At 56.3% G+C, this 57353-nt stretch carries 52 protein-coding genes (1 of these 52 running past the window's edge); 15 read left to right on the plus strand and 37 right to left on the minus strand.

Translation table 11 applies throughout. The features are described from left to right. The first annotated feature begins 78 nt into the window (after nt 1-78). Nucleotides 79-645 carry a recombinase family protein gene (locus ETHHA_RS00565; protein WP_013484082.1) on the plus strand — a complete coding sequence of 189 codons (567 nt, stop codon included), beginning with the start codon at nt 79-81 and terminating at the stop codon, nt 643-645. Between the two features lie 365 nt (nt 646-1010). On the opposite strand, the gene ETHHA_RS15365 is transcribed toward ETHHA_RS00565, so the two are convergent. The 3 genes from ETHHA_RS15365 to ETHHA_RS00580 all read right to left on the minus strand — a co-directional run bounded on the left by ETHHA_RS15365 (nt 1011) and on the right by ETHHA_RS00580 (nt 2954). Further along, entirely contained in the window at nt 1011-1160 is a 150-nt protein-coding gene (locus tag ETHHA_RS15365) for a hypothetical protein (RefSeq protein WP_156793963.1), read from the minus strand. A gap of 426 nt (nt 1161-1586) precedes the next feature. After that, nucleotides 1587-2015, minus strand: coding sequence for a hypothetical protein (locus ETHHA_RS00575; protein ID WP_013484083.1), 429 nt, complete (start codon nt 2013-2015; stop codon nt 1587-1589). Between the two features lie 129 nt (nt 2016-2144). Then, the gene (locus ETHHA_RS00580) at nt 2145-2954 is read right to left on the minus strand and encodes a hypothetical protein (protein ID WP_013484084.1); all 810 of its coding nucleotides are present in this window, start codon (nt 2952-2954) and stop codon (nt 2145-2147) included. A gap of 110 nt (nt 2955-3064) precedes the next feature. On the opposite strand from ETHHA_RS00580, the gene ETHHA_RS15370 reads away from it, so the two are divergent. From ETHHA_RS15370 to ETHHA_RS00600, 6 genes are all read left to right on the plus strand, one after another. Further along, complete coding sequence (locus ETHHA_RS15370) at nt 3065-3280, plus strand: hypothetical protein (RefSeq protein WP_137143817.1); 216 nt, start codon at nt 3065-3067, stop codon at nt 3278-3280. Between the two features lie 22 nt (nt 3281-3302). Further along, nucleotides 3303-3710 (plus strand): hypothetical protein, encoded by a 408-nt coding sequence (locus ETHHA_RS00585; RefSeq protein ID WP_156793964.1) that lies wholly within the window; start codon nt 3303-3305, stop codon nt 3708-3710. 76 nt (nt 3711-3786) lie between these two features. Beyond that, nucleotides 3787-4137 carry a DsrE family protein gene (locus ETHHA_RS00590; protein WP_013484085.1) on the plus strand — a complete coding sequence of 117 codons (351 nt, stop codon included), beginning with the start codon at nt 3787-3789 and terminating at the stop codon, nt 4135-4137. 268 nt (nt 4138-4405) lie between these two features. After that, entirely contained in the window at nt 4406-5590 is a 1185-nt protein-coding gene (locus ETHHA_RS14205) for a diguanylate cyclase (protein ID WP_013484086.1), read from the plus strand. Between the two features lie 266 nt (nt 5591-5856). Beyond that, nucleotides 5857-6042, plus strand: a complete 186-nt coding sequence (locus tag ETHHA_RS16265) for a DUF4288 domain-containing protein (RefSeq protein ID WP_479723652.1) — start codon at nt 5857-5859, stop codon at nt 6040-6042. Between the two features lie 302 nt (nt 6043-6344). Then, a complete protein-coding gene (locus ETHHA_RS00600) occupies nt 6345-8168 on the plus strand; it encodes an ABC transporter ATP-binding protein (protein ID WP_013484087.1) in 1824 nt (607 codons plus the stop codon). A gap of 317 nt (nt 8169-8485) precedes the next feature. On the opposite strand, the gene ETHHA_RS00605 is transcribed toward ETHHA_RS00600, so the two are convergent. Both ETHHA_RS00605 and ETHHA_RS00610 read right to left on the minus strand, forming a co-directional pair. Beyond that, nucleotides 8486-9685 (minus strand): YibE/F family protein, encoded by a 1200-nt coding sequence (locus ETHHA_RS00605; RefSeq protein WP_013484088.1) that lies wholly within the window; start codon nt 9683-9685, stop codon nt 8486-8488. A 94-nt stretch (nt 9686-9779) separates the two neighbouring features. Next, nucleotides 9780-11657 (minus strand): metallophosphoesterase, encoded by a 1878-nt coding sequence (locus ETHHA_RS00610; protein WP_013484089.1) that lies wholly within the window; start codon nt 11655-11657, stop codon nt 9780-9782. Between the two features lie 404 nt (nt 11658-12061). Here ETHHA_RS00610 and ETHHA_RS00615 point away from each other — a divergent pair, with 404 nt between their 5' ends. Then, the gene (locus ETHHA_RS00615; protein WP_198009334.1) at nt 12062-13462 is read left to right on the plus strand and encodes a glycosyltransferase; all 1401 of its coding nucleotides are present in this window, start codon (nt 12062-12064) and stop codon (nt 13460-13462) included. Nucleotides 13463-13618: 156 nt separating this feature from the next. Here the strand turns inward: ETHHA_RS00615 and ETHHA_RS00620 are convergent, their stop codons facing one another. From ETHHA_RS00620 to ETHHA_RS00635, 4 genes are all read right to left on the minus strand, one after another. After that, nucleotides 13619-13996, minus strand: coding sequence for a DUF6385 domain-containing protein (locus ETHHA_RS00620; RefSeq protein ID WP_013484091.1), 378 nt, complete (start codon nt 13994-13996; stop codon nt 13619-13621). Between the two features lie 47 nt (nt 13997-14043). After that, nucleotides 14044-15861 carry a glycosyltransferase gene (locus ETHHA_RS00625; protein WP_013484092.1) on the minus strand — a complete coding sequence of 606 codons (1818 nt, stop codon included), beginning with the start codon at nt 15859-15861 and terminating at the stop codon, nt 14044-14046. Nucleotides 15862-15967: 106 nt separating this feature from the next. Further along, nucleotides 15968-16531: a DUF6385 domain-containing protein gene (locus ETHHA_RS15740; RefSeq protein ID WP_041686557.1), complete on the minus strand. Its 564-nt coding sequence runs from the start codon at nt 16529-16531 to the stop codon at nt 15968-15970. A 2-nt stretch (nt 16532-16533) separates the two neighbouring features. Next, nucleotides 16534-16860 carry a hypothetical protein gene (locus ETHHA_RS00635; protein ID WP_041686558.1) on the minus strand — a complete coding sequence of 109 codons (327 nt, stop codon included), beginning with the start codon at nt 16858-16860 and terminating at the stop codon, nt 16534-16536. Nucleotides 16861-17323: 463 nt separating this feature from the next. Between ETHHA_RS00635 and ETHHA_RS00640 the strand changes: the two genes are divergently transcribed. Then, nucleotides 17324-18001, plus strand: a complete 678-nt coding sequence (locus ETHHA_RS00640; protein ID WP_013484093.1) for a Crp/Fnr family transcriptional regulator — start codon at nt 17324-17326, stop codon at nt 17999-18001. Nucleotides 18002-18126: 125 nt separating this feature from the next. On the opposite strand, the gene trxA is transcribed toward ETHHA_RS00640, so the two are convergent. After that, entirely contained in the window at nt 18127-18450 is a 324-nt protein-coding gene (gene trxA, locus ETHHA_RS00645) for a thioredoxin (protein ID WP_013484094.1), read from the minus strand. Nucleotides 18451-18519: 69 nt separating this feature from the next. On the opposite strand from trxA, the gene ETHHA_RS00650 reads away from it, so the two are divergent. Together ETHHA_RS00650 and ETHHA_RS00655 are read left to right on the plus strand one after the other, a co-directional pair. Further along, nucleotides 18520-19149, plus strand: a complete 630-nt coding sequence (locus ETHHA_RS00650; protein ID WP_278244198.1) for a class I SAM-dependent methyltransferase — start codon at nt 18520-18522, stop codon at nt 19147-19149. A 239-nt stretch (nt 19150-19388) separates the two neighbouring features. Continuing rightward, nucleotides 19389-21845 (plus strand): DsrE/DsrF/DrsH-like family protein, encoded by a 2457-nt coding sequence (locus tag ETHHA_RS00655; RefSeq protein WP_013484096.1) that lies wholly within the window; start codon nt 19389-19391, stop codon nt 21843-21845. Nucleotides 21846-22063: 218 nt separating this feature from the next. Here the strand turns inward: ETHHA_RS00655 and ETHHA_RS00660 are convergent, their stop codons facing one another. The 5 genes from ETHHA_RS00660 to pdxR form a co-directional block, all read right to left on the minus strand. After that, the gene (locus ETHHA_RS00660; RefSeq protein WP_013484097.1) at nt 22064-23455 is read right to left on the minus strand and encodes a leucine-rich repeat domain-containing protein; all 1392 of its coding nucleotides are present in this window, start codon (nt 23453-23455) and stop codon (nt 22064-22066) included. A gap of 36 nt (nt 23456-23491) precedes the next feature. Then, on the minus strand, nt 23492-25030 hold the full coding sequence (locus ETHHA_RS00665) for an ATP-binding protein (protein ID WP_013484098.1): 1539 nt from the start codon (nt 25028-25030) through the stop codon (nt 23492-23494). Beyond that, the gene (locus ETHHA_RS00670; protein ID WP_013484099.1) at nt 25027-26781 is read right to left on the minus strand and encodes a DUF2201 family putative metallopeptidase; all 1755 of its coding nucleotides are present in this window, start codon (nt 26779-26781) and stop codon (nt 25027-25029) included. Before ETHHA_RS00670 ends, ETHHA_RS00665 begins: the two co-directional genes overlap by 4 nt. 144 nt (nt 26782-26925) lie before the next feature. Then, the gene (locus ETHHA_RS00675; RefSeq protein ID WP_013484100.1) at nt 26926-27111 is read right to left on the minus strand and encodes a hypothetical protein; all 186 of its coding nucleotides are present in this window, start codon (nt 27109-27111) and stop codon (nt 26926-26928) included. Between the two features lie 81 nt (nt 27112-27192). Then, the gene (gene pdxR, locus ETHHA_RS00680) at nt 27193-28656 is read right to left on the minus strand and encodes a MocR-like pyridoxine biosynthesis transcription factor PdxR (protein WP_013484101.1); all 1464 of its coding nucleotides are present in this window, start codon (nt 28654-28656) and stop codon (nt 27193-27195) included. Nucleotides 28657-28747: 91 nt separating this feature from the next. On the opposite strand from pdxR, the gene pdxS reads away from it, so the two are divergent. Continuing rightward, nucleotides 28748-29626 (plus strand): pyridoxal 5'-phosphate synthase lyase subunit PdxS, encoded by an 879-nt coding sequence (gene pdxS / locus ETHHA_RS00685; RefSeq protein WP_013484102.1) that lies wholly within the window; start codon nt 28748-28750, stop codon nt 29624-29626. Nucleotide 29627: 1 nt separating this feature from the next. Further along, a complete protein-coding gene (gene pdxT, locus ETHHA_RS00690; RefSeq protein WP_013484103.1) occupies nt 29628-30203 on the plus strand; it encodes a pyridoxal 5'-phosphate synthase glutaminase subunit PdxT in 576 nt (191 codons plus the stop codon). Between the two features lie 95 nt (nt 30204-30298). Here the strand turns inward: pdxT and ETHHA_RS00695 are convergent, their stop codons facing one another. The 4 genes from ETHHA_RS00695 to proB form a co-directional block, all read right to left on the minus strand. Then, on the minus strand, nt 30299-30724 hold the full coding sequence (locus ETHHA_RS00695; RefSeq protein ID WP_013484104.1) for an Hsp20/alpha crystallin family protein: 426 nt from the start codon (nt 30722-30724) through the stop codon (nt 30299-30301). Between the two features lie 358 nt (nt 30725-31082). Continuing rightward, the gene (locus ETHHA_RS00700; protein ID WP_013484105.1) at nt 31083-31772 is read right to left on the minus strand and encodes a hypothetical protein; all 690 of its coding nucleotides are present in this window, start codon (nt 31770-31772) and stop codon (nt 31083-31085) included. A 10-nt stretch (nt 31773-31782) separates the two neighbouring features. Then, nucleotides 31783-33027 carry a glutamate-5-semialdehyde dehydrogenase gene (locus ETHHA_RS00705; protein WP_013484106.1) on the minus strand — a complete coding sequence of 415 codons (1245 nt, stop codon included), beginning with the start codon at nt 33025-33027 and terminating at the stop codon, nt 31783-31785. Next, complete coding sequence (gene proB / locus ETHHA_RS00710) at nt 33024-33839, minus strand: glutamate 5-kinase (protein WP_013484107.1); 816 nt, start codon at nt 33837-33839, stop codon at nt 33024-33026. Before proB ends, ETHHA_RS00705 begins: the two co-directional genes overlap by 4 nt. Before the next feature lie 287 nt (nt 33840-34126). Here proB and ETHHA_RS00715 point away from each other — a divergent pair, with 287 nt between their 5' ends. After that, nucleotides 34127-36385: an ArnT family glycosyltransferase gene (locus tag ETHHA_RS00715; protein WP_013484108.1), complete on the plus strand. Its 2259-nt coding sequence runs from the start codon at nt 34127-34129 to the stop codon at nt 36383-36385. Between the two features lie 71 nt (nt 36386-36456). Here ETHHA_RS00715 and hydG read toward each other — a convergent pair whose 3' ends face one another. The 11 genes from hydG to ETHHA_RS00775 form a co-directional block, all read right to left on the minus strand. Beyond that, nucleotides 36457-37905 (minus strand): [FeFe] hydrogenase H-cluster radical SAM maturase HydG, encoded by a 1449-nt coding sequence (hydG, locus tag ETHHA_RS00720; protein ID WP_013484109.1) that lies wholly within the window; start codon nt 37903-37905, stop codon nt 36457-36459. A 4-nt stretch (nt 37906-37909) separates the two neighbouring features. Continuing rightward, entirely contained in the window at nt 37910-38188 is a 279-nt protein-coding gene (locus tag ETHHA_RS00725) for a TM1266 family iron-only hydrogenase system putative regulator (RefSeq protein ID WP_013484110.1), read from the minus strand. A 341-nt stretch (nt 38189-38529) separates the two neighbouring features. Further along, on the minus strand, nt 38530-39432 hold the full coding sequence (argF, locus tag ETHHA_RS00735; protein WP_013484111.1) for an ornithine carbamoyltransferase: 903 nt from the start codon (nt 39430-39432) through the stop codon (nt 38530-38532). Nucleotides 39433-39462: 30 nt separating this feature from the next. Then, nucleotides 39463-40653 (minus strand): aspartate aminotransferase family protein, encoded by a 1191-nt coding sequence (locus ETHHA_RS00740; RefSeq protein WP_013484112.1) that lies wholly within the window; start codon nt 40651-40653, stop codon nt 39463-39465. Nucleotides 40654-40699: 46 nt separating this feature from the next. Beyond that, nucleotides 40700-41221 (minus strand): nitroreductase family protein, encoded by a 522-nt coding sequence (locus ETHHA_RS00745; RefSeq protein WP_013484113.1) that lies wholly within the window; start codon nt 41219-41221, stop codon nt 40700-40702. Nucleotides 41222-41251: 30 nt separating this feature from the next. After that, nucleotides 41252-42112: an acetylglutamate kinase gene (gene argB / locus ETHHA_RS00750; protein WP_013484114.1), complete on the minus strand. Its 861-nt coding sequence runs from the start codon at nt 42110-42112 to the stop codon at nt 41252-41254. 23 nt (nt 42113-42135) lie between these two features. After that, complete coding sequence (argJ, locus tag ETHHA_RS00755; protein WP_013484115.1) at nt 42136-43356, minus strand: bifunctional glutamate N-acetyltransferase/amino-acid acetyltransferase ArgJ; 1221 nt, start codon at nt 43354-43356, stop codon at nt 42136-42138. A 183-nt stretch (nt 43357-43539) separates the two neighbouring features. After that, complete coding sequence (gene argC, locus ETHHA_RS00760; protein ID WP_013484116.1) at nt 43540-44505, minus strand: N-acetyl-gamma-glutamyl-phosphate reductase; 966 nt, start codon at nt 44503-44505, stop codon at nt 43540-43542. Next, nucleotides 44502-45884: an argininosuccinate lyase gene (gene argH / locus ETHHA_RS00765; protein ID WP_013484117.1), complete on the minus strand. Its 1383-nt coding sequence runs from the start codon at nt 45882-45884 to the stop codon at nt 44502-44504. The genes argC and argH overlap by 4 nt, the downstream gene beginning before the upstream one ends. Nucleotides 45885-45911: 27 nt before the next feature. Further along, on the minus strand, nt 45912-47126 hold the full coding sequence (locus tag ETHHA_RS00770; RefSeq protein ID WP_013484118.1) for an argininosuccinate synthase: 1215 nt from the start codon (nt 47124-47126) through the stop codon (nt 45912-45914). A gap of 199 nt (nt 47127-47325) precedes the next feature. Continuing rightward, nucleotides 47326-48018: a hydrolase gene (locus tag ETHHA_RS00775; RefSeq protein WP_013484119.1), complete on the minus strand. Its 693-nt coding sequence runs from the start codon at nt 48016-48018 to the stop codon at nt 47326-47328. 250 nt (nt 48019-48268) lie between these two features. Between ETHHA_RS00775 and ETHHA_RS00780 the strand changes: the two genes are divergently transcribed. Then, nucleotides 48269-48775 carry a flavin reductase gene (locus tag ETHHA_RS00780; protein ID WP_013484120.1) on the plus strand — a complete coding sequence of 169 codons (507 nt, stop codon included), beginning with the start codon at nt 48269-48271 and terminating at the stop codon, nt 48773-48775. 734 nt (nt 48776-49509) lie between these two features. Here the strand turns inward: ETHHA_RS00780 and ilvD are convergent. The 7 genes from ilvD to ETHHA_RS00825 all read right to left on the minus strand — a co-directional run. Then, entirely contained in the window at nt 49510-51171 is a 1662-nt protein-coding gene (gene ilvD, locus ETHHA_RS00790; protein WP_013484121.1) for a dihydroxy-acid dehydratase, read from the minus strand. A 70-nt stretch (nt 51172-51241) separates the two neighbouring features. Continuing rightward, complete coding sequence (lysS, locus tag ETHHA_RS00795; protein ID WP_013484122.1) at nt 51242-52759, minus strand: lysine--tRNA ligase; 1518 nt, start codon at nt 52757-52759, stop codon at nt 51242-51244. Between the two features lie 57 nt (nt 52760-52816). Continuing rightward, nucleotides 52817-53290: a transcription elongation factor GreA gene (gene greA / locus ETHHA_RS00800; RefSeq protein WP_013484123.1), complete on the minus strand. Its 474-nt coding sequence runs from the start codon at nt 53288-53290 to the stop codon at nt 52817-52819. A gap of 369 nt (nt 53291-53659) precedes the next feature. Beyond that, nucleotides 53660-54544, minus strand: a complete 885-nt coding sequence (gene ftsX / locus ETHHA_RS00810; protein WP_013484124.1) for a permease-like cell division protein FtsX — start codon at nt 54542-54544, stop codon at nt 53660-53662. Then, complete coding sequence (gene ftsE / locus ETHHA_RS00815; RefSeq protein ID WP_013484125.1) at nt 54541-55221, minus strand: cell division ATP-binding protein FtsE; 681 nt, start codon at nt 55219-55221, stop codon at nt 54541-54543. The genes ftsX and ftsE overlap by 4 nt, the downstream gene beginning before the upstream one ends. Nucleotides 55222-55305: 84 nt before the next feature. Further along, nucleotides 55306-56388: a helix-turn-helix domain-containing protein gene (locus ETHHA_RS00820; protein WP_013484126.1), complete on the minus strand. Its 1083-nt coding sequence runs from the start codon at nt 56386-56388 to the stop codon at nt 55306-55308. A 386-nt stretch (nt 56389-56774) separates the two neighbouring features. Next, nucleotides 56775-57353: the 3' portion of a pseudouridine synthase gene (locus tag ETHHA_RS00825; protein ID WP_013484127.1), read on the minus strand. Its footprint extends 135 nt past the window's final position; only the last 579 of its 714 coding nucleotides appear in the window; its start codon lies off the right edge, out of view; its stop codon occupies nt 56775-56777.

Genomic DNA, 57353 nt, shown 5'->3' on the forward strand with positions numbered 1-57353 from the left:
TTCCCCAAAACGATTCCCACACATTGCAGATTTAACCCTTTTATGGTACGATTGAAGTATCAGAAGGGGGATGGGTATATGTTGTTGGGATATGCTCGGGTGAGTACGGGCGAACAGCTGCTGGATCGGCAAATTGACGCGTTAGAATTGGCCGGTGTTGAAAAAATTTATCATGAGAAAGTCACTGGTGCAAAGGTCGACCGGCCAAAATTAAATGAACTCTTGAATCATTTACGGTCAGGAGATGTAATCGTAGTTTCTGATCTTACACGATTGAGCCGGAGTACCAAAGATCTGTTTTCTATCGTGGATCGTATCCAATTGGCGGGCGCCGATATCAAAAGTTTAAAGGAATCATGGATCGATACAACCACGCCGCAGGGAAAACTGCTTTTTACTATTTTTGCGGGAATTTCGCAATTTGAGCGTGATCTTATTTCTCAACGGACGAGAGAAGGAATTGCGGCTGCTGCATCTCGTGGCCGGCATGGTGGCCGACCCTCAAAAAGAAATCCAAAAGCGGATACTGCGCTCAAAATGTACGATAGCCAGGAATACACAATCCCCGAAATTTGCAGTGCCACAGGGCTTTCCAAGAGCACTTTATACCGCTATGTGGCATCGCGGAACCAGTTGCGCGACTGAAAAAGCCTTTAAAACAGCCCTAGAAGCGCCTTTGCGGGAATTTCTAGGGCTTGATTTTTTTGGGTTTTTGCATTTTGTGCGAAAATATTTCGAATTTAGCGCGAAAAGTTTTCGGATTTAGCGCGAAAAGCTACATCCTCCCGGTGGAAATTTTGCCATTTTTCTTTCAAACCAGGAGGGAGCCAATACACCTGCCAGCGTACGGGTCGCTTATGGCTGGTGGGAGGAACGCGTATGCAGCGGTTCTTATGGTACGGCACCAAATGTCGGGTGACCAATCGCACGAACGAGCCGCTCCCAGAACAGGGGGAGCGGCTCGTTTTGCGTTGTTTTGCGGCGGCTTTTTGTCCGCGTGCCATTTTCCGTTATTTTCGGAGCACGGGCTGGGGGATCACGCTTTTGCTCCATATGAGCTTTCGGACGAGTTCCGGCACATCTCCCTCATATGGAAAGTTTTTGCGGACGAGCAGGATGGTGATGCCGTGAACCGATCCCCAACTGAAAAGTGTCAGCATATCCGAATCATCGTATTCGGATGGCTCTTTTTTTCTGATCCCGGATGATTCGTGTGATCAGGTCGGTGAACACCATATAGGGGATCGGTCAAGCGACACCGGTTTGTCTTTCAGTGTTTCATCCGAGATCTTCCGGTAGGAAAATCGCATAAAAAGAAAAGCCGCAGATATTCCGGATTGTCCAGAAAAAACTTAACATATGGTTTGTTATGGCCAGGAAAAACGGCCTCCGACGAGCGGAGATCTATTGCAGGCTGTTCCAGGATGTGTAAGAACAACCGCCCATGCTCGGAAAACGGGGTGCGCTTCCCGGAATAAATGCAAAGCGAAGCCCCCCTGAATTTCGTTCAGGAGGGCTTTGACGAGTGTGAGAAAAGGCTGAAGGAGGTAGCACAAACATTCCGTATTGTTTTGAAAATCAGCTCTTTATTTGGATCGATATAGTTTTAAGGCTATCAGGATTCCCACGATGCCCAGTTCGACAACCGACAGCGAATAGATAACGATCGAAACGACAACTGCTGCCCAAACCAGCCCCGCAGGCGCGATGGCCCCCGATGCCAGCCCGCTGACAACGGCGATGCCTTGGCCGCCAAACAGGCATAGAATCGCAAGAGTAAAGCCAATGACCACGTATTTTCGATAAAAACGTGTCCGCAGCGCCGTAAATACGAGCAGAATGGCGCCGCCCAAAGCAAACGGAAACAGCTCTGCCGGCATCAGAAAGTCAAATCGCAGCCTCCCGCTGGTCAGCGTGCCGATCACGGATGTGATGACCGTAAACAAAACCGGAATCCAAACGAGGATCGTCCCGGATATGGCGGCAATCTTTGTGAAGAAATGCGAGGTTTTCATGGGGAGCCCCTTTCTTCCCTTTTACCATGCAACGCAGTGCAGAATGCATAGGGCGTACTTTCTGTGAAATGTGGTCTGAAAACCGTATAATGATTTTGGCTGGCAAGCATGGTCGCAGGGGGAAAATAGCTATGCCGTATGAGCCCGCCTTTCACAGATGTAGGCGCCGATGGTCACAGACAGGCTATCCACTCCCACACGAATCAGAATATCCGCAATGGATGTTTCAAACATCATGGGGATAAAAAAATGATACATCAGCCAGTTCAATCCGAAGATGACCGTGCCAAAGAACAGCGCTTTCGTGATCGGTGCAACTCTCTTGATCCCAGGCCGCAAAAGAACATACAGAACCCCAATCCAGGCACCCTGGCAGAGCGTCCAGACAAAGGTCCCCAAGGGCATGGCGACATATGCCGAGTGGATATGCAGCACGCCATAGGAGAAATATCTTCCCCCAACATAAAGCATGGAAATGATTGGGACTTGATACAAGCGCCGGCGGTATCGGCCCTGCACACCGGGTGTTCCGGTAAAAATACCGGCGAGAACGCCCATGAATACAATAGGCAAGCCGTCGCATAAACCAACCCAGGTGGCGTTTATCACCGTATCGTTTAAAATCAGTATACCCTCATACATGCCGATCAAATACAACCCACCGATGCACAGCCCGTATGTAAGGCCTTCTAGCCATCTGTTGCCAGGCAATCCCTGCTCAATCCACACAAATATGATCGCCATAATCAAATAATCCGCCCAATAGTACGCGATTAAGAGCGGGTAGATCAGGCCGATCCGAACGAACATGCTCGGCTCAATCGTATTCAGATTATTGACATGCAAAGAAGCTGTGGCTCCCTGAAGCACAAAGTCCAATGTCCCGCACGCAATGGAAATAATCAGGATTCTCAGCCCGTTCTTTTTTATATGTTCCATGCTCTCCGCCGTCCTTTCTCTCATTTTCAATCACCTATTCTATCATACGGGAGATCACATAGCCTTTCAACTAAAACCACGTAAAAAACAGACGAATGCGGAGAAGGACTGTGGGTAAAAGCAAAGCGTCTGCAATACAAAGCGGCGGGCGTGATTTTCGGTTGTTTTCAAAGACAAGGCATGTTTTATACGAAGCGCATGAAATGGCAGCGAATTTATCTGTTGATGCAATACGCCGCGTTTTGTTGAAACTTTGGAAAATGATGTGTTTGGCCACAGGTTGTGGTATAATAAACCCAAAGGCCAATTTCGTATGGGTTATATGATAAAACTTGGTTGGGGATCATAATGAACATCAGCATGGAAGAAACATTTGTAAAGACATTTTGTGAAAAGCGAATTGTTGATCGGTTGATATATGAATTGAATAATCCCAAGAAACGAATGAATGCTTTATGGAGATTTAGCAATCACGATCAATTTATTAAGAAGTCATGTATTGTTGATTCGAGCAATAAATTCACTCCGGATAATCTTATGGATAAAATTAAAAAACTTTCTAAGTCTAACAAATGCTATCTTCTTTCTCCATCATTTGATGGCGTTGAGTATTCGCTGTACGATGGTATTCATCAAGGTTTTTATGAAGGGCTTGCAGTTGTTTTTATTATAGACAGTAATACAGCCGTTATAAAAGATGAGCAAGTCTATGGTGCCCCCCAAAAATATATATTACATAGTCCTTCCAACAATTAGCAGACGACGAAAAGCTAAACTTTGTTGCAGAATGAATTCAATTTTTTGTACAGACGAAATGGAAAGGATAATCATTATGGACCCTCGGGTTGTTTTTCATATAGATGAAACTCAAAAATGGAATCTGATTATCAACAGTGTTCATAATCTGTTGTTGTCGTATGAGGGTATATTCCCTAATGCAATAGTAGAGGTGTTGGCTAATTCAGAAGCTGTTAAGGGTTATTTACTCGATGGCGGCATCGCCGATTCGCACACAATGGAGGCCTTGTCACAAAAGGGGGTTCGGTTTGTGGCTTGTAATCATGCATTGCAAGGGATGAAGATTACCAAAGAGCAGATATGCCAATTCGTAAAGATTGTTCCTGCTGGGGTCAGGGAATTAGTTGACAGGCAGATGGAGGGATATGCATACATCAAACCATAACTGAAAACGTCATGAGCGTCCCTGTTATATTGTTCGGCTATTGGGCAAGGTTTATTTGACTGCATATCATCTAATTCTTTGATAGGGGTGTTGACACAGATACAAGGTATTACGCACAAATAAGTGCAGGCCAAACGGAATAATCAGGAGTTATATAGAAGTGCAGAGTAAATTTTAATCGATAAAGGAGTCGAAACGATTTATCAGAAATATGAAAACACCATATTTTTTTAAGAATGATATTCAAACAAGTACGAGAAAAGAATGTTTGGCAAGCAAAGAGTTTAAAAATGACCTGATCCTCCAAAATATTCAAAGAGGAAAGTTGCTGGCAATCGTTATCATAGTCTTCGAGACTGTTTATCTGCTAATTGATGTCATTTGTTCTTTTCAGAAAATCAGCAATACATTTTCCTTTTATTCGTATTCCATCATGTATTTTATGATGATTTCCATCAACTTGGTGTATTTGTTTTTGACCCACTGTTTTACTCTGAAATGTATTCATACAAGCGCGACCAATGCTCTATTTACATTTTATTTGACCCTGATTATGGCCTGGGGAAGCGTTATCTCTCTGATGGATCAGCGATTATATGGCCAGCTAATGTCTTTTATGGTCAACATGATCGTATGCTCTATCATTTATTTGATGGACGCAAAAATGATGAGAATCCCTTATTTGATTTCTATAATCATTCTCACGGTTGGTCTGCCGTTTTTTCAGAGATCAAGCAATGTGCTGATCGGTCATTACGTAAATCTGCTTGTTTTTGTTGTCATATCTTGGATGGCATCGAGAATTGTATACCGCAATTACTGCGATAACTATGTCATCGAAAAACTCATGAATCAGTCGAAAATACTACTCGAAAAGGGAATGGAAGAAAACAGGATCATTAATAGAGAGCTTGCTATCGCGAACATGCAGTTGAAAAAACTTACGCTTATGGACGAGTTGACGGAGCTTCCAAATCGCAGAAGTTTTCGTGAGTTTGTTGATAAGACGTTTCAAATGCATTCTACTGTATCTGTCATCATGATAGATATTGACTACTTCAAGCAGTATAACGATTCCTACGGGCATGACGCGGGAGATGCAGCATTGACTACGGTGGCAAAACAGATCGGTTCCATAGTCGAAAACACATACCAAATCGCCGTTCGCTGGGGCGGTGAGGAATTTATCTATGCGGCTTTCAATATAACCAAAGAAAACATTATCGAGATTGCCAATGCGCTCCGATTGAGAATTTTAAATCTCAAAATTCCAAACCGGAATTCCCTTGCTTGTCCTTATATCACCATTAGCTTGGGTATCTGCACTGGGACTGTAGCAAACATAAAAAATTTTGACAGTATAATTAAAATTGCTGACCAAGCTCTATATCAAGCAAAAAATAACGGTCGGAATCGCGTCACTATCTTGGACTATGAGGAGGAAACTTTATGATTTCGTGACATCCATGTTTATCCCCTGCTCTTACAAATGCTCGGAATGCTTAGTAGTGTTTGAAACAATCAGATGAGGTGATCTCAGAATTATAGGGAAGAGTATGGATGATTTTAAGGAAAGTAAATATCTCATGTATCGTATTTGTGTTAAAAATTGAAATCAAAAAGCATCCCATTTTTATGGTTACGATGAACTGTGAGGGCAATATGGGAAATCAATATGAACTCCGAAAAGATTAGCTCGGTGTAAATCTAGCACATAAAATTGCAACAACAGGTCAACCTAATCCGGATAAGATGGATGCGCATCATAGTGATACAAATACGTTTTTTGCAGAAAGCTTATTGTTGGTAAAAGCATCCGATTTTGATGAGGCATATGAAGTCGCGGAAGTATCTGCAAAAATGGATAAGGCCAAATGGCAAAACATGAATTTTATAAGTCCATAGATTGTTATCATTTTTTTAAAAAATTAAAAAGAGAATGATCAAGCTGTTTTGGACAAAAAATATAATGATTGTACTGCCGGAGATATGGATGTGTTTCGTCACGAATGATCGGAACAACAGGCTGTGAGCTTCGTTGAATGCCGTTTGTTAGAAATTTGGACGTCTTATTTTGGGCGTAAAACGTTGATGAGATTTTATACGCATATTGCATATTGAAAATCGCCAATCATATTGCAAGTCAGATGAGCGAACCTTAAAATGAGCAAATGGATCGCGCTTTTTCCAGCCAAACGAGGGATAATATGGTTAGACATGGTTCAAGAGGTTCTCGCTTTTACCATCAAACGGACGAAAAACCACATATTACAAAAGCACTGGTTTTTCGCATTGTCGCATACTTTAAGCCATACTGGAAAATAATGGCGGTTATTCTTTTGCTGATTGTTCTTACATCGGCCATGGAAATCGTGCCTCCGTTGCTGACAAAAAACATTATTGACATTGCCTTGCCCCAAAAAAATATCCGATTGCTGCTGCTTTATATTGTGCTCTCTTTTGCCCTATTGCTGTTGGTAAATCTCATTTCGGTTGGACAGAGTTATCTGAATACGTTGGTCTCCAAAAATATCATCCGGAATCTGCGCGAAGATATGTACCAGCATTTGCTGCATATGTCCATCCGCTTTTTTTCCAATGTGCAGGCCGGGGAAATTTCCTCTCGCATCAATAACGATATTGGCGGAATCGAAAGCGTTTTTTCCAACACGTTTATTCAGATTTTGCAAGGCATTCTTGTTTTTGTCACAACGACGGTGATATTGCTTTATATCAATTGGAAATTGGCAATTATCAGCCTGCTGACTCTCCCGTTGTTTTTGCTTCCCACCAGAAGAGTAGGACGGGCGCGCTGGAAAATAGCAGCGGACATGCAATCAAAATTGGCAGAGCTCACGACCCTGATTACAGAAACCCTAAATGTCAGCGGTATGATGCTGATCAAACTTTTTACAAAAGAAAAGGAGGAGGAGAAGGAATTTCAAAACATAAATGATACGGTCACAAAGCTTGGCATACGGGAAACGGTCGTCGGACGTTGGTTTATCATGACCATTCAAACCTTTGTGGCCATAGGCCCCATGTTGATCTACCTGTTCGGCGGTTTGATTTTGATCCAGTATCACGATATCACCATAGGCGGCATCGTCATGTTCGTTACATTGGTAACACGACTGTATGGTCCGGTCAATACATTTGCAAACATCCATGTCGACATCGTGCGTTCAATGGCATTGTTTGAGCGCATTTTTCAATATCTTGACTTGAAAAATGAAATTAAAGAAAAACCGGATGCCTGCAACATCGGCAGGGCGGACGGAGAAATTCGTTTCAAGCATGTCTTTTTTTCTTACAAGGAGACCAATGCCCCAACGCTGACCGACATCAATATGGAGATCAAGTCTGGTCAAATGGCGGCTTTCGTTGGCCCCAGCGGAGCTGGAAAAACAACGATCACATATCTTGTGCCGCGGCTCTACGAAGTGCAATCCGGCGCCGTATTGCTGGATGGAATCGACATCAGAGAAATCGCACTGCATTCCCTGCGCAATCAAATCGGCATGGTAACGCAGGATACATACCTCTTCAATACAACTATCCGGGAAAATCTGTTGTTTGCCCGCCCCAACGCAAAGGAAGCTGAACTGGTTCAAGCCTGTACAACGGCCAATATCCATGATTTTATCAAGTCGCTTCCGCAGGGCTATGACACCGTGGTGGGCGATCGCGGGATCAAACTTTCCGGAGGTGAAAAGCAACGCATTTCCATTGCGCGAGCGCTCTTAAAAGATCCTCGGATCGTTATTTTTGATGAGGCTACCTCCGCATTGGACTCCAATTCGGAGACGCTCATCCAACAGGCGATTGATCCTCTTTTGAAAACCCGTACCAGCCTTGTTATTGCCCACAGGCTTTCTACGGTTTTGTCCGCAGACATCATTTTTGTTGTAGAGAACGGACATATCGTTGAAAGCGGGCGTCATCTCGATCTCATCAAGCTAAATGGGCTTTATAAAGACTTATATGACAAACAGTTTCATTCGGCTGATGAGAGCCATTCGATGCAATAAAAGACGATTAATACAGCGTATGTATTTGTCACGGCTAACCAAGCTACGATATCGTCCGTCAATATGGCTGGCCTGCTACCATGTCGCGCCGTGCACCTTTGCCGGATAACGGGGTTAAACAAGCTGAAATTTAAAAACAGCGAGTGAATCGTGTCGGAAACTGGCCGATTATGATTCCGACGAAGAATCCGTGTATGATTTTAAGCCAAAATAGTCTTGCGGGGTTTACCGCAGTACGGAATAACGTTTTAGCCCTTGCGATAGCAGGGGGCATTTGTAATTACACAAGAAAAATCAGCTGCCTTACATAATCGGATTCAGTGAACCAGATCCGTCGGGGTGCCCGATGTTTTCTGTAACATCTGCTTTTTTAAACGTCTGGTCCGTAAGATGGGGATCAGTCTGGAAGACACCAGGGCAACCATCGGCACCGCCAGAATGACGCCGAAACTGCCGGACAAACTTTCCATTATATCGATACCGACATCGTAGGAGTTGATGGTCTGCAAAAACGGTTGGTTATAGGCATACAGCGTGACAAGAGTACTCAGCATGCCCCCTGCAAATGCGAGGATCAATGTGTTGCACATGGTGCCGGTCATATCGCGGCCTACGTGGATGCCCGACATAAAAAGCTGCTTGGGGGAGATGGTGGCGTTTTGCTCACTGATTTCGTCAATAGCGGAAGCAATGGAATACCCCACATCCATTACGGCACCCAGCGAAGAGAACAGGATTCCCGCAAACAGCAGGTCGCCAATCTGGATATGTGTGTTCTGGCCAATGAGAACAAGTGTATCGATATTGGAAACATTATATCCCGATATGCCGGCCACCTGTCCAAACAGAGCGGCAGCCACGCCGGCGATTACAATGCCAAAAATGGTTCCCAAAATACCCGAAAGCACTTTCACGGTGTAGCCGCCGATGATATATAGGCTGACAATCGTTGTAAACACTGAGATGAGGACAGCTCCCCAAAACGGCGAAAATCCCCGGTAAATCATGGGCAGGTAAAGGAAAATGATCGATGAAAATGTAAAGAGCAGTGCAATCGCGGAGCGAATGCCCTTTTTGCCGCCCACCATCCAGAGCACCAACAAAAATGCACCGACGAATCCATACAATGCTACCTGGCGGTTGGGGCTGTAAACCGTTACGACCGAGGTGTCACCGGATACGCTGATCATGGCGACGACCTCCATGCCCACCTTGCACACAGCACCGACCAGGAAACCGTCCGAGCTTGTGGCGGTCATGACCCGGCCCTTGTATTTTCCCTCCAGCACCTGCAGGTTGACGATCTGATTGCCATAGCGCTGGCCGTTTGATGCCAGATTGTCCTTCACGATCTCGACCACGCTGGCCCGGGCAAACGTCCTGCCGCTATAGTCCACAATCGTCGTTTTCGGGATCTGGTTGAAAAAGACCAGAAACACCACATACAGCACCAGAAGCGCTGCAAGTACCACTCGGCGGATCGCAGTAAACGTATCGGGAAACCATTTTGAGAGCATAAGATCCTCCTGCACAAAACCAAAAACATTACGAAACAGCGTAACTGTCTCGTAATGTTTTGGAGAAAACGATTGCGACAATGAAAACCGAGCCTTATTTGAATCTCTTTTTGAGTTTGCTGGTAATCAACACCACGCCCGCGCCGATGAGGCCCAGGAACGCCAGCTCACTGTACATATTGCCGACTTCACCGGTGTTCGGGTTGCTGACGGTGCTGTTGGAGGTGGTAGAGGTGGTGGAGGAAGTCGTGCCGCCGGTGGTCAGGCCGGTCTGGGTGGCAGACGGCGAGGACGTCAGCACGAGGTTGCTGTAGGCCTGCTGGAGCTGGCCATAGGCGTTGGAGATATCCGCGGAGGTAGCGGCCGGGTTGTTGACAACTGCCTGCGCATTGGCGATGGCGGTCTGCAGCACGGTGTAAGAGGTATCCGTGTATTTGCTCTTATCCACTGCCTGCGCCGTCTGGATCAGAGCCTGCAGGCTGGTTTTATCAGCCGATTTGACAATGGTGAACGTATCGTCGATCTTGGAGCCGGTGTCGGTCTCATAGGTATTGATGGTGAATCCGGTCTCGGTTACGTTGACGATGGAGTAGGTGGGAATGAAGCTCTGCCATCTTTTGGCGACATAGTTCTGCTGCGGCGTAATCAGGTTGTAATATTTGCTGCCGGTAGCGGAGTCGGACGTGAAGTAGTAGGTGCCCTGGGGATCAATGGAGGTCGTCTGATCGATGTAGCTGCCATCCGCGTTCTTGGGGTTGAGGATGGTGTAGCAGTTGTTGGCCGACAGGTAATCATCGTGAGAAACCGCCGTGCCGTCGCTTGTTTTGTCGGTGCTGGAGAAAGTGGTGTGTGTCTGGCCGTTGTCGACCAGATCGTACGAACGGGAATAGCTGTGGTCATGTCCGTTGAGCACCACGTCGATGCCATAGGTTTTCATAAGCGGGGTGATCTGGGTGCGCAGGATAATGCCGTCGGAATCGGAATGATCGTTGCCGGAACCGTAAACGTCCTGATGGAACGAAACGATGCGCCATTTGTCGTTCGGATAAGCCTGGGTGGCCGCCTTGAGGGTGTTTTCGTGGTCGGCCATGTTCATGTTGTTGGTATCGAGCACGATGAACAGCGCGTTGCCGTAGCTGTAGTAGTAGTCGTTGCCCGCGGCGCTTGGCGCAGAGGCGGTGACGGCGTTGGGATTGTTGTAGTGGTACTGCAGGTCCGGATGCTTGCTGTCGTGGTTACCGATGGTGGTGGCAACCGGAAGCGAACGGAGCAGGCTAGGGGACGCAAAACCGGCGTATTCCTGTTCCGGCAGGGCATTGGTGCCGCTGCTGCTGTACTGGCATTGGTCACCGGCGGAAAGGATGAAGTTGAAACCGGGATGTGCCTGCAGCGCGGTCGTCAGCGTAGCCGCCCAGTTGAACGAATCGTTGATGTCCGCGTCCGACTCGGACAGCGTCGCGCCGCTGTCGGTCACATCGCCCTGAGAGGAACCGATCTGCGGATCGCCTGCCCAGAGGAAGCTGAAGTTGGAGGGGTTTCCGGTCGTGAAAGCCGTCGGGGTGCTGCCGTCATTATACGTATAATAGTAGGTCGCGCTTGCAGTAAGGCCGGTCACGGTCACTTTGTTGGAAAAATAGGTGGTGCCGTTGCTTGAGGTAAAAGACGTGCTCGTGCCACTGAAGATCTGGGAGCTGCTCATGTCCGACTTGGCGGATACATGGATCACCGGGGCCTCCTGCGCGTTCGAGTACCAAGCAAAATTCATCTGCGAGCTGTCGGTGCCCGGTGTCAGAGTAATCAGGCCGGTGTTGTCCCGGATCGAAGCCCAGTTGCTGTTGAAGACAGCCCACTCGTTGCCGCCTTTTGCAGAGGCATCCTGGAAGTTGGCCGTTTTGGCCATGGCCGTCATGCCTGCGCTGAGCGCCAGAAGCACGGCTACGGTGCCAATGCACGCTTTTTTACGAATATTCATTGTTTTCCTCCATCTTGCGCCATTCTACTTTATATCTCAACCGTATTTTATTATACGGGGGGGCCATCGTCCGCAACAAGGCTATTTACCGTATTTTTACACAACATTACACACTTTTTACGAATATTCCTTTTTAATGCCAAATGCGACGGACCGACTGCCAAAAATTGAAAAACGGGATCTCCCCTGCAAAGCGATCTATGTCTAAACGGTATAAAACCCCAAAAGTGCTTCTATACGCACGCCGCCGGAAGCGTTACATCTCTTTATGTGGATGTTTATAGCCTTTGCACCGTTTTCCTTTGGAATGCGGGAGAGCAGACACAAAACCGGCCAAACCCCTCTATACTGTATTGATGGCAACATGTGCTATGCATAAAAACACAATGCAGGGTGGTTTGACGGTGAAGAAAACAAGCATCATTCTTTTGACATACAACAATTTAGACGATACGGCGCTTTGTGTGGAAAGCATACGAAGCAACACGCCCGCTGACTCTTATGAACTCATCGTAGTGGACAATCACTCTACGGACGGTACGCCGGACTGGATTCAAGAGCAGACGGATATCCGGTTTATCCGAAATGAAAGCAATAGAGGGTTTCCTGCCGGATGCAACCAGGGTATCCAAACAGCACAAGAGGGAAACGACATCCTGCTGCTAAACAACGACACCATGGTTATGCCGAATTGGCTGCAAAATCTCCAGCGATGTCTGTACAGCCGGGAAGATGTCGGCGCCGTCGGCCCCGTGACAAATTGCTGTTCCAACGATCAGCAGATTCAAATCGACCGTTCAAAAGAAAGCAGCCTGCTTTCTTTTGCCCGCAAATTCAATCGTGCAAAACCGAATTACGAGCGTAAAATCAAGCTGGTCGGTTTTTGTCTGCTGATCAGACGCACGGTCGTCCAAAAAATCGGGCTGCTGGATGAACGGTTCTATCCCGGCAACTATGAGGATGACGACTATTCGTTTCGTATTCAACGTGCCGGATACCAATTGTTGCTTAGCAAAAATACATTTATCTATCATAAAGGAAGCGCTTCGTTCGGAAAAGACCCCAAGGCTTATCAAACAGCCTTGGAGGTCAATGCCAAAAAATTTGAAGGAAAATGGGGATTCAACGCTACCTATTCCACGTTTGTGCGGTATGATATTCTTTCGTTCATGCAGCCGAAACAAAACAGTCCGCTTCGTGTTTTGGAAGTCGGCTGTGCGTGTGGTGCGACCCTTCTGAAAATCAAAGAGCAGTTTCCCAATGCGGAAATTTACGGCATCGAGTGCAATGCGGCCTCCGCAGCCATTGCATCCAGGTTTGCCGACATCCAGAGCGTTGATATCGAGCAAGTGCAGCTTGATTACGATACGCAGACTTTCGACTATATTCTGTTTGCGGACGTATTGGAACATTTGCGGGATCCGGAGCGGGCGCTGCGAAATGTTAGGCAATATCTGAAGACAGGCGGAGCTGTTTTAGCCAGCATCCCCAACATCATGCATTATTCCGTCTTGTCCGGTTTGTTAAACGGAAATTTCACATATCAGGATGCCGGTATTCTGGACCGCACACACCTCCGGTTCTTTACCCTTGCGGAAATAATCCGGCTGTTTGCCGTATGCGGGTATACGCTTCCGGTCATACAAAGCAAACAGCTTCCGCGAAGCAGCCAAAGCAACGAATGGGTAGACCGTCTGGTTGCGGTATCCGGCGAAGAGAAACGCCAGCAGTTTGAAACATATCAATATCTGTTAAAGGCGCAGATGGGTCCGCAAACATCCGAAAAAGGAGCTGCATTCGGTTGACCACCGGCCTGCGTCCATAAACGCATTCAGCAAAGGCCCGGGTTCGCCGCGGCAGGCACTCCATCCTGCGGCAAAGCGAACCTGAACCTTTTTTTCGTTTGGGCAAAGCACGGCGGCCATTCGTTTCCTGTCCCCGATTGCGAAAACAGATATCCATCACATCTGCATTTGCGCCCATATCTGCGCGGTGCCTGGACCGCCGATTCCGGCAATACGTAACCCTTTGGAAAAAATGCAGGGAACCAATGAGCCGATTTCGTCCGGGTCCAAGGATAAAATCTGCGTGTCGTTCACGAAATGCCGGCCGTCCGGCGTATTTTGAATATGAACTTTGATGGGCGCTTCTCCAGTATTGTAAACAAAGACCGTGAGTATCCGGGCATCCCATATACCGATGACGGGCGTATACGTATAAGCGTACGGGTTGGTTTTTAAAAAAACCATTCGTTCAAAAAAGCGGCCTTTCGGCGGCATATCCATTTTGCTGCCATCGCACTTGAAGGAGTCTGCATAATTTGGAAACGATATATCCATTTTGCCACCTCTTGATGATACGGACTTTGTACCCCTCAGCGATCTGCTCAGGCATGGATGGAATGGTAGAGAAGCGCCGCTCCGAATGCGTCCAGCGTATCCATTTCTTTAACGGACCGTAACACATTTTTGACGGCCATGGAGGAAAAACCGCGTTTTTGATAAAGCCCGGCCAGATAAAGCAGCACCTTCGGTGTATTGGCATAATTGATAATCGGGAGAAGCCTTTCAAACAAATCATATGCCCCGGCCATAAGCAGCTTGTCAAAAATCAGCATACAGCCGGCCGCGACGGCGTCCCCATTGTCTGCATCGTGCAAATAGACATCCGGCGCCTGCCGGGAGATGGCATCCATTTGCAGGCAAATGCGGTAAAACAGGTCCCCGGCGCTGGATCGAATCAAGCGGAGCTGCCCGCTATGCTCTGCTGTTTCCATAAGCTGCAGCAGGGCATACAGGTAGCACGCGCTCTCTCTTTCCATACCGGCCAGAATTTGCTTTGGGGACCGTGTTTGCGACAGAATGCGGCCAAACCAGTCGCTTGCATCCTCAAAACGGCGGTCCAGAAAAGCCGCGCGCGCGTGCAGATAAAGGCGTTCCCGCTCGAATTCTCCGGTGGATTTCCAATTGGTCAGCTCCATCCGCGCGGGCGCCATGCAATGTTCATTGAGAAGGATATCAATCAAAACAATTTTGTTCGGCAGGTACTCCGGATCGGCAAAATAGGCGCGGAGCTTTCCATGTACTTCATCGGCACTGTTATACAGTTTATGCAAAGCCGTGCCGATGCGATACAAAAGGTTTGTCAGACGCGGGTTGTAGGCCAATGTTCGATTGTAATACAGGACAGCCATCTCATAATCTTCCAGTTCAAAGTACAGCTCGGCCAACTGGCATGCCGCGCGGTAGGTCCCGCATCCTTCCACAAACTGTAAGGCGGAGGGCGGTTCTCCCATCTCCAGGCAGGTTTCATAACCGCGCACGGCCATCGTATCCTTTCCGCATTTGTGCCGGCCGAAGGCTTGCAGGAACAAAAAGTCTGTTCCGTTCGGATAAATGGATAGCGCTTCTTGCAAATATCGGTCGGCCTCGTCCATCCGGTTTGCATTTTGCAGGCAATTGGCTATACGGAAGAACAGATGGGGCACATAAGCCTGTTCGGGGTTCATGTGCACATAGGCCTTCTGGTAATAGGACAAGGCTTTTCCATAATCACCCAGTGCCAGATATTCATTGCCCATATTGAATAACGTAAAGGCATTTTGGGGATCACGCCGCAATTGCTTTTCCAGGAGCGGGATGTTGCGCTTGCGCTTGCCCTTTTTGCGGATTTCCTCCTCCAGATACCCATAATGGTCGATATGGATGGGCTCGATGGAAAAACGGTTTCCGATGGGTTTTCCGTCTTTTCGGACGATTTGCTCATGGATTTCCCCTGCAAAGCAATACTCACCCGTATTGCGCAGAAGACGAAATCCATTGTGAACCGTAAAATCGCCCGCGGCATCGCCACCCAAATAGTTGCGAATGGTAAAATGCGCGCCATCCAATGTGGTTGTAGAAATCCACTGCTGCAGTTTGTCCCGATCATTAGGGTCCAGCGCCTCATCGGCGTCCAATATCAGAATCCAGTCACCTGTAGCCTTATCCAGGCAAGCGTTGCGCGCCTTGCTGAAATCGTTTTGCCATTTTTCCTGATAAACGTGCGCACCGTATTGTTTTGCAATGGTGATCGTATGATCGGTAGAACCGGTATCCACCAAAATGATTTCATTCACAAGGTGTTTCACACTGTCCAAACATCTTGAGAGATTGTTTTCCTCGTTTTTGGTAATGATGCACAGACTGAGTGTTTGTTCCTGCATAGAAACCTCTCTTTCGCCTGAAAGAATGTATATTTGTACAGAAGGAATAAGAAACGTCCGTTGCGCGTTTGCGGACAACGGACGTTTCCCGGAAAGCACGGGCAGTTTAAGACCCTTGCACGTTATAAAAGACCTGAAACGTATTCTGCCCGAGCAGAGAGTACCGTACCCTTGCGTAATTGCCCAGCTTGGTGATGGCAAGCAAAACATTCGCATTCGCTCCAACCAGTTGGCTGGCGTAGCTTGGGTCAACTGCATAATATGCGTCGTCGGCAATCGGACTGATCTCCAGAGAGACCGTGAACGGCGTGCTTCCAACATTATGGACGAAGAAGCTGCCCTCACGGATGCTGGAAATATCCAGGTTGTCGAAAGCGATGCTGGACGTGCTGGTTGTGATGGCAACACTGCCCGACGTAAATGCATATCCACTGATCAAGGCTGTAAGCGTGTCGTTGGCGATTGTGACCGCGTTGCCGACCGTCACGCTGCCGGCCACCGTCAGGCTGTCGTTGGCGATTGTGACCGCATTGCCGACCGTTACGCTGCCGGCCACCGTCAGGCTGTCGTTGGCGATTGTGACCGCGTTGCCGACCGTTACGCTGCCGGCCACCGTCAGGCTGTTGTTGGCAATCGTGACCGCGTTGCCGACCGTTACGCTGCCGGCCACCGTCAGGCTGTTGTTGGCGATGTGACCGCGTTGCCGACCGTTACGCTGCCGGCCACCGTCAGGCTGTTGTTGGCGATTGTAACCGCGTTGCCGACCGTTACGCTACCGGCCACCGTCAGGCTGTCGTTGGCGATCGTGACCGCGTTGCCGACCGTCACGCTGCCGGCCACTGTCAGGCTGTTGTTGGCGATCGTGACCGCGTTGCCGACAGCTACGCCAATATTACCGTCCGCATCGCTTTGAATGGCTTGAAAACTGGAATCCGGCGCTTGTGCGTATATACTGGTTTTTAATTGTTCGGCTTCTGTATTAAATACCAGATTGTTCATATGCTGAACTCGCTTTATCATAGATTTGAGTGCTCTGTATGGCGCTCTCTACAGCATATGCGGACACGGGGCGGTTGTCCCGTTTGTTTAGTTTGGCAGAAGAGCGTCCTCGTTCCGCCGCTCCCTATGTTCAAGGAAGCCGGACACACAGAACGCAAGGTTGCTTGAAACGTTCTCGGAAATTTGCAAATGCAAAATGAACCTGTTCGCAAACAGCAACGGCCACATACAAAAAGCCCGCTCAGGCGAACCTGAACGGGTAAAACAGGAAAACGGCGATAAACAAAATTAAACTTTCCTTGACACGGCGAGGATGCTATACTGTGAGGTATATGAACCTTTGCAGATCTCTCCGCCGGGCGGAATACGTCGCGGCCTCCCGGCAGGGCAGGCCCGCGGAGAGAATCAACGGGTCTTTTTACAACTGTACATCATGGAAACGAATCATAAAAGGAGGAGCGCCATGCTATACCCCCATGACATGGAATTTTTAGCGCAGCATCTGCCTTTTCTGGCGCGTCTGAGCGAAAACGACCGCCGTTTGATTGCTGCGGCGGGTTTGAAGTCTTCCTTTGAGAAGGGGGAGACCATCCTCAGCCGTGAAAAAGAGTGCAACGGGCTGATTGTAGTTGAAAGCGGCCAGTTACGCGCCTTTTTTGAGCTGGAAGACGGTAAGGAACTGACGCTTTACCGGCTGCTTGCAGGCGACATCTGCATTCTGAGCGCTTCCTGTGTCCTGAAAAACATCACCTTCGAGGTGACACTGGAAGTGGAAAAAGCCGGCAGCGTATATTTCATCCCGGCCGCCCTGTTGGGCAGCCTCTCCGAGCGGGAGAGCGCGGTCAAGCAGTTTACGATGGAACTGGTTTCCGAGCGCTTTTCCGAAGTGATGTGGGTGATGGAGCAGATGGTCACCAAAAACATGGGCCAGCGCGTGGCCGCCTTCCTGCTGGAGCAAACCAATCTGGAAGGCTCGCAGATCCTGACCATCACCCATGACACCATTGCAAAAAACCTGGGAACGGCCCGCGAGGTCGTTAGCCGGGTACTCAAATATATGGAAAATGACGGCGTGATTGAACTTTCTCGCGGGAAGATCACCATCACGCAGGCAAAAAAACTGCAGGAGATAAGCCACTGACGCGGAAAACAAAAAATGCCGGATCCTGCGCAATGGCAAGGCACCGGCATCCGTTCCTATGTTTTTAGAGCCTGTTCATACAACAAACAACAAAACTGCAAATCCCCTTATTTGTGGATAGGATTTTAAACGCTGACCGTGCGGAGAATGGAGAGCAGCTCGGCTCCGGATGTCACCCCGGTTCTGCGCCCCACGATCCTTCCGTCCTTGACAAACACGAGCGTGGGGATGCTCATGACCGAAAACTGCGCGGCAAGCTCGGGGTTTTCATCCACGTTCAGTTTCGCAACAACTGCGGCACCTTCGAGTTTCTCCGCGAGTTCTTCAATGACGGGAGACTGCATCCGGCAGGGCCCGCACCAGGATGCCCAGAAATCAATCAGCACCGGTTTGTCGGTGTTCAGGACCACATCTTCAAAATTGCTGCGGTTCAATGAGATGGCAGACATTGCAATCACCAATCCTTTCCTGATTCTGTTGTCAATATACCCTGTGCGCCCGCGTATTTCCGTAACATCATCACGCAGGGGCACGTTGGCAGGCGTTTTTTAAAAACAAGGAGGTCACAGTATATGGCGCACAAATTCGATCCTTCCCATCTGAAAAAACTGGATTCGGAAGAACGGCGGAACCTTTTATCCCCGGCGCAAACGCTGGTTGCGCTCGGCTTTTCGCCTGACCAGACCTTGGCCGACATCGGCTGCGGCACCGGTTTGTTCACGCTGCCGGCAGCCGAAATCAACCGCGGAAAAGGTACCGTTTACGCGGTTGACATCGCGCGGGAAATGCTCGACGAGATCGGGAAGCGCGCGGCGGCGGCCGGCCTTTCCAACATTACCACCGTGCAGGCGGATGAATACGGAACTAACCTCCCGGACGCCGCGGCCGATTTTCTCTTGGTCTGTACCGTCCTGCATGAAGTCGACGACAAAGTCCGCTGGCTGCAGGAAGCCGCGCGCATCTGCCGGAAAGGCGGCAGCATCGCTGTTATCGAATTCGATCCGTCTTTCACCGGTTTCGGTCCGCCGGCGGCTCACAGGCTGCCCAAAGACCGGACGATGGAGGCCCTGCGGGCTGCCGGGTTCACGCCCGTACAGGAAATAAACCTCCACGGCGCGTTCTATGTGATAAAAGCCGCCCGGAAATAACCGCCGGAAAGCCGCGTTACCTCCCGTTCCATGCGGAAGCCGTCTGCCTTACGCCCCATGAAAAAACGGCCTTCCGCCATGTTCGGCACCCTACGGCCGCTGTCGTACGTGACAATGTTACGGAATGAACCGTTCGATTTCCATATACTCAAATCAACGGGAAGCGCGGCGGGACATTCCCACGTGCATCCGCAAGACGGCACATTGGTTTAGACCGAACAGATCCGGAGGGGGTACTCATGTTGAAAGTTTTGATTGTCGGGGGTGTTGCGGGCGGCGCGTCGGCGGCTGCCCGCCTGCGCAGGAACGATGAACACGCGCAGATCGTCCTGTTCGAACGGGGCGACTATATTTCATTCGCCAACTGCGGCCTGCCCTATTATATAGGCGATGTCATCCAGGAAAAATCCAAGCTTACGCTGCAGACGCCCGAAAGTTTCCGGGAACGTTTCCGTGTAGATGTGCGGGTGGGCAGCGAAGTCACGGCCATCGACCCGAAAAACAAGCAGGTGACTGTCCGGCGGACATCCGACGGTTCCACCTATCAGGAAGGTTACGACAAATTGCTCCTCTCGCCGGGCGCGGAACCGCTGCGCCCGCGTCTGCCCGGGTTCGACAGCAAAAAGGTCTTCACGCTGCGCAACATCCCGGACACCTACGCCATTAAAGACTTTTGCGACACCGCCAAGCCCAAACGAGCCGTCATCATCGGAGGCGGCTACATCGGGATCGAAGTGGCGGAAAATCTGCACCATCTGGGCATCCATGTCACCATCATCCAGATGACCGACCACATCCTTCCGCCGGCGGACGCGGATATGGCGGCGCAGCTGCACAACCATCTGCGTGAGAAAGGCGTCGCGCTCCGGCTAAACACCAGCGTACAGGAGATCAAGGAGACAAAAGACGGCCTTACGTTCAGCCTGTCGGACAACACGACGCTGTGCGCGGATTTTGCCATCCTGTCGGCGGGCGTGAAACCGGAATCCAAGCTGGCCAAAGACGCGGGGCTGAAAACCGGGCTGCGCGACGCTATCCTGGTGGACGACACGCTCAAGACCAGCAACAATGATATCTACGCGGTGGGCGACGCCATCCAGGTGACCGACTGGGCCAGCGGCACGCCCGCGTATATCCCGCTGGCCTCGCCCGCCAACAAACAGGGGCGCATCGCCGCGGACAATATCTGCGGCGGCAACCTCAAATACGAAGGCTCGCAGGGTTCCTCGGTGCTGAAAGTGTTCGACCTGTCCTTCGCGTCCACCGGGTTGTCCGAGGAGCGGCTGAAAGCAACCGCCACGCCGTATCTCAAATCGTATACCTACTCCTCGTCCAACGCCTCGTATTATCCAGGAGGGCTGCCGATCAGCATCAAGCTGCTGTTCGCACCAGATACCGGCCGCATTCTGGGTGCGCAGGCCATTGGATATACCGGTGTGGACAAACGCATCGACGTCATCGCCACCGTTCTTCGCCTCGGCGGCACGGTAAACGACCTGACAAGACTGGAACTGTGCTACGCGCCGCCGTTCTCCTCCGCAAAAGACCCGGTGAACATGGCCGGATACACTGCGGAAAACATCCTGCAAAAACGCGTCCGGCCCTTCTATGCCGAGAATGTCGCGGACATCGACCTGAAGAAGGCCACGCTGTTGGACGTGCGCACCAAAGAGGAGTTTGAGGGCGGCAGCATTCCCGGCGCCGTCAACATCCCGCTCGACAGTCTGCGCGAAGAACTGGGCCAGCTGCGCAAGGATCAGCCTGTCTATCTGTTTTGCCAGATCGGGCTGCGCGGCTATCTGGCGTCCCGCATCCTCATGCAGAGCGGCTTTGGGCATGTCGAAAACCTCAGCGGCGGCTACCGCCTGTGGAATGAGATTCAGAAAGACCACACAGCCCCCGCCGAATCTCAGGACTGCGGCTGTCCGGATGAAGCCGCCGCCACCTGCGCCCCCTGCAAGCCATCCGGGAAAACCATTGTGGTGGATGCCTGTGGCCTGAGCTGCCCCGGTCCCATCCTGGAAGTGAACAAGGCGTTGAAAGAAGCCTGCGACGGAGAAGTGCTGGCTGTGAAAGCGACCGACCCGGCGTTTTTCAGCGACATCCAAGGCTTCTGCAAACGCACCGGCAACCTGCTGATCGACTCGCATTTCGACGGCAGACAGTTTTGTGCCACCCTCCAGAAACACAGCGCCGCCCCGGCCTGCGAGGCACCGGCGGATTCCGGGAACGATAAGAGCATCATCGTTTTTTCCGGAGACCTTGATAAAGCAATCGCCGCTTTCATCATTGCCAACGGGGCGGCCGCCATGGGACGCAAAGTGCATATGTTCTTCACGTTCTGGGGGCTGAATATCCTGCGCAAGCCGGAAAAAACGTCCGTCAGAAAAGACTTCATCTCTAGTATGTTCGGTCGGATGATGCCGCGCGGTTCCCGGAGACTGGGGCTGTCCAAACTCAACATGGGCGGCATGGGTCCAAAACTCATCCGCTCCGTGATGCAGAACAAAAACATCAGTTCGCTCGAAGACCTGATGAAGGAAGCCATCAAAAACGGCGTGGAGATCACGGCGTGCACCATGTCCATGGATGTGATGGGCATCAAGCAGGAAGAACTGATCGACGGTATCAAAAGCGGCGGCGTCGCGACGTTCCTGGCCAACGCGGAAGAATCCGACACCAACCTGTTTATCTGATTCAGGGGTACAGCAGTTCCAAACCCACACTGAAGCAGACGGGGAGACGCCCCTTCTAAAATCTTCACCGCCGCTTCACATCCTGTTCACAGGTCGCTTGTATCATAAGAATATGCTTTTTGATTCTTTTCCCCCCTCTTTTTCAAGGACTTTGTATTCTGTCGTTTATCCCCCGGTATCAGCCGGGGGATTTTTTTGTGCTTTTCCGCCGAATTGGTTCACAGATCAAACGTCGGTGCATGAAAACCGAAATGCTCGCGCTTGTACGCCAGCAGATACGCGGAAATCTCCGTGTGTTTCGCCTCCGCGGCCATTTGGGTGAGGTCGCCGATCGCATCTTCCCCGATCAGCCCCAGCGCGCCGAGCGCGCGCACCGGGAGCAGGTCCGCGCGCGCCAGGAAAAGCCGCATCGCCTCGCGCAGGTGTTCCGTCAGAAACGAGCGGTAGGCCTCCATCTCGCCGGACTCGGGCAGATACGGTGAAACCAGCCGTTCAAGCGCCATTAACACCTTTGCATCCGTATCATCAATTTTTTGAAACAACGAAAAATAACGCGAAAACAGGGCGTGCACCCCCTGCCCGTCCGCATGGAACACCGTGCGGAACGACGCGCCGCAGGAAACCGGCAGATAGACCGTGAGCGCCGTACAGGTATTGCCGTATAGAGCCGTGTGTGCCCGCCATGCCGGCGCGGTCCTGTTCACACCGGCCAACAGGCCGCGCACGACCACATAGTCCAGCGCTTTGCAAAGTTCGAACACGCCGTTGCCCAATTCGGTGATACGGCTGTGCAGCTCCGCCCGCCGCAAAGCCGGGCAGCCCTCAAACGAGCCGTCGCCGATGCGCGTTACACTGTCCGGCAGCACCACCCCCTCCATCTCCCGGCAGCGCTCGAATACCTCGGCGCAGACGGCGGTGATGGAAGTCGGCACCATCACCCATTTTGCGCGGCCAGTATAGCGCAGCAAATTGCCGTTGATGGCGAAAAAATCGCCCGGATCATCCTCCAGCCACGGCGCGCCGGCAAAGGCGTCGCCGCCCACGGTCTGCACCCCCTTGCCCACTGTGACCGTCTCCAGGCCGGTGCAGTCGAGGAACGCGCCCTCCCCGATGGAGGCCACACTGTCCGGCAGGGTGATGGTTTCCAGCCCCACGCAACCCTCGAACGCCCACCCGCCGATGCGCACCACCCCATCCGGGATGGTGACCGCGCACAGCGCGGAGCAATTCGAGAACGTTTTATCGCCGATCTCCCGGATGCCGGACGGGAGTTCAAGCCGTTTGATGCTCTTGCAGAACTCGAATGCCTTGCCGCCGAGTGTGGTGAGCGTGGGCGGCAGCGCGATGTCCCTCAGGCGGATGCAGCTGCGAAACGCGCTGCGCCCGATGGATTCCAGCCCTTCCGGCAGCGCTACGCTCTCCAGCAGCTGGCAGCGGTTGAACGCCCAGTGCCCCACCGACTTCAGCCCGGCGGGCAGAATAATGCGTTTGACATGCTTGCTCTCACTGAACGCATTGTCGAAGATCGCCGTTACGCCCTCGGGCACACGAACCTCCTCCTCTGCGCCCACATACCGCCGGATGATCCCGTTTTCGATTTCAAATGCCATGCTTTCCAGACCTCTGCCTTATAAAAAATCCCCACTTCACAGGGTTTCTTCGTTTTCCGGTGTGTGGAACTCTTCCCGCAGCTTCTGCATCTTGAGCAGGATATCGTTTTGCCGCTCGAACAGCAGCGCTTCCTTGTTGTGCGCGTAATAGCGCTCGCAACCGTAGGTGGCGATAAAGCGTGCGGCGTCGGGGCTGAGCGTCAGGTTGGTGACGAGGATGAGCATTTCTTGCCCCTCGCCGTAGGCCTGCTCGGCGAACGCAAACAGGGCGTCCAGCCGCCCGCGCACCGTTTCGGACTGTGTTTTCAGTCCGCGGGCGCGCTCCTCAAAGCCGGCGCGCACCACACCGAAGCAGTCTGTGCCGCAACCGGCGCGCGCTACCGCGTCGCGCAGGTCCTCCAGCGCGTCAACCACGGCACCGGCCACCTGCTTTTTCTCACGCAAAAGTGTGTTGGCCCGGCGGGCTGTCTCGACCGCCTGCCGCTGCTCCGCAATGCATTGTTCAAAAACCTCCGCATACCGCTCCGGGGTCTCGGTGAGCGCGGGCTTGACCGTTTTCAGAACGCCGTATACCGCCGTTACCACATCCTCGGTGCGCAGGCAGCGGCGGATGTCGCCACTTACCGCGTCCACCAGCATGCCGATAAGCGAAAGTTTTTCATCAAACCGCGCTTCTCCCGCCGTGCGCGCCAACGCTTCCTCCGCCTTGCCTTTGAGTATGGTTTCAACCCCATACTCCTGCTTGTATTTTTTATACAGCTCGTAATAGACTGCGAAATCCCGCGCGATGTCGGGGTGTTGGATATACTGCGCGGTGAGCGCCTCATCCACCGGAATGCCCAGCCGCTCATACAACGTCATCATCTGGGAAAGGTCTTCCCAGCCGCGCGCGGTAACGAAGCTTTTACCCTCCACCGTAGACTGAACGGCATAAAAATGGTCTTTCTTAATATCCAGATAGCTGAGGACGGCGCCATGCACCCCGCTCTGATAGGCGTACTCTTTCCAAACGGTATAATCCGGTTCGACGATTACTTTCTTCAGCCGGTCGAGGGTGGCCACGTCGAATTCCCGCACCGAATTGTTGTATTCCGGCGGATTACCGGCCGCCACCACCACCCAGCCGTCGGGAATGCGGTGCCGCCCGAATACTTTATATTGCAAAAATTGCAGCATGGCGGGTGCGAGCGTTTCCGAAACGCAGTTGATCTCGTCGAGAAACAGCAGACCCTCGCGGATGCCGGATTTTTCCGCCGTTTCGTATACGGAGGCAATGATTTCACTCATGGTATATTCGGAGACGGTATATTCCGTGCCGTCGTACGTCCTGTGCTCGATGAACGGCAGCCCGACTGCGCTCTGCCTGGTGTGGTGCGTCATGGAATAGGCGACCAGATTGATGCCCATCTCGCGGGCGACCTGCTCCATGACGGCGGTCTTGCCGATGCCCGGCGCGCCGATGAGCAGAATGGGCCGCTGTTTTTCGGCGCTGATGCAGTAATCGCCGAACGCGTCTTTGGTGAGGTATGCCCGCACGGCATTCTGAATCTGCTGTTTCGCTTCTTTGATGTTCATATCGCTGCCTCTTTTTCATCGCCCCCGCGGGCGTTCTGTTGCGCATCCGTCTCCGGCTGTTCGACCAGGTCGTAGAGTTCTTCCTCCGTCATTCGCACGGGGATGACCCAAGAGGGCACCTTTCGCTCCTCGTCGTCGCCCAGAAACACAAACGCGGTGTCATAGGGCGGCTTTTTCAGGGGAAACACGCCGTAGCCGTCCGAAAAATAGACCAGGCCACGCAGGTCGAAAAACGCATGTTTGGCAAGCAGGTCGTCGATGTAGGCGAACACGGGACGAAAATCCGTGCCGCCGAAGCCGTGCAGCTTCTGCTCCGCGATGTACCGTTCGAGATCCGCCTCGCAGGTGATAAGGACATCGGACTGGATCTCGGCGTCGCACTGGATGATATGGATATTCAGCCGCCGGAAAAAGCATTCCTGCTGCTTGAGGATGGAATAGGTCTTGCGCACAAAGCCCTGCACCAACTCCCCCGAGCAGGACGCCGACGTGTCGATGGCAATGACGAATTCCCGTACCTTGCGGACTTCCTTGTATTCCAGCGGCTCGATGAGCGGCATGTTGCCGTATCGTTCCAGGCCGTGGGTGTAAAAAATGTAATCGAACTCGTCGTCGTTCACTTTCATCTGCTCGCCGCGTGTGGAAAAGCGGCGCAGGAACGCGCTGTAATCGCATTTGTCCCGGTTGGCGCCCCGGATGCTTTGAAGCAGGCTGCCGCTTTCTTCCCCCCAACGGCGGGAGGTGGTCTCCAGGTCGGTCTGCATCCGGCGGCTGATCTGTTTCCAGAGCGCGAACAGGCCGTCTTCCCTGGGAGCGGGCAGTTTCATGGGTGATTCCTCCTCGCCGCCGTCCTTGCCGCCCGCCTGTCCGTCATTGCCCTCGCCGGTGCCGCCGCTTTCCTGCCCGGGGGTGTTTTCTGTCTGAGACTGATTCGCATCGCCCGACGGATCACCGCCGCCGGGGGATGGCGGTGCCTGCCCGCTTGGGGTTTCCGTCTTGTCGGAGGGGGTGTCTGCGTTGTTCCCGTCACCGGGCTGCGGTTTATCCTGTCCCGGTTCGCCGCCGCCCGCACCCTCTTTTTCGCGGCGGTTCTCGCTTTTGGCGTCGCTTTCGCCGCCGCTTCCGGCGTCCTGTTCGGACGCCTGCCCCTGCTCGACAACGTTTTGATCGCCGGTGCGCGTGTGCTCCTCCCGCTCGTCGCGGGCATACCACCCGATGTGGTCGTCGTGGTAAAACAACTGCCGCAGGCGGGAGGCGCTGTCGTCATCCAGCCCCTCGCGCGCAAAATAACGATAGAGCCCCTCGGCCGAAAGGGAACGCACCGGCCCGCGCAGCTCGGTCAGCACCTGCTCCGCCGCCGTTTCATGGACACGCCCCGTGGGGAACACATCCAGTTCGTTCAGTGTGTTTTCCACCGCGATGTCCACTGCGAGGTTCCACCACGCGGGCCGCACCTGCCCAAGGAAAAACGGGTGGCGCAGTACGCAGTGGAACACCAGATGCAAACAGTCCCGCGCCAGCCGGTCGGCGCTTTCCTCATACCGCTGCAAAATGAAACGGGGATTATAGAACAGGTGTTTACCGTCGGTGGCGATGCGGCCGATGTCGTCCTGCCTTGCAAACGGCAGATGCCCGAGCGCCGCGTCCAGAAAACGCAGCTTGACAAACATCGCGCTGCGTGTCAGCCCCAGTATCTCGCGGGCCAGCGGGTCCGCCCGGTCCAGAAACGATGCGTCTTTCTCGTCTTTCATGCGTTTTCCACCCCCCGCGGGCGGTATACGCCCATTATAAACGGTCTTTTCGATGGCGGCTATTGCAGCACTGCCGAAATATGCTGCCAAAAAACGCGTCCGCAAAAAAGCGGGCGCGTCGTTGCGTCGGATTCTGAAAGCAATCTATCGGTCATTGGGCGGATTGCCCGGTTCTTTACGGGGACGGGTGCAGAGTTCCTTCACGATCCAGAACGGCTGCAAAAACAGTCTGCCGCGCATCATGATGAAAACCCCGATGACGGCAAACACCATCTCGATCCACATGCACTGCACCAGCACGTTCCATACGCGCAGGATGAACGGCCACATAGCATCATCTCCCCTGTGAACAGTATAGCACATCCGACGGCTTTTATGGAAGATTTCCCGTTTTTTCACTGCCGGAACCGTTCAGATATAAATGGTATGCCCCGATTTTTGATTGACCGTCGCGCGGATACAGTCTCCGACGATATGCAGCCCTTTGTCCAGCTCTTTTGCGGACGCGAAGCTGATGCGAAGATGCCGCTCGAAGCCTGCCATCGGCGAGATGTAAAACAGGCTGCCGGGCGCCACCAGCACATGCTGCTCCTTGCAGCGGTAAAAAATTTCCCGGTCGGTGATGTCCCCCGGCAGCGTGAGCCAGATGCCGAACCCGCCCTTCACCTCGCCGGCCCGCACGCCAAACGGCTTCCACGCGGCCACTCGTGCCAGCGCGGCGGCCGCCCGCTTCCGGTAGGCGCCGGTGATCTGCCCGATGTTTTTTCCCCAGCAGCCGGACTGAAAATAAGCCGCAAGCGCCCGCTGGATAAGCCCCGAGCCGGAAATGTCGGTGGCGTATTTGACGGCGGAGAGACGCTCGAGCAGCTTCGCGGGCGCGATCACATACCCCGTGCGGATGCCGGGCATCAGCAGCTTGGAAAAGCTCTTGACATAGACCACCCGCCCCGCCGTATCCTCCGCCTTGAGCGGGAACAGCCGCTCGCCTTTCAGGTTCACGTCTGAAAACAGATCGTCCTCGATGATATAGAAATCGTACTGCTCGGCCAGCCGGAGCAGACGCCTCCGCTTTTCCACCGACAGGCTCACACCCGTGGGCGTCTGATAGACCGGCATGGTGTAAAGCAGGCGTGGGCGGTAGCGCTGTGCGTAATAGGCCAGAATATCCAGATTCAGGCCGTCGGCTTCCATGGGTATGCCGAACAGCTTTGCCCCCTGCAAGGTGAAAACCGAACGCATGCCGATATAGGACGGCATTTCGGCAAAAACGGTGTCTCCCGCGTGCAGAGTGGCTTTGGAGAGCAGGTCCAGCGCCTGTTGGGCGCCGGAGGTGACCAGAATTTCCTCCGGACGGCAGCGGATGCCGTACTGTGTTTGTGAAAAGGATGCCAGAATTTCCCGCAGCGGGTAATATCCTTCGCTTTCCTGATAGGAGAACGCATAACCGCCGTCGGTGTCCAGCACCGTGTTGACGGCTTCTTTGAACTCCGCCACCGGGAACACCTCCGCCGTGGGGGAATTGCCCGCCAGGTCGATCATCTCCCCGGAGAGCGTCAGCCGCCCGTTGCTCAGGTCGGTATAGTCGCCGAACAGGTCGGCCACCTCGTCCTCTTTGGGCGGCGGAACCGTCGGCGGCAGCAGATAGGTGCCGCTGCCCGGCCTGGTGTAGGCGACGCCCTTTTCCTCCAACACGCGATAGGCGGCCACCACGGTGGCGTTGTTCACCCCGAGCCGCCCGGCCAGCGCGCGCACCGACGGCAGGCGCTCGCCGCCCGGGGCGCCGCTTTCCCGCAGCCGGTTCTCGATGGTGTCGGCCAGCGCGTGATAAAGCGGTTTGCCCGTTTTCTTGAATTGTATCGATACAATTTCCAGCATAAAATCCCGCTCCATCCTTGAATCCACAGGAATCGGATTACTATAATAATAACACGTTAAGATTGTAACGCAACAGTTTGGAGGAATTTTCGTGAGTGACCGGTATGAACTGAACAAGAACCTGGCGCAGATGCTCAAGGGCGGCGTCATTATGGACGTGACCACGGCGAAAGAAGCCGAAATCGCGCAGGCCGCGGGCGCGGTAGCCGTGATGGCGCTGGAGCGCGTGCCTTCCGATATCCGCAAGGAGGGCGGCGTGGCCCGCATGTCCGACCCGCGCATCATCAAGGAAATCAAAAATGCGGTGACCATCCCGGTGATGGCCAAATGCCGCATCGGCCATCTGGTGGAGGCGCAGGTTTTGCAGGCGCTGGGCATCGACTATATCGACGAGAGCGAAGTGCTCACCCCTGCCGACGACCGGTTCCACATCGACAAGCACGCGTTTAACATCCCGTTTGTGTGCGGCGCGCGCAACCTGGGCGAGGCCCTGCGGCGCATCGGCGAGGGCGCGGCCATGATCCGCACCAAGGGTGAGGCCGGCACCGGCAACGTGGTGGAAGCCGTGCGCCACATGCGCACCATCACCGCGGACATCCGCCGGCTGCAAAACCTGCCCGCGGACGAACTGATGACGGCGGCCAAAGAACTGGGCGCGCCTTATGACCTGGTGGAGGAGCTTGCCGAGACCGGGAAGCTGCCGGTGGTCAACTTCGCGGCGGGCGGTATCGCCACTCCGGCGGACGCTGCGCTGATGATGCAGCTTGGCAGCGAAGGCGTGTTCGTCGGCTCGGGCATCTTCAAATCCGCCGACCCGGAAAAGCGCGCCCGCGCCATCGTGAAAGCGACCACCTATTACAACAAGCCCGAGATCATCGCGGAAGTCTCCGAAGATCTCGGCGAGCCGATGAAGGGCATCGACCTGAACACCATCCCCGAAGAAGAGCGGCTGGCGACAAGGGGCTGGTGAGATGAAAACCGTCGGCGTATTGGCTTTGCAAGGCTCGTTCCGCGAGCACCTGGCGATGCTGGCCAAACTGAACGATGTCACGCCCCTGGCCGTAAAGAACACGGACGACCTCGCGCGGGTGGACGGGCTGATTCTGCCCGGCGGCGAGAGCACCGCGCAGGGCAAGCTGCTGCGGGATTTTAAGCTGCTGGAACCGCTGCGGGTGCGCATCCGGGACGGGCTGCCCGTCTGGGGCACCTGCGCGGGACTGATTCTGCTGGCCAAACAGATCGAGGGCGGCGAGCCGACTCATCTGGGCGTGATGGACATCGCCGTGCGGCGCAACGCCTACGGCGGGCAGCTCGACAGCTTCACCGCTGCCGCCGTGCTGCCCGGTATCTCGCCCGAACCGTTCTCGCTGGTGTTTATCCGCGCGCCGTGGATCGAACAGGCAGGCGCGGGAGTGGAGGTGCTGGCGAGGTATGGGGAGCATATCATCGCCGCGAAAGAACGAAACATGCTGGTCACCTCGTTTCACCCGGAACTGACAGGTGACATGCGGTTCCATGCGTATTTTGTCCGGCAGATCGCGGGATAACACAAAGACAGCAAACGGGAGCGGGGCGTGTGCAGTTGCACATGCCCCGCTCCCGTTTGTGTTAAAGCGTCGTCATCCGACGGCTGCCTTACACCTTATTGAATCTCAATGCCGGTATCGCCGCCCTGCTCGCCACTCTTGGGCAACACGACGTTGAGTACGCCGTCCGCGTATTTGGCGGAAATGCCCTCACGCTTCACACCAGGCAGGTAAAACGCGCGGCTGCTCTGGCCCACCCGACGCTCATGGCGCAGATAGCCGTCCTTTTCGACTTTATTTTCTTCGCTGCGGCTGACGGAAACGGTCAATGTACCGCTCTCGGCGTAATGGATGGCAATGTCCTGTTTCTGAACGCCCGGGATATCCACCGATACCGCGTATTCCGTGTCCGTTTCCTTGATATCGGTCTTCATTTCCCCCGACATCACAGTGGAGAAGAACGGTTCGCCGAAGAAACTGTCGAACAATGAGCCTTTGCCTTCATACGGCACCATACCACGATGATTGCTGAAACCCAACATGATGAACAACCCCTTTCTTTTGATTGCAGGTATAGTATACCCTATTGGTCAAAGAAAGTCAAAGTCTATTTTTGGCTGTGAATTGGTTTGCTCTCTCATGGGGGCGCATCTTTGCATGTTGTCCGGCCCGTGCGCGCGCAATCAAGCGTTTTGGCCCGATTTCACAGCATCCGAACGCTGGTCGAAAAGCGCATGCGCACGTCCTAATTCTATACGGAACGTTGATTGTATCCTTTCCATTCGGTACAAGCCTACCGAATAGCGCCTGCTTTGTAAAAATTCGGCCTGTTTATACAAAATGGAAATAAAAAGCCGCCGGTTTACCCGGCGGCCTGCTCTACTGTACGCAATGTATCCGTCACGCGTTTTCCACGGCTGAAACGGCATAACCCGTGCCGTCGTGCCGCAGAGTATACCGCATGGTCTTGACCGACGCGGGCGGCACGACGGAACCGTCGGCGCGTTGTGTCCATCCTGTGCTGGGAACATAGCCCACCGTCACGGCCAGGGTGTCCCCGTCTTGCCGCACGGCGGTGACGCGGGGCGTGTAAACATCCTTTTTGGCCGTCACCGGTACGTCATACCGCTGTGTATCGGCGTGGTAGACATACTCCACACCGTCCGACGCAAACGTGCGGAACGACGGCGCCGCATCGCTGCCGAAAAACGTGCGGTAAGCGCTCCGCACACGGTCGGCCGGCACGGACTGCCGGTCGTCCGACGTATAGGCGTAATGATCCTGCTCCGCGGCGACCCACACCGCGGTTTTCAACATCCAGTCCCGATCCGCGCGGGCAAGGCTGGCAAACGGTTTGGGGTCCTGCGCCACCAGGGGCGCGAGGTACGTTTCCAAAGCGGAGGCGGCTCCGGCCGACGACGCCTGTGCGGACGCCGTACTGCCGGACGCGGCGCCGGCACCGCCTCCGCCCGCGGCGGCAAACGCCAGCACCAGCATGACCGCCCCGGCGGCCACCACCACCAGCCCCAGCATGCCCGCGCTGCTCCGCCCGCGCCGCCTGCGGCGGCGGACGGCATGCAAACGCGCCATGCGCCCGTCCTCAGCGAATCTGCCCGGACCCGTAGATCTGGTATTTCACGGTGGTCAGCTCCGCCAGGCCCATCGGCCCGCGCGCGTGCAGCTTCTGGGTGGAAATGCCGATTTCCGCACCGAAGCCGAATTCGCCGCCGTCGGTGAAGCGGGTGGACGCGTTTACATACACCGCCGCCGCGTCCACTTCCCGCAGGAAGTGCTCGCTGTTGGTATAATTCTCGGTTACGATGCACTCGCTGTGCCCGGAGCCGTACCGCGCGATGTGCGCGATGGCCTCGTCCAGACTGTCCACAACCTTCACGGCGAGGATATAATCCAGAAATTCAGTGGCCCAGTCGTCTTCCACGGCAGGCTGCACGTCTCCGCCGAGGATGGCGCGCACGGTTTCGTCGCCGCGCAGTTCCACCTGCTTGGTATCCAGCAGTGCTTTCGCGCGGGGCAAAAACGCCACCGCGATGTTCTTATGCACCAGCAGTGTTTCAGCCGCGTTGCAGACGGAGGGACGCTGCGCCTTGGCGTTAAAAATGATCTGTGCTGCCATCTCGGTGTTTGCGCTTTCGTCCACGAACACATGGCAGTTGCCCACGCCGGTTTCGATGACGGGCACGGTGGCGTTTTGCACCACGCTTTGGATGAGGCCCGCCCCGCCGCGCGGGATGAGCACGTCGAGATAGCCGTTCAGGCGCATGAGGGCGGCGGCGCTGTCGCGCGTGGTGTCCTCGACCACTTGAATGGCGTCCTCGGGCAGGCCGCTCTCTTTCAGCGCGCCGCGCATTACCCGCGCAAACGCGAGATTGGAGCGAATGGCTTCTTTGCCGCCGCGCAGAATGCAGGCGTTGCCCGCTTTGAGGCAAAGGCTGGCGGCGTCCACCGTCACGTTCGGGCGCGATTCAAAAATGATGCCCACCACGCCGAGCGGCACCCGCGTCTTGAAGATGCGCAGACCGTTGGGGCGGGTCCAGCCCGCGTCGAGTTTGCCCACGGGATCGGGCAGGCCCGCCACCTGCTCCATGCCCGTGGCGATGCCCTCGATGCGCGCGGGCGTGAGGGTCAGCCGGTCGATCAGCGCGTCGGTCAGGCCGTTCTGCCGGCCGGCCTGCACATCTTCGGCGTTGGCCTGCAAAATGTCGGCCTCTTTGGCGCGCAGCGCCGCCGCGATGGCAAGCAGCGCCCGGTCTTTCTGCCCGGACGAGACTGCCGCCAGCACGCGCGCGGCGTCTTTCGCCCGTTTGCCCATTTCCTGTATCGTCATGTCCGTTCTCCTTTTGGGTTTGCGGGAAAATAGGTGCCCACTTGTTTCCCGTCGAACAATGCGTATAGTTTTTCCGGGTCGGACCCGTCCATGATGACCATATCGATGCCGTTCTTCGTGACCATCTCGGCGGCTTCCAGCTTGGTGACCATGCCGCCGGTGCCCAGCGTGGAACCCGCGCCGCCCGCTGATGCGCGCACCCGTTCATCCACCGATTCCACCACTGGGATGAGGCAGGCGTCCGGCGCCTCGCGCGGGTTTTTGTCAAACAGGCCCTCGATGTCGCTCAGCAGCACCAGCGCGTCGGCCTGCACCAGCACGGCCACCACGGCGGAGAGCGTGTCGTTTCCGCCAAACGCCATGGCTTCTTCCTCAAGCTCTTCCACCGCTACCGAGTCGTTCTCGTTCACCACCGGGATGACGCCGAGCGACAGCAGGGTTTCGAAGGTGTTGACGAGGTTCTGCCGGGTGCTGTCGTGGTCGGTGAGGATGCGGGTCATGAGAATCTGCGCCACTACCTGCCCATAGGACAGGAACAGTTTGTCGTAGAGGTACATCAGCTCCACCTGCCCCACGGCGGCGGCGGCCTGCATCATGCGCGTGTCGCGCGGTCGCTCGTCCAGCCCCAGCCGGGTGGCGCCCACGCCGATGGCCCCGGAGGTGACCAGAATCACATCCTTGCCGCTGTTTTTGAAATCGGACAGCACCCGCACCAGTTTTTCGATGCGCCGGATATGCAGCCGGCCGTTCGGGTAGGTGAGGGTGGAAGTGCCCACTTTGCATACGATCCGTTTTGCGTCCTGCAACGCCATGTCGTTCACTCGTTTCTTTTCGGTCTGTTTTTTTATTATACCATATCCGCCCGCTCCGGCACAGCCCGCTTTATTCACAGATTCGCCATAAATTTGTGCTATGTTCGTCATGCACGCGTGCCGCTGCGATGGTTCCCGGCCGGCCTGATACCGTCCTTCCGCCAAACACCAGATATGTTCCCGGGAGAACCGTATAAGAGATAAATTGGGCCCGGCCGTTCCGGCGGATATGCCGGATTTTTATTGAAGAATGCGATCAGGTTTCGCACGCAATCGGGGGAGTTTGCATGATACATAGTCTGCGCCCAAAATGGGGCCGCACCGAAATTTTACAGGTAATTCTGGCCGGGCTGGCCGTTTTGCTGGCATTTTTTCTGAGTTTTTACAATTTTGCGCAGGACGGCTACGGCAATCTATATTATTCGGCGGCTGTTAAAAGCATGACCACCAGTTGGCATAACTTTTTCTTTCTTTCGTTCGACCCCTCCGGCTTTGTGAACGTGGATAAACCGCCGCTCGCATTTTGGATGGAGGCCGCGTTCGTCAAGGCGTTCGGCTTCCATAGCTGGACGCTGCTGCTGCCGGAGGCGTTGGAAGCCGCCGGTTCGGTGCTCATCCTTTACCATCTGGTGAAGCGCCGCTTCGGGTTCGCGGCGGGCTGGATCGCCGCCGTCCTGCTGGCCGTCACGCCCATTTTCATTGCGGCGGCGCGCTCCAACAATCCGGACGCCATGCTGGTGTTGATGATGCTCTTTGCGGCGTGGGCCGCCACACTGGCCGCCGAGACGGGGCGCTTCCGTTATCTGGTGCTCACCGCCGTCTGCGTCGGCCTAGCCTTCAACACTAAGATGCTGGCGGCGTTCCTCGTTCTGCCCGCCTGTGCACTGGCCTATCTGTTTGCCCGCGGCATGCGCTGGCGGCGCAAATTCCTGCATCTTGCTGCAGCGGCGGCTGTGCTGATCGTGGTGTCCTTTTGCTGGGTGGAAGCGGTGGACCTCACACCGGCAGCCGACCGCCCGTTTGTGGGCAGCAGCGCCGACAACAGCGAGATGAACCTCGTACTCGGCTACAACGGGCTCAACCGTGTGTTCGCCAAAGAGCATGCACCTGCGGACACGGCAGCCGACCGGCGCGTAAACACGCGCACCGCCACACTGCCGAAACGCCGCAGCTCGGCGACAGACAGCCGGGTGGTAGACAGCCGGGCCGCGGTCCGCGGCACCGGTGCGCAGCGCGACGCGCCCGGCGCGACGCGACTGCTGGACCTATACACCGGGGAGCAAATCAGCTGGTTTTTACCGCTTGCCGCCGTTGGCGCGGCGGCCGCGGTCGTTTATGTGCTGGGGCTGGAAAAGGAACGGCGTCGCGGCAAAATCACGGCGCTGCTGCTCTGGGGCGGATGGTCGGCCGTCATGGTCGTGTTTTTCAGCTTCTGCGGCAATCTCACGCACCGGTATTACCTCAATGTCATCGCGCCGGGCCTGGCGGCGCTCGGCGGCATCGGTATGGTTTGCATGGTCAGGTTGGCACTGCAAAAGGGCAGCGCATGGTGGAAGGCGTTGTTCCTGCCCGCCGGGCTGGTTTTGAGCGCCGTGTTCCACCTTTCGCTCCTTACAAACTACCCGGACTGGTTCCATGCGCTCTGGCCGCTCGACGCCGTCTGCATCGTGCTGGCCGCCGTTTTGCTCCTGCTCCGTTTCCACCCGGTATGGATGCGGCCGCGCGTGTTCACCGGCATTGCGGGGGCCGCGCTGGTCTGCCTGCTGGCGACGCCGTTCTGCTGGTCGTTCACCGCGGTGCTCGGGCACGTGAGCGGCAGTGACGCCGCCGCAGGCCCCGTTTTACTGCGCGGAAAAAACGGGGAAATGTTCCCATCTCTTTCCTATATCGTCAAGAGGCTTAAAGACGCCACCTCCGACCCTGCGCCGTCGTCTGATGATATGAAACTGGAAACTTATCTGGAACAGCATCGGGACGGGGCGGTCTATCTCGCCGCCGTGCCGGGCGCCCCGCTCGCGGAAAGCCTTATCGTCGATACCGGTGAGCCCGTCATGGCCATCGGCGGCTTTAACGGCAGCAACCCCATTCTTACTCTTGGTGATTTGCAGCAACTGGTTGCCGAAGGCAAGCTGCGGTATTTTCTGAGCACATCCCCCGTCGCCGCCGAAACGGAGGCGCCCGGCACAACGGATGCGCCGGGAAATGCGGCTGCCCGGCTGAACCAGTCTTCGCCATATGACAGTTCGCATTCGGAACGGCTCCGCGACGGCGTGAATACCTCCGACGGACAACTGCCGGAAAACCTGCGCAACGCCTATCATGCAGATGAGGATGGCCGACTTTGGGCAACCGGCCGCAACGAGGCAAACGGCGCCGAACTTCGCAGTACACGCGGCCAAAACCCGAACGCACCCATCTATGCGTGGGCCGAAGCGAACAGCCAGATCGTCCCCTCGGATACCTATCTGGGAAATGGCAGGCCGGACGACCCGCACGCTACGTTATACCTTCTCTCGCAGGCAAAAGCCAAAGCCGCCCTAAGCTGAATGGTCGCCGTCCCACCAAAAAGGGCGCGCCGCATTGCGGCGCGCCCTTTTTATCTGCCGGAAAAAAACGTTCAGACGCGCAGATCGCGCTCCCCGTTTTCCAAGCGGCGCAGGTTTTCCCGAATGGTGTCGTAGATCGGTTCGCCCGCAAAGCGCGCAACGTGTTTGGCAATGATCTGCTCGCCCTTTTCGCGCGTTTCCGGGCCGGCGTAGTCGAGCAGGTATTCCTTGAACGTGAAGATGGCGTTGGGAATACAGAAATGGTGCACGAATTTGGACTTGGCCAACCCCATGAACTCCTCGCCCACGCGCCCCATGCGATAGCAGGCCGTGCAGAACGAGGGGATGTTGCCCATCTCCCCGGTTTCCAGGACCACATCATCCAGCGAGCGGGTATCGCCCAGCGAAAACTGCTCCTTGTCCGGCAGGGCGTTGGCGTCTTTCACGCCATAGCCGCCCACGCCGATGCGCGTGCCGCCGTCGATCTGGGACACGCCCAGCGGCAGCACCGAATCGCGCACCTCTTTGGTCTCACGCGCGGTGCAGATCATGCCGGTATATGGCACCGACAGCCGCAGGACGGCCACCAGCTTTTTGAAATCCTCGTCACTTACCGCGTATTCGGGGTGGTCGGAGAACGGCGTGCCGGTCGCGGGCGTGATGCGCGGGAACGAAATGGTGTGCGGCCCCACGCCGTTGAACGTCTCCTCCAGATGGATGGTGTGGTAAAGCAGGCCCATCACCTCGAACCGCCAGTCGTACAGCCCGAACAGCGCGCCGATGCCCACGTCGCCCAGACCGGCTTCCAGTGCGCGGTCCATCGCGTAGAGCCGCCAGCGGTAGTTGCCTTTGACGGTGTTGGCCGGATGCAGATGCCGGTAGGTCTCGTGGTGATAGGTTTCCTGGAAAACCTGGAAGGTGCCGATGCCGATTTCTTTGAGACGGCGTAGCTCCGGCACCGAAAGTGGCGCGGCGTTGATGTTGGCGCGGCGGATCTCGCCGTTGCCCTCCTTGACGCTATAGACCTTTTCGATGGACTTGCAGAGGAAGTCGATGCCGGTGGACGGCGCTTCGCCATAGACCAGCACAGTGCGTTTCTGGCCCTCGCGGATCATGGTGCGCACCTCTTTGTCGATTTCGTCCATCGAGAGGGTCTTGCGGTGCATCATGTGATTGCTGCGGCGGAACCCGCAGTATTTGCAGTCGTTGGCGCATTCGTCGCTGATATAGAGCGGCGCGAAGAAGACGATGCGGTCGCCGTAGACCTCCTGCTTGAGCCGGTTGGCCAACTCGTACATTTCGGTGATTGTTTCCGGGTCGCTGTTCTGGAGAAGGATGGCCGTTTCTTCCGGTTCGAGCCGGACGGTCTTCTCCGCCTTTTGGAGCACCGCGCGTACCGCCTCTCTGGACGGGTTCTCCGCCGCCTTGAGCTGGCTCCAAATCTTATCGTCGTCTATAAAATCATGGTCCTGCCGGTCATAGGCGGCCATTTCGTCTTCATACTGTTTCAGATAATCCATCGTTTTACACTCCTTCTGTTGCGTGCGCGCCGCCCTGGTTTTTCGTCAGCGCCGTCTTAACCGTCACATGGGGGATGCGCCCGAGCCTGCCCGTCATGGCGCTGATATGGTCGTTTTCTCCGTCCACAATGAGCGAGATGACCGATACGCCGCGTTCGCGGCAGGGGATGCCCATCCGCCCCACCACCAGCGCGGCAAATTCGTGCAGCACGGCGTTGATCTGCGCCGCCGAGCCGAGGTCCTCCACCACGATACCCACGACGCCGAGCCGTTTGTCCTCCAAACCAACCATCCTTTCCGTTGCCGCACGGCAAAAAGCGCCTTTTCCCCGCAGGGAAAAGGCGCAGAAAGATCCATCTTTCGGCGTTCCTTCCCGCGCGGGGCAAGCAGCCACACGGTCAGTCGCAAAATTGTGCAGAACCCGCAGCAGCAGCCGACACGCCGGAAAAGCGGACGTGCCTTCGACTGCGGCAGGTTTTCTGTATTCAGTATAACAAAACCGAAAAAAAACGCAATGCTCTTTTCAGAAAAAACGCAACGGGCAAAGCCACTGTTTTAAAATATGGTTTTTTTGTGTTATAAAAAACCGCCCGAATGCTTTCGGGCGGCGGGAAACGCGGGGGTTTAACCCATCAACTGTACCATTACGGCCTTTTGGGCGTGCAGGCGGTTCTCGGCTTCCTCAAAAATCTCGTCGGCGTGCGCCTCGAAGACATCGGCGGTGATCTCCTCACCGCGGTGCGCGGGCAGGCAGTGCTGTACCATCGCGTCGGGTTTGGCCACCGCCATCAGCTCCTTGTTGACCTGATAGCCCGCAAACGCTTTGCGGCGTTTGGCGGCCTCTTCTTCCTGTCCCATGGACGCCCAGACATCGGTGATGACCACATCGGCGCCGGCGGCCGCTTCAAGCGGGCTGCGCACCAGCGAGAACCCGCCCTGCTTCTGCGCAAAATCCAGCACGGAGGCATCCGGTTCATAGTTCTCCGGCGTGGCGACCGCCACCTGCATGCCGACTTTCAGCCCACCCACGATGAGGGAATTAGCCATGTTGTTGCCGTCCCCGATAAAGCAGAGCTTCAGCCCTTCCAGGCGGCCTTTGTGCTCCCGCACGGTCATCAGGTCGGCCAGCACCTGGCAGGGGTGAGCAAAATCCGTCAGCCCGTTGATGATGGGAATGGACGCATGGTCGGCCAGCGCCTGCACCTCCGCCTGCTCAAACGTGCGGATCATGATGCCGCTGAGGTAGCGCGAGAGCACACGCGCGGTATCTTGGATCGGTTCGCCGCGGCCGATCTGTGACTCTTTGGAGCTGAGGAAGAGCGCGTGTCCGCCGAGTTGGTACATGCCGGTCTCGAACGACACCCGCGTGCGGGTGGACGCTTTTTCAAAGATCATGCCCAACGACTTGCCCGCCAGACGCGGATGCGGGATGCCGTGCTTGAGCTCATATTTGAGCTGGTCACCGAGATTGAGAATATCCAGAATCTCCTGCGTGGAGAGGTCCAGCAGTTTTAAAAGATGTTTCATATCTGTACGCCTCCTGTTTTATGGGTGTGGTCACGCACCGGCCCGAAGCTGTTCGATCACGCCGGACAGAATGGCAAGCCCCTTGTCGATCTCCTCTTTGGTGATAACCAGAGGCGGCAGCATGCGCATCGCCGTTTTGGCGGTGAGGATGAGCAGACCCTCTTTGGCGGCTTCGACCGCCACCTTGCCGCTGTCCACCCCCTCGATCTCAAAGCCGATCATCAGCCCCAGACCGCGGATGCTGTGCACGCCGGGCAGCTTTTCCAGCCCGGCGCGGATATAGGCCGCTTTATCGCGCACCGCCTGCAAAAAGGCCGGTTCGGTCACGCGGGAGAGCACTTCGATGGCCGCCGCACAGCAGATGGGCGTGCCGCCGAACGTGGTGGCGTGAGTGCCGGGGGTGAAAACGTCCTTGCATTTTTCGCCGCAGAGCACCGCGCCCATCGGCAGGCCGCCCGCGAGGGCTTTGGCGCAGGAGACGATGTCCGGTTTGACGCCGAACTCTTCAAATCCGAAGATATGCCCGGTGCGCCCGATGCCGCATTGCACCTCGTCGAAGCAGAGCAGCACGTCTTTTTCGGCGGCAAGCTGCGCCGCTTTTTCCACAAACGCCTGTTCCAGCGGGTAAACGCCGCCCTCGCCCTGCACGGCTTCCATCAGGATAGCGCAGACATCGTCCTGCACCGCCGCTTCCAGCCCGGCGGTGTCGTTTGCGGTTACAAAGCGGAACCCGTCGGTGAAGGGGAAGAAATAGTTGTGGAACACATCCTGCCCGGTGGCGGAAAGGGTGGTGACCGTGCGCCCGTGGAACGAATTGTTCAGGCAGACGACGGTGCCGCGGCCCTTGCCGTATTTGTCGAAGCTGTACTTCCGCGCCAGCTTGATGAGGCCCTCGTTGCTTTCCGCGCCGGAGTTGGCGAAAAACACGCGGGAAAAGCCCGTGCGCTCGCAGAACAGCCTGGCGCATGCGGCCTGCACCGGGCTGTAGTACAGGTTGGAGATGTGGGCGAGCTTGGCGGCCTGCTCGCTCACAGCCTTTACCCAGCCGTCGTCGGCATAGCCGAGCGCGTTGACGCCGATGCCGCTGCCGAAGTCGATGTAGGTCTTGCCGTCCACCCCGGTGGCGGTGGCGCCTTTGCCCGAGACCAGCGCCACGTCGAAACGGCCGTAGCTGTGCATTACATACTGGTCGTAGGCCGCCTTGGTTTCTTTAAAATCCATGGGAACCTCCTCCTTATCCATATCCATAAAAACGGCGCGCGCCGTTTTAAAATGTATCGTAAAAAACCGTGTGATCGAGCGGCTCGCGCACATCGTGCATCCGCGGGTTGGGCACCGCGTCGTCGGCCGGATAACCGAGCGGCATCAGGCTGACGATCTCATACTGCTCGGGAATGCGGAACGCTTTCCGCAGTTTCTGCGGTTCGAACATCCCGACCCAGAGCGAGCCCACGCCGAGGTCGGTGGCCGCCAGCATGATCTGTGTCAGCGCGATGGAAACGTCCACCCGGCCGAAATCCCGCTCGCTGCCGACAATCTCTTCCCCGGTGGAGCGGTCGCAGCAGGCCAGCAGGACGACCGGCGCGCCGAAATGGCAGGGCGTGCAGGGGCGTATTTTTTCCAGCGCTTCCGCGCTCTGCGCCACCAGAATACGCTGCGGCTGCCGGTTGCAGGCCGAAGGGGCAAGCTGTCCCGCTTTCAGGATGCGTGTGAGCACCTCGGACGGGATGGGCGTGTCTTTGAATTTGCGCACCGAATAGCGTGTGCGGATTACCTGCTGAAACTCCATCGCAGATGCTCCTTTCTGTATGGAGGTCGCTTACAGGAACATGGTTCCAATGCCGCCGTCGGAGAACATTTCCACCAGAATGGAATGCGGCCGCCGGCCGTCGATGATATGTGCGCGGTTGACACCCCGCCGCACCGCCTCCACACAGCAGTCGATCTTGGGGATCATGCCGCCCGAGATGATGCCCTGCCGGATAAGATTGGGCACCTCGCTGACGTTTACCACCGGGATGAGGGTGTTTTCGTCGTTTTTGTCGCGCAGCAGGCCGCGGATGTCGGTGAGCAGAATGAGCTTTTCCGCGCCAAGTGCGGCGGCAATGCGGGCGGCGGCGGTATCGGCATTGATGTTGTAGACCTTGCCGTCCCTCCCCGCACCCATGGTGGCCACCACGGGGATATAGCCGTGTTCGAGCGCGTCGTTGATGGGGGTGACGTCCACATTGGTCACCTGGCCCACCTGCCCGAGGTCGGTGCCGTCGGCAAACATCCGCTCCGCCTCGATCATGCCGCCGTCCAGCCCGCAGAGGCCCAGGGCCCGGCCGCCTTTATGCTGGAGACTGAGCACCAAGTCTTTGTTCACCTTGCCGCCCAGCACCATCTGCACGATGTCCATGGTCTCGCGGTCGGTATAGCGCAGGCCGCCGACGAACCGGCTCTCTTTGCCGACTTTCTTCAGCATGTCGGTGATCTCCGGGCCGCCGCCATGCACCAGCACCACCCGGATGCCCACCAGCGAGAGCAGCACCAGATCGGTCATCACCGCATCCTTGAGCTCGCCGCTCACCATGGCGTTGCCGCCGTATTTCACCACGATGGTCTTGTTATTGTATTGTTGGATGTATGGCAGCGCATGCACCAGCACCTGCGCTGTTTCGTTTTCCGAAATTCCCATGGCCGCAAGGCTCCTATTGCTGTTCACGTTCTGTAATCCCCGTTGATCTTCACATAATCATAGGTGAGGTCACAGCCCCACGCAGTGGCCGTCGCCTCCCCCATATGCAGGGCGATGTGGATGACCACTTCGTTGCGCATGAGCACGCTCGAAGCATCGTCCTCGGAAAAGTCGATGCCCGCGCCGCGGCGGCAGACATCTACTTTGCCGGCCACGGAGGAAAAAGAAACATCTACTTTCTTAACATCCACGTCCACCGGCGCGTAGCCGATGGCGCAGAGCACGCGGCCCCAGTTGGCATCCGACCCGAACATGGCCGCTTTTACCAGGCTGGACCCGACGACCTCTTTGGCCACCACGCGCGCGGTGTGTTCATCCGCAGCGCCTTCCACCACACAGGTCAGCAGTTTGGTCGCGCCCTCGCCGTCGCCCGCCACCATCCGGGCCAGACGGATGAGTACGTTTTCCAGCGCCTGCTCAAACAGAAGGTAATCCGCGTCCTCCTCGGTGATGCGCGCGTTGCCCGCCAGACCGGAGGCCAGAATCGCCAGCGTGTCGTTGGTGGAGGTGTCGCCGTCCACCGTGACCATATTGAAGCTCTTGTCCGCCGCCGCGCGCAGGGCTTTTTGAAGCATGGCCGCGTCGATATCCGCGTCGGTGGTGACGAAGCTGAGCATGGTGGCCATGTTGGGATGGATCATGCCGGAGCCTTTGGCCATGCCGCCGATGCGGCAGGTTTTTCCACCCAGTTTACATTCCACGACCGCCTGTTTGGGGCGGGTGTCGGTCGTCATGATGGCCTCTTCCGCCGCATCCGCGCCGTCCACCGAAAGGTGTGCCGCAAGTGTGCCCACATGGTCGCGGATGGGCTCGATGGGCAGCACCTGCCCGATTACGCCGGTGGAGGCGACCACCACGTCCTCCGGGGCAATGTGCAGCGCGTCCGCCGCAAGACGGCACATTTCCCGCGCTTTCTCTTCGCCGTCGGCGTTGCAGGTGTTGGCGTTGCCGCTGTTGCAGATGATGGCGCGGGCTTTTCCGTCGGCCAGATGGCGCTTCGTTACCAGAATGGGCGCGCCCTTGACCTTGTTCTGCGTGTAGACCGCCGCCGCGTCGCAGGGCTTTTCCGCAAACACCAGCGCGAGGTCTTTTTTGCTCTTGTTTTTGCGGATGCCGCAGTGGACGCCCGCCGCGGTGAAGCCCTTCGGCGCGGTGACGCCGCCGGGAATCTCCTGTATCTCCATGATTCTTCCTCTTTCGTTCTATCATTGACAGCGGGCCGAAGCCGCGCATTGCAAAATTTTCTGATATGGGTTGTGCCCGTTTCAGGCTGTAAGTCTGCGATAGCGTGCAGTTTCCCTGAATATAAAGGCGGGCTATGCCCGCTTCAGGCTGTGGACTTGCGCAATCTCTCAACTTCCCTGAACTTAAAAGTGGGCTGCGCCCACTAGGGCGGTGCGTTCGTCGATACCGAGCATCAGGTTCATGCACTGCACGGCCGCGCCGGACGCACCTTTGCCCAGATTGTCCAGCCGGGAAACGACCAGGATCTCCTCGTCGTGCCCGAATACAAACAGATCGAGCCGGTTGGTGCCGTTGGCGCCGTCCGCCCCGAAATAGCCGCCGTCAAAACCCGACTGGTCATCGAACGGTATCACCCGGATGAACGGCTCCCCCTGATAATATGCCGCATAGAGTTCCCGCACAGCGGCCGCGTCGAGGTCTTTTGCCAACAGTTCACGCCGCAGGGGCAGCAGAACCAGCATACCCTGTCGATAGGGGCCGACCATCGGGGTGAAAAGCGGCGGTTTTTCCAGTGCGTTTATTGCCTGCATTTCGGGCAGGTGTTTGTGGTGCAGGCCCAGCGCGTACAGCCGGGGGCTTTTGAGCGCCGGGTCGTCTTTGCGCGTGTCCTCATATTGCGCGATCATGGCCTTGCCCGCGCCCGAATAGCCGGAAATGGACTGCGCCGTCAGCGGATAATCGGCAGTGAGCACGCCCTCCGCCCGCAGCGGATGCACCGCCGCGTTGAACCCGGTGGCGTGGCAGCCCGGCACGGCCACACGGCTCGCGGTGCGGATTTTGCCCCGCTGGGCTTTGTCCAGCTCCGGGAAACCGTATATCCAGCCGGACGCGGTGCGGTGCGCAGTGGAGGCGTCGATGACGCGCACCGCCGGGTTCTCGATGAGGGCGACCGCTTCCCTCGCCGCCGCGTCGGGCAGGCAGAGGAACACGATCTCCGCTTCGTTCAGGCAGGCTTTGCGCGCGGCGGGGTCGCGGTGCTTTTCCGGGTCGATGACGATCTGCTCAACATCGTCGCGGGCGGCAAGGCGCGCGCCCAGTTCCAGACCGGTGGTGCCGTGCCGGCCGTCTACAAAAATGCGGTGCTTCATTTTTCCGCCCCCTGCAAAAACGCATGCAGCTGTGCAAGCTGGGCCTCCACGGAGGAAAGACCCGGGCCGCCCTGCGATACACGCCCGTTCACGCAGGTGTCCAGCGCGATGGCGTCGAACACGTCGTTTTCAAACAGCGGGCTGTGCGCCTGGAATTCGTCGAGCGTGAGGGCCTCCAGCGTTTTGCCGTGCCCGATGCAATAGGCCACCAGCGTGCCGGTGATCTTGTAGGCGTCGCGGAACGGCATGCCTTTTTTGGTGAGATAATCGGCGCAGTCGGTGGCGTTGATGAAGCCGCCGGACGCCGCGCGCCGCATGTTCGCAGACAGCACCCGCATGGTGGCCAGCATGGGCGCAAAGGTGGACAGGCACAGCTTGACGGTGTCGATGGCGTCGAACACGGCCTCCTTGTCCTCCTGCATGTCTTTGTTGTAGGCCAGCGGCAGGCCTTTCATGGCCGTGAGCAGCGCCATCAGGTCGCCGTATACCCGCCCGGTCTTGCCGCGCACCAGCTCGGCCACGTCGGGGTTTTTTTTCTGCGGCATGATGCTCGAGCCGGTGGCATAGGCGTCGTCCAGTTCCACAAACTTGAATTCCCACGAGCACCAGAGGACGATTTCTTCTGAAAAGCGCGACAGGTGCAGCATAATCAGCGAGAGTGCCGACAGCAGCTCGATGCAGGCATCGCGGTCGGCCACGCCGTCCAGACTGTTGGCGGTGGGGCGGTCGAAGTCCAGCAGCTCCGCCGTGCGCGCGCGGTTGATGGGGTGGGTGGTGCCGGCCAGCGCGCCGCTGCCGAGCGGGCATTCGTTCATGCGCCGGGCACAGTCGGCCAGACGGGAGTCGTCCCGCATGAACATCTGGGCATAGGCCAGCAGATGGTGCCCGAACGTGATGGGTTGGGCGCGCTGCAAATGCGTGTAACCCGGCATCACGGTGCATTTGTTGGCCCGCGCCTGTTTTTCCAGCGCGGAGAGCAGCTCCGTCACCAGTCCGCGCACGGCGGTGATTTCCCTGCGGAGGTAGAGCCGCACATCCAGCGCCACCTGGTCGTTGCGGCTGCGGGCGGTGTGCAGGCGCTTGCCCGCGTCGCCGATGCGCCGGGTCAGCTCGGCCTCGATGAACATATGAATGTCCTCGGCCTCGGGGTCGAACGGCAGCGCGCCGCTTTCGATATCCGCGAGGATGCCGCCCAGTCCCTCGATGATAGAGGCCGTTTCCTCTTTTGTCAGAATGCCCTGCTCGCCCAGCATGGTGGCATGGGCAACGCTGCCCTGTATATCTTCCCGGTACATGCGCGCGTCAAAGGAGATGGAGGAATTGAAGTCGTTGACGCGGCTGTCGGTTTCTTTTGCGAATCGTCCCGCCCAGAGTTTCACGAGATGCGCCCCTTCCTGTTCCTGCGATTATTTTCCGTGCTTTTGGTTGAGCTTGGCCCGCACGGAGAGCGGCAGGCCGAACAGGTTGATGAAGCCGGTCGCGTCGTCCTGATTATAGACATGGTCCTCGCCGAACGTGACGAGGTCTTCGTCGTAAAGCGACCACGGGGAGGTGACGGAGGCGTTGGTGATGTTGCCCTTATAGAGTTTCATCTTCACGTCGCCGGTTACGGTCTTCTGCGTTTCGTCCACAAAGGCGGAAAGCGCTTCGCGCAGCGGGGTATACCACTTGCCGTCGTAAACCAGTTCGGCAAATTTCTGCGCCACCAGCGACTTGTAATGCGCGGTGTCGCGGTCGAGCGTGATGGTCTCCAGCGCTTCGTGCGCGTGGTAGAGGATGGTGCCGCCGGGCGTCTCATACACGCCGCGCGATTTCATGCCCACCAGACGGTTTTCTACGATGTCGAGCAGGCCGATGCCGTTGGCGCCGCCGAGCTTGTTCAGCTTTTCCACCATGGAGACGGCGTCCAACGTTTCGCCGTCCACCGCGGTGGGGATGCCCTGCTCAAAATGCAGGGTCACATAGGTGGGCGCGTCCGGCGCTTTTTCCGGCGAAACGCCCATTTCCAGCATCTCATTGTATTTCGGCTCGTTGGCGGGGTCTTCCAGATCCAGACCCTCGTGGCTGAGGTGCCACAGGTTTTTATCTTTGGAATAGCTCGTCTCGCGCGTGATGCGCAGCGGGATGTGGTGCGCCTCGGCATAGTCGATTTCCTCGTCGCGGGACTTGATGTCCCACTCGCGCCACGGGGCGATGATGGGGATATCCGGTGCGAATGCCTTGACCGTCAGCTCAAAACGCACCTGATCGTTGCCCTTGCCGGTCGCGCCGTGGGCGATGGCGTCGGCTCCCTCTTTGCGGGCAATCTCCACCAGCCGTTTGGCGATGATGGGGCGCGCGAACGACGTGCCGAGCAGGTATTTTTCATATTTCGCGCCCGCTTTGAGCGTGGGCCAGATGCAGTCCTCCACGAACTCCTTGCGCAGATCCTCGATATACAGCTTGGAAGCGCCGGTTTTTTTCGCTTTTTCTTCCAGACCGGAGAGCTCCTCGCCCTGCCCCACGTCGGCCGACATGGCGATGACTTCGCAGCCGTAGTTTTCTTTCAGCCACGGGATGATAATGGACGTGTCCAGTCCGCCCGAATAGGCCAGCACCACTTTTTTATACGTTTTTTTCATATTTTAAACCTCCACATGGGTAGCTTCCACTGCATGCCGCATGACAATTTACCAAACAAAAAGACGGGCGCGGAGCCCGTATGTATCAGTATACACTATTTTTGCATAAATTCAAGCATTCTTGAATATTTATGCGATTTTGCATGCGTTTTGTATCATTTCACAATCCCGCTGCGTTCCAGAGACTGATTTTTAGCTCTTAATTTTCCAGACGCCGGCTCTGCAGGTCTTCGGGATGCGTACGGTAGCGCCGCATGATGCCCGCGAGAATCTCCGCGCTGGACGGCGGTGTCCAGGTGACGGCGTTGGCGCCGGCGCGAATGGTTTTGGAGATGCTTTCATCCGTGGGGCCGCCGGTGGCAATGATCGGCAATTTGGGATACTGGCTGCGGATGGATGCGACGATGTCCGCCGTGTGCGGGCCGCCCGAGACGTTGATGATGGAGGCGCCGGCCTCCACGCGGCTGGAGATGTCCTCATCTGAAACGACCGTGACCACCACCGGCAGGTCCACCGTTTCGCAAAGCAGAGCAATGATGTCGTTGGCGGTGGGCGCGTTGACCACCACGCCCATGGCGCCCTGAAATTCCGCATTGAGCGCGTTGTTGATGACGCGTTTGCCCATGGTGATGCCGCCGCCGATGCCACAGAACACCGGGATATCGGCCGAGAGCATGATGGCCTGCGTGATGATCGGCTGCGGGGTGAACGGATAGACGGCGATCACGGCATCGGCGTTCACGTTGCGGATCACAGACACATCGGTGGTAAAAACAAACGATTTGAGCAGCTTGCCAAAAATCTTAATGCCCGAAGCCTGCCGGATGCTTTCCGGCACCTTGAGCATATGTCTGCGCAGATTCCCTTCAAATTCAGGAATAAAAGGCTCCATCCGTTTTCCTCCTTCATCCATGTATCATACAGCAATTCCCAATTATTATAGCATGTACAGAACGAAAATCTATCAAAAATCATGAATTTTCTTTCAAACGGCGATATTTGCAAAAACAGGCCCGCCGCCTCAGCGGAAAACCAGGAAAATATATCCTTTTACGCCCGTGTGGCGTTGCAATCCGGCAAGCGCCTGTGCTACTATAAGAGAGCGGAGCAAATCCGATCAACACACATGGGAGGCATGCATCATGGCCGCATTACACGAGATCCCGCCGGAGGAAATTTCCGGAAACGTATTTGACCTGATCGGCAAACAATGGACACTCATCACCGCCGGGACGGAGAGCCGCTTCAACACCATGACCGCAAGCTGGGGCGGCCTGGGCGTTTTGTGGGGCGGCCCGGCGGCATTCATTTTTGTGCGCCCGCAGCGTTACACGCTGGAATTTCTGCACCAAAACCCGAAATTCACGCTCAGCTTTTACGACGAAAGCCATCGCAAGGCCCTGAACCTGCTGGGCAGCAAATCGGGGCGCGACGGTGATAAGGTGGCGGAAGCCGGCCTGACCCCTGTGTTTGCCGACGGCACCACCTATTTTGAAGAAGCCGGGCTTGTCCTGTTCTGCGAAAAGTGGTATGAAAGCAAGATGCAGCCCAGCGGCATCAAAAAACCGACCGCCATCAACCCGTTCTATCCGCAAAAGGATTACCACCATATGCTCGTGGGGAAGATCACCAAAGTGCTGCAGGCGTAATGCCCGCCCGCATGCATCATGTTTCCGTTTGTCATCCCGCACACGCAGACACAAAGGGGCCGCGCCTTACTGGCGCGGCCCCTTCTGCCGGAACGATGGCGACTCATTATACCGATGACGCTGCGGACCGATTGCTTTTTTCAGCGCCGGAAGTCTGAACAAACGTGTGGTTGCTGGAGTGCCTGGCTCTTGCCAGACAACAGTCATACCCAAACCCGTGTAGGGCTTTACGCACTGTACGCTTTACCGACCGAAAAAATGGCCTGTTTCCATCCGCCAAACCGCTGGTTTTCCAACGAATCGCACCTTATTCGATTGCCTTTCAGATATCCATTGGTCGATTGCTTCATCCCTCCGTGCAAATGATCGCAGGGCCCGAACACAATCTCTTGCGCCAATGTTTGGAACATAAACGCTCCCTGTTGCAGCCGCCTCTGTGTGCTGCGAAACCAAACAACATCTGGCTGCCGACCTATCCGGTTACCTGCTGCGAATCCACTGAAACCTCCGAGCCCATTGGAATCGCCCCCTTTACTGGAGAATGTGTTGGTCTTTTGCTGTGTCTATATGATAGCACGGCGTATGGATAATGTCAACAGTATAGTTTAACATTTTTTGATTTTTTTATTCATTATACGCAGAATTTCAGGCAAACAGTGCTTGATCCGGCAAAAATGAACGGGGGCGGCACCGCTCCGGGTGCCGCCCCCGCCATATTGGGCAGGCTGCCTGCCTTATTTTTCAAAAACCGCGCCGCGCGCACCCGAGGTGACCATGGCGGCATAGCGCTTGAGATAACCGGTGAGCTGACGGTCCGGCGCATGGAACCCGGCCTGCCGCCGCTTCTCGATCTCCTCATCCGGCACCAGCAGCTCCAGTTTCCGGTTCGGGATATCCACCGAAATACGGTCGCCCTCCTGCACAAAGGCCAGCAGACCGCCCGCCGCCGCTTCCGGCGACACGTGCCCGATTGCCGCGCCTTTGGAAGCGCCGGAGAACCGCCCGTCGGTGATGAGCGCCACGCTGTTATCCAGCCCATAACCGGCCAGCGCGGAGGTAGGCGTCAGCATTTCACGCATGCCCGGGCCGCCCTTGGGGCCTTCATAGCGAATGACCACCACGTCGCCGGCTTCGATCTTGCCGCCGAAGATGGCGTCGCAGGCTTCCTCTTCGCTGTTGAACACCCGCGCGGGGCCTTCGTGCACCATCATATCCGGCAGCACCGCACCCTGCTTCACCACCGAACCCTCGGGGGCCAGGTTTCCGCGCAGCACGGCGATGCCGCCGTCTTTACGGTAGGGGTTGTCCAGTGTGCGGATGCATTTGCCATCGGCCGCGGGGGCTTTGGCGATGCGATCGCCCACCATCCCCTGCACGGTGACGGCATCGGTATGGATGATGCCCGCTTTAGCCAGTTCCTTCATCACGGCCGCGATGCCGCCCACCTCGTCTAGGTCTTCAATATAGAATTCCCGGGTGGCGGGGCTGAGCTTGCAGATCTGCGGCGTGGTTTTGCCCAGCTCGTCAAAGATGCCCATGTCGATCTCCACACCGGCCTCATTGGCAATGGCGGTGAGGTGCAACACGGTGTTGGTGGAGCAGCCCAGCGCCATATCGCTGCGGATGGCGTTTTCCACCGCGTCTTTGTTGATGATGTCGCGCGGGCGGAGATTTTCGTTCAGCAGCTCCATGATGCGTTCGCCCGATTCCTTGGCCAGCCGGATGCGCGCCGACTTCACGGCCGGGATGGTCCCGGCTTTTGGCAGCGACAGGCCGATGGCCTCGGTGAGGCAGTTCATCGAGTTGGCGGTATACATGCCGGAGCAGGAGCCGCAGCCCGGGCAGACCTCGTTTTCGATCTCGCACAGCTCTTCGTCGCTCATCTTGCCGGCGGCATGCGTACCCACGGCCTCGCACACGTCGTTGAAACCGATGCGCTCGCCGTTGTGGTGCCCGGCGTACATCGGGCCGCCGCTGATGAAAATAGACGGCAGATTCAGCCGGAGAGCCGCGAGGACCATGCCGGGCACGATCTTGTCGCAGTTGGGGATGAAGACCACCGCGTCCAACGGATGCGCGGTGAGCATGACCTCGATAGAATCGGCGATCAGCTCACGCGAGCAGAGTGAATATTTCATGCCCTGGTGGTTCATGGCGATGCCGTCGCACACGCCGATGGTGTTGAACTCAAACGGTACGCCGCCGCCCGCCTGAATGCCCGCTTTCACCGCGTCTGCGATGTTCTGCAGGTGCATATGCCCGGGGATGTAGTCACTGGCCGCGCAGACCACCGCCACAAACGGGCGCTTGATCTCACGGTCGGTCAGCCCCAGCGCTTTGAGCAGCGCACGGTGGGACGCCCGTGTGGGCCCTTTTTTAATCAAATCACTTCTCATAATGGCACCGCCCTTTATGTTCCGCCCGCCGCGCGCGGCGACGGGATGGTTGCTGTCCGGCCTGCGCCGGTCATTCTTTTGGTTTCATGGTGGGGAAGAGCAGCACGTCGCGGATGGAGGGGGAATCGGTCAGCAGCATGACCAGCCGGTCGATGCCGATGCCCAGCCCGCCCGTGGGCGGCATGCCGTATTCCAGCGCGGTAACGAAGTCTTCATCCATCATGCCCGCCTCAAGGTCGCCCGCGTTGCGCAGCTCCACCTGCCGCAGGAAACGTTCCCGCTGGTCGATGGGGTCGTTGAGCTCCGAATAGGCGTTGCCCATCTCACGGCGCAGGATAAAGAATTCAAACCGCTCGGTGAGTTCGGGCCTGTCCGCTTTGCGCTTGGTGAGGGGTGAGACCTCAATGGGATAATCGAGGATGAACGTCGGCTGCACCAACTGCTCTTCGACCTTCTCGTCGAAGGTCTGGTAGAGCGCGTCGCCCCAGCTCTTGCCCTTTTCGATCTCCACGCCCAGCCCCTTGGCCGCCGCCACCGCCGCCGCGTCGTCGCCGCGCAGCACATCGAAATCGATGCCGGTGTAGGTCTTTACGGCCTCCACCATGGTCAGCCGCCGCCACGGGGGTGTGAGATCGATCTCTTCGCCGCCGCAGGTGATTTTCATGGTGCCGAGCACCGTCTGCGCTGCGCCGGCGACCAGCTCTTCCGTGAGCCGCATCATGCCGTTGTAATCGGTATACGCCTGATAGATCTCGATGCTGGTAAATTCAGGATTATGCTTGACGTCGATGCCCTCGTTGCGGAACAGCCGCCCGATCTCAAAGACCTTCTCCATGCCGCCCACGATCAGGCGTTTCAGATACAGCTCCGGCGCGATGCGCAGATACAGATCCATATCCAGCGTGTTGTGATGGGTGATGAACGGCCGGGCCGCCGCGCCGCCGGGAATGACGTTGAGAATGGGGGTCTCCACCTCGATGAAGCCCTTCTGCTCCAAAAACGACCGGATGAACGCGATGATGCGGCTGCGCCGCACAAACGTTTCCTTGACTTCCGGGTTCATGATGAGGTCCAGATAGCGCTGGCGGTAGCGCAGCTCGGTATCTTTAAGCCCGTGGAATTTCTCCGGCAGCGGCAGCAGCGATTTGGAAAGCAGCGTGACGGCAGTGGCATGGATGGAGATTTCTCCCCGCCTTGTACGGAACACCTTGCCTTTGACCCCGACGATGTCGCCGATGTCCCATTTTTTGAACGAAGCGAACGATTCCTCGCCCACATCGTTGACGCGTACATAGACCTGCATGCGCCCGGTGGCGTCATGGACGTCGATGAAGTTCGCCTTGCCCATGTCGCGCCGGGACATCAGCCGCCCCGCGATGGAGACTTCTTTGCCTTCCAGTTCATCGAACCGCTCGACAATCTCCTTATTGAAGACATCCCGATCGTAGGTGGTCACCGCGAAAGGGTCCTGCCCCGCCTGCTGCAACTCGCTCAGTTTCTCCCGCCGGATCCGCAGAATCTCGGAAAGATCCGCTTCCTCCTGCCGGGCAGTTTCCTGCTCGGCCTGCTGACTGCTCACGTCCGCCATTTGCCTTCTCCTCCACACCGCGCCGCCGGTCTTTCTGTTTGTAAACAGCGCTGTCTTTTATTTGGTGATATTCAGCACCTTGAATTTCAGCACGCCGGCCGGGGTCTCCGCTTCCACTTCATCGCCCACCTTATGGCCAAGCAGCGCGCGCCCCACCGGCGACTCGTCGGAAATCAGGTTCTGGTCCGGGTCCGCCTCGGTGGACCCGACGATCTGATATTCCACGGTTTCGTCGAATTCCACATCGAAGACCTGCACTTTGGAGCCGAGGTTCACCGCCTCGGTGTCCAACTGGTCGTCGTCAATGAGCTTGACGTTTTTGAGCATGGCCTCGATGGTGGCGATGCGCGATTCCACCATAGCCTGCTCGTTTTTGGCTTCGTCATACTCGCTGTTTTCCGAAAGGTCACCGAACGAGAGCGCCACTTTGATCTTTTCGGCGATCTCCTTGCGCTTTTCGGTTTTGAGCTGTTCAAGCTCCTGCTCCAGTTTTTTCAGACCCGCATCTGTCAATACATACTGTTTGGCCATAACGGTACACTCCCCGGCGCCATTTTGCGCTCGTCTTTATTGGTTGGCACGCAGTTGGTAGACCGCGTGTCCTTGTTGATTGACATGGTTGCAACCGGCCACGCGCGATACATGGCCGAAAAGCGGCCCCCGGCCAAAGGCCCCGGAGCCGCCTGAAAGCGGCCGCCCGCCGTGTTTGCCGCGGATGGGCGCGCTGTTATAGCTTATTATATGCACCCCGCCGCACCCTGTCAAGGAGGCGGGCACTGCGGCGGGCACAGCCCGCTTTATGCTCAAAGGAGTTCCGCTGCGCTTCCGTCCGCACAGCCTGCAAAGCGGGCGCGGCGTTCGGGCACCGCGGAGACACATGGATACCCGCGCGGCGGTTGTTCACACGCGCAGATATCTATGTACGGAAATCAGACTGCCCACCACGCCGAGAAGGATACCGGAAAGGATAAAGCCCAGTGAAAGCAGCACGCCCACGGAACTGTACGCGATGGGGTGGATGATGCGCAGAGAACTGAACAGCCGCTTGATCAGCCCGCCGTATAAATACCATTGCAGGATGGAGCCGATCACGCCCGAAAGCAGGCCGATGAGCAGCCCTTCCACGAAGAACGGCCAGCGGATGAACCAGTCGGTGGCGCCGACGAACTTCATGATGTTGACTTCCCGGCGGCGAACGTAAACCGCCAGCTTGATGGTGTAGACGATGATAAACAGCGAGACGGCCGCCAGCAGCACGAACAGCCAGAATCCCACCCAGCCCACGGTGCTGCTGATGCTGTTGAGCTTTTCCGCCACGCCGGAATGCTCGTTAACGCTTTCGATGTGCGGCAAAGCGTGGATTTTCTGCACCACCAGGTTATAGTGCTGCATGTTGCTGAGCGTCACCTTGTAGGAGTTGGGGAAGAAATTGTCTTTATCCACCCCGCTGAGCAGATCTTGGTCTTTGCCGAGCTGCTTTTTCTCGTTTTCCAGCGCCTGCGCTTTGGAAACAAATTCCACCTTGGCCACATCGGGTAATTTTCTGAGATCCTGGCCGATCTGGTCGATCGCGGCCTGATCCGCATCGTCTTTCAGGAAGACCCCGATCTGGTTCTGCTGTTCCACACTGTTCATCAGGTTGTGCACATTGATGGAGATCAGCACGGACGTGCCGAGCAGCAGCAGGCAGATGGTCAGTATGCAGATCGACGCAATGGACATGATGCGGTTGACCCAGATATTTTTGAAACCTTCGCGGACGAAATACCGTATTTTCTCTATCATACGCTGGCGCTCCCCGGAATATCCTGCACGACCTGCCCCGCTTCGATGGTGATGACGCGATGGTAGCCATAACGTTCCACCAGCGTGGCGTCGTGCGTCACCATCACGATGGTGGTGCCGCGGCGGTTGATCTCGTCAAACAGTTCCATGATCTCCACCGACATATCGGGATCGACGTTGCCGGTGGGTTCGTCGGCAATGAGAAACGACGGGTTGTTCACCAGCGCACGCGCCAGAGAAACGCGCTGCTGCTCGCCGCCCGAAAGCTCGGAGGGCTGGCTGTGCGCCTTTTTGGACAGCCCGACCAGACTGAGGATATACGGCACACGGCGGCGGATGTCCTGCGGTCGTGCCCCGATGACGCGCATGGCAAACGCCACGTTTTCATATACACACATATTGGGGATGAGCCGGAAATCCTGGAACACCACGCCCATTGTGCGGCGAAGGAACGGCACGTCCCTCCGCTTCATGTTGGCCACGCTGAATCCGTTGATGTTCACATCGCCGGAGGTGGGCACTTCCTCGTGCATCAGCAGCTTGATGAGCGTGCTTTTGCCCGCGCCGGAAGCTCCCCGCACAAATACAAATTCCCCGTCGTTGATTGTCAGGTTGATGCCCCGCAGGGCTTTCGTCCCGTTGTCATAGATTTTGACGGTATCTATGAACTCGATCACAGTACTGCTCCTTTGCATGGCCGGCCGCAGCCCGCAGCGCCCCCGTCTGACCAAAACGAAGAGTTGCCTGCCGCGCGTCTGCGGTCAAAATCGTTCCGGATTCGTGACCAGATATTTCTTGACCATCAGGGCAACCTTAAAGATGATGGCGTGATCGAATTCACGCAGGTCGAGCCCTGTCAATTTTTTGATTTTTTCCAGGCGGTAAACCAGCGTATTGCGGTGGACGAACAGCTTGCGCGACGTTTCGGACACATTCAGGTTGTTTTCAAAAAAGCGCTGGATGGTGAACAGCGTTTCCTGGTCGAGCGAGTCGATCGAGCCTTTTTTGAACACCTCGTCCAGAAACATTTCGCAGAGCGTGGTGGGCAGTTGATAAATCAGCCGGGCAATGCCGAGATTGTCGTAGCTGATGATGTTCTTTTCGATATCGAACACTTTGCCCACTTCCAGCGCTACCTGCGCTTCCTTGAACGAGCGGGCCAAGTCCTTCACACCGGTCACGATCGTGCCGATGCCCACCGAGGCGTGTGTGTAAAACTCGCTGCTGAGCGTATCCACCACCGAATGCGCCAGTTTGTCCAGGTCACTGGTCTCGATGCCTTGCCGCACCTCTTTGACGAGGGCGATCTCGTTTTCGCTGATGTTGATGATGAAATCCTTCTGCCGGTCGGGAAACAGGTTTTGCACCACGTCGTAGACCGACACGTCGTTTTTGTCGGCCACACGGATGAGCAGCACCACGCGCAGCACTTCGGCGCTCAGATGCAGTTCTCTGGCTTTCAGATAGATATCTCCGGGCAGAATGTTGTCCAGAATGACGTTTTTGATGAAGTTGCCGCGGTCGTACCGTTCGTCATAATACTGCTTGATGCTCGTGAGTGCCACCGCAAGGATTCCGGCATATTTGGCGGCCACGGGGTCGCTGCCCTCGACAAAAATCGCATAATCCGGACGGGGTCTTGAGCCGAACGGCTTATAGGTCCACCCGCCACGCAGCAAAAGCGGCGCGCCCGCCAGCTCCGTCATGACATTTTCATGTACTTCGCCGATGCGTCCGAGTTCGCTGCACGCGATGGCGGTGCCGTTTTCATCGATCACACCCACCACACGGTCCAGCGTCTCCTTCATCTGCTGGATAACACCCTGAAAAAGTCTGTTTGACATTCGCGATTCTCCTTTTACGGCCGGGCAAACGGCAGTTATCTCCGGGCAAAACCACGGGCCGTCTCATCAATGCCGCCCGCCCCGAAGCTCTGCGCATGCCGTCCGGCAGGGCGGGAAAGGGCCCAAAGCCCTGTTCACCAGTATAAACGAAAAAACGACAAAACTCAACGTCTGCACGCCGGTTAATTTTGCAAAAACAGGTTTCTGCAATACACTGCGTCATTCCAATTTGTTATATCATTTTATATTTTGAACCTTTTATAGAAAAATTGCAAGGGTTTTTCAGTCATACTATCCAAAAGCCGGCGATTTTCCTTCCCGCAAGACCGGAGGTTACAGCGTGAAACCGCCCGAAAGCCGCCGGGCGCGGCGTCGCGGGCCATGTGTCAGAGGCGCAGCCCGATCCGATCCCGTTCCGCCGGGGTCAGCTCGCGCGCCTCGCCGGGCGCGAGCGATTCGTCCAGCGCCAGCCCGCCGATCTGTATCCGCCGCAGGTGCACCACCTGTTTGCCGCGTGCCGCAAACATCCGCCGCACCTGATGGAATTTGCCTTCCCGCACGGCGGCATAGGCGTCCGTCCCTTCTCCGAGCCAGAGGCGGGCGGGCAGACAGTGCAGACCGTCCTCCAGTGTAAGCCCCGTGGCAAACGCGTCGGTATCGGCGGTGTCGGCGGGTCTGTCCAGCGTGGCGAGATAGATTTTTTCCACATGGCGGCGCGGCGCGAGAATGTCGTGGGCGAACGCCCCGTCGTCGGTGATGAGCAGGAACCCTTCGGTATCCTTGTCCAGCCGGCCGGCGGGGAACAGCCCCGGGCGGCACAGGTCCGCCGGCAGCAGATCGAGCACCGTGCGCGCTTTGGGGTCGCGACTGGCCGAGATCACGCCTGCGGGTTTGTTCATCATCAGATACAGGTGGGCGCGCCAGAGCAGGGCGTGTCCGTCCAGCGTGACGCGCTGCCGGTCGGG

It is taken from the genome of Ethanoligenens harbinense YUAN-3 (genome assembly GCF_000178115.2).
Lineage (GTDB): Bacteria > Bacillota > Clostridia > Oscillospirales > Ethanoligenentaceae > Ethanoligenens > Ethanoligenens harbinense.

What these genes read in the sequence shown, in the direction of transcription:
- ETHHA_RS00590 (WP_013484085.1), top strand. Translation starts at nt 3,787, where the DNA reads ATGGACCCTCGGGTTGTTTTTCATATAGATGAAACTCAAAAATGGAAT.
- ETHHA_RS00625 (WP_013484092.1), bottom strand. Translation starts at nt 15,861, where the DNA reads ATGCAGGAACAAACACTCAGTCTGTGCATCATTACCAAAAACGAGGAA.
- ETHHA_RS00775 (WP_013484119.1), bottom strand. Translation starts at nt 48,018, where the DNA reads ATGGAGCCTTTTATTCCTGAATTTGAAGGGAATCTGCGCAGACATATG.
- ETHHA_RS00740 (WP_013484112.1), bottom strand. Translation starts at nt 40,653, where the DNA reads ATGGATTTTAAAGAAACCAAGGCGGCCTACGACCAGTATGTAATGCAC.
- ETHHA_RS00640 (WP_013484093.1), top strand. Translation starts at nt 17,324, where the DNA reads ATGCTATACCCCCATGACATGGAATTTTTAGCGCAGCATCTGCCTTTT.
- ETHHA_RS00655 (WP_013484096.1), top strand. Translation starts at nt 19,389, where the DNA reads ATGTTGAAAGTTTTGATTGTCGGGGGTGTTGCGGGCGGCGCGTCGGCG.
- ETHHA_RS00705 (WP_013484106.1), bottom strand. Translation starts at nt 33,027, where the DNA reads ATGACGATACAGGAAATGGGCAAACGGGCGAAAGACGCCGCGCGCGTG.
- proB (WP_013484107.1), bottom strand. Translation starts at nt 33,839, where the DNA reads ATGGCGTTGCAGGACGCAAAACGGATCGTATGCAAAGTGGGCACTTCC.
- ETHHA_RS00820 (WP_013484126.1), bottom strand. Translation starts at nt 56,388, where the DNA reads ATGTCAAACAGACTTTTTCAGGGTGTTATCCAGCAGATGAAGGAGACG.
- ETHHA_RS00700 (WP_013484105.1), bottom strand. Translation starts at nt 31,772, where the DNA reads ATGGCGCGTTTGCATGCCGTCCGCCGCCGCAGGCGGCGCGGGCGGAGC.
- argB (WP_013484114.1), bottom strand. Translation starts at nt 42,112, where the DNA reads ATGGGAATTTCGGAAAACGAAACAGCGCAGGTGCTGGTGCATGCGCTG.
- ETHHA_RS00635 (WP_041686558.1), bottom strand. Translation starts at nt 16,860, where the DNA reads ATGAACAATCTGGTATTTAATACAGAAGCCGAACAATTAAAAACCAGT.
- ETHHA_RS00675 (WP_013484100.1), bottom strand. Translation starts at nt 27,111, where the DNA reads ATGTGGCCGTTCATCCTGCGCGTATGGAACGTGCTGGTGCAGTGCATG.
- ETHHA_RS00660 (WP_013484097.1), bottom strand. Translation starts at nt 23,455, where the DNA reads ATGGCATTTGAAATCGAAAACGGGATCATCCGGCGGTATGTGGGCGCA.
- ETHHA_RS00745 (WP_013484113.1), bottom strand. Translation starts at nt 41,221, where the DNA reads ATGGAGTTTCAGCAGGTAATCCGCACACGCTATTCGGTGCGCAAATTC.
- ETHHA_RS00565 (WP_013484082.1), top strand. Translation starts at nt 79, where the DNA reads ATGTTGTTGGGATATGCTCGGGTGAGTACGGGCGAACAGCTGCTGGAT.
- ETHHA_RS00715 (WP_013484108.1), top strand. Translation starts at nt 34,127, where the DNA reads ATGATACATAGTCTGCGCCCAAAATGGGGCCGCACCGAAATTTTACAG.
- ETHHA_RS00610 (WP_013484089.1), bottom strand. Translation starts at nt 11,657, where the DNA reads ATGAATATTCGTAAAAAAGCGTGCATTGGCACCGTAGCCGTGCTTCTG.
- trxA (WP_013484094.1), bottom strand. Translation starts at nt 18,450, where the DNA reads ATGTCTGCCATCTCATTGAACCGCAGCAATTTTGAAGATGTGGTCCTG.
- ilvD (WP_013484121.1), bottom strand. Translation starts at nt 51,171, where the DNA reads ATGAGAAGTGATTTGATTAAAAAAGGGCCCACACGGGCGTCCCACCGT.
- ETHHA_RS00580 (WP_013484084.1), bottom strand. Translation starts at nt 2,954, where the DNA reads ATGGAACATATAAAAAAGAACGGGCTGAGAATCCTGATTATTTCCATT.
- argC (WP_013484116.1), bottom strand. Translation starts at nt 44,505, where the DNA reads ATGAAGCACCGCATTTTTGTAGACGGCCGGCACGGCACCACCGGTCTG.
- ETHHA_RS00620 (WP_013484091.1), bottom strand. Translation starts at nt 13,996, where the DNA reads ATGGATATATCGTTTCCAAATTATGCAGACTCCTTCAAGTGCGATGGC.
- ETHHA_RS00670 (WP_013484099.1), bottom strand. Translation starts at nt 26,781, where the DNA reads ATGAAAGACGAGAAAGACGCATCGTTTCTGGACCGGGCGGACCCGCTG.
- ETHHA_RS15365 (WP_156793963.1), bottom strand. Translation starts at nt 1,160, where the DNA reads ATGCTGACACTTTTCAGTTGGGGATCGGTTCACGGCATCACCATCCTG.
- ETHHA_RS00575 (WP_013484083.1), bottom strand. Translation starts at nt 2,015, where the DNA reads ATGAAAACCTCGCATTTCTTCACAAAGATTGCCGCCATATCCGGGACG.
- pdxR (WP_013484101.1), bottom strand. Translation starts at nt 28,656, where the DNA reads ATGCTGGAAATTGTATCGATACAATTCAAGAAAACGGGCAAACCGCTT.
- greA (WP_013484123.1), bottom strand. Translation starts at nt 53,290, where the DNA reads ATGGCCAAACAGTATGTATTGACAGATGCGGGTCTGAAAAAACTGGAG.
- ETHHA_RS00605 (WP_013484088.1), bottom strand. Translation starts at nt 9,685, where the DNA reads ATGCTCTCAAAATGGTTTCCCGATACGTTTACTGCGATCCGCCGAGTG.
- argJ (WP_013484115.1), bottom strand. Translation starts at nt 43,356, where the DNA reads ATGGAGATACAGGAGATTCCCGGCGGCGTCACCGCGCCGAAGGGCTTC.
- lysS (WP_013484122.1), bottom strand. Translation starts at nt 52,759, where the DNA reads ATGGCGGACGTGAGCAGTCAGCAGGCCGAGCAGGAAACTGCCCGGCAG.
- ETHHA_RS00770 (WP_013484118.1), bottom strand. Translation starts at nt 47,126, where the DNA reads ATGAAAAAAACGTATAAAAAAGTGGTGCTGGCCTATTCGGGCGGACTG.
- argF (WP_013484111.1), bottom strand. Translation starts at nt 39,432, where the DNA reads ATGAAACATCTTTTAAAACTGCTGGACCTCTCCACGCAGGAGATTCTG.
- pdxT (WP_013484103.1), top strand. Translation starts at nt 29,628, where the DNA reads ATGAAAACCGTCGGCGTATTGGCTTTGCAAGGCTCGTTCCGCGAGCAC.
- ftsX (WP_013484124.1), bottom strand. Translation starts at nt 54,544, where the DNA reads ATGATAGAGAAAATACGGTATTTCGTCCGCGAAGGTTTCAAAAATATC.
- hydG (WP_013484109.1), bottom strand. Translation starts at nt 37,905, where the DNA reads ATGGATTATCTGAAACAGTATGAAGACGAAATGGCCGCCTATGACCGG.
- ETHHA_RS00695 (WP_013484104.1), bottom strand. Translation starts at nt 30,724, where the DNA reads ATGTTGGGTTTCAGCAATCATCGTGGTATGGTGCCGTATGAAGGCAAA.
- ETHHA_RS00600 (WP_013484087.1), top strand. Translation starts at nt 6,345, where the DNA reads ATGGTTAGACATGGTTCAAGAGGTTCTCGCTTTTACCATCAAACGGAC.
- ETHHA_RS00780 (WP_013484120.1), top strand. Translation starts at nt 48,269, where the DNA reads ATGGCCGCATTACACGAGATCCCGCCGGAGGAAATTTCCGGAAACGTA.
- ETHHA_RS00665 (WP_013484098.1), bottom strand. Translation starts at nt 25,030, where the DNA reads ATGAACATCAAAGAAGCGAAACAGCAGATTCAGAATGCCGTGCGGGCA.
- ETHHA_RS00585 (WP_156793964.1), top strand. Translation starts at nt 3,303, where the DNA reads ATGAACATCAGCATGGAAGAAACATTTGTAAAGACATTTTGTGAAAAG.